The organism is Arthrobacter sp. MA-N2 (genome assembly GCF_000517125.1).
In the GTDB taxonomy this organism is placed as follows: Bacteria; Actinomycetota; Actinomycetes; order Actinomycetales; family Micrococcaceae; genus Arthrobacter; species Arthrobacter methylotrophus.
In genome coordinates this window covers 513,139-567,614 of record NZ_KI912156.1, presented here as the reverse complement: position 1 = coordinate 567,614, position 54,476 = coordinate 513,139, and the positions used below count along the sequence as shown (strand labels likewise).

Here is a 54,476-nt window from a genome sequence, read left to right as displayed (position 1 = left end):
TTGCCGATCTGGGCCGGACTCAGGGATGGACCGGGGGGAGCGAGCCGGGCAGCCGTGGAGGCGGCCAGCTCCCAGTTGATGAGGGACTGGGCTTGCTGCTGAGACTCCATACGATCCATCAGAACACAGCGGGCTGAATCTGCGCCCTTAAGTTCGCTCAGCGGCGAACGTCAGGCAGCTTGAACGTCAACCACCAGTGCAGCCGCACGAGGCGAGTGCCGTGGCAGACCTGTCCAGCGCCACCTTGTTCCCGGCGGCACCGGGCGTCAGCCCGTTTCCGATAAAGGAGAACACCAGAAGGCGACCATTCGCGTCCACGACGTAGCCGCTCAAGGCGATGACCGTATTCAGTGTTCCGGTCTTGGCCCGGACCAGCCCCGCCCCTTGGGAGGTGCTGGCGTCACCGTAGCGGTCACCGAGTGTTCCGGTCAGCCCGGCCACCGGGAACCCGGCGAGGGCCGCGCGGAGGCGGGTGTCGGGCCCGGAGGTGATGGCCCGGACCACATCCGCGAACTGCCGGGCTGATACCTGGTTACCTAGGGCCAGGCCGGACACGTCTGCCAGATGCATGGAGTCCGTGGCGATCCCGAGCTCCGCCAGCTGGGCGCTCACGGCCGCCGTCGCGCCGTCGTTGGATCCCGCCTGTCCCATGGAAAGCGCAGCCATCCGGCCGAATATCTCGGCGAGGTAGTTGTCCGAGGTTTCCAGCATCAGGTCCACCTGCTCCCGGACGGTGGCGGACTCCACGCTGGCGAGGACGTCCTGCTGTCCGGCCGGAGCTTTGGCACGTTCGACGCCGGGGGCCACCGTGAATCCGGCAGCGGCACCTGCGGCTTGGAGCTTCCCCGCGAAGGCCTCGGCGGCGGTGAGCGCGGCGTCCTGCGGTCGCGTACCGGTGGTTGCGCCGGGGCTGGTCCGCGCAGAGTTCAGTGCGAGCGGGAAGATCGGCGCGGTTTCGCCGGCAGCGACATCGTCGAGGCTCCATGCCGGATTCAGGGCCGGCCCGCTGAACAAACCATCGTCCAACTGGACGGTGACCGGGCCTTTCACTCCACGTTCCTGCAGCGCTTTGGCCGCATCGGCTGCGAGGGTTTCCACACCGGCATGGCCCAGCACTTCGCTTGGCTGGGACGGGCCTGCACCGAGCAGGACGTCGCCCCCGGCGCTCAGGATGATCGTCGACGCCGATGATCCGGTCAGGACCCGCGTGCTGAAGCGTGTTTCCGGGCCGATCGCCCGCAGTGCCGCGACGGCGGTGAGCAGCTTCATGTTGGACGCCGGCACCCGGTTCTTGGCGCCGTCGCGGTCGTAAAGTGAAAGTCCGGTCAACGCGTCCTCAACGACGCCGGTGAAGTCTCCCCCGCCGTCGGGGGTCAGGAGGGCGTCGAGCTGGCGTGTGACATCGGCCGGAAGCGGAACCGGTGCAGAAGGATCCAGGGGTGAGACCACCTGGGTACGGCTCAACTTATTGGGGATCTGTTGCCAAGCCGGCACGTGGGGCGTGGGCGAACTCACGGCCCCCAGGAACCCTGGACCGAAGAATCCGGGCGCCACCCCCAGGCCCATCGGCACCGCCAAGGCAGCGATGACAATGGTCAGGAGGACCAAGGGCAGAAAGCGCCAAGAGCGCTTCGACGCCCGTTTCCTAGGTCTGAAAGCAGGGGTCACCTGCTGGTTCGAAGCCGGCTTTCCGGCTCCCGCCTCGTCAACGACCTTCATGCGGCTTTAGTCCTCAAAGTCTTGAATGTCCCCACCGTTTCAAGAAACTTGGGCCTCTCGCTATATCCTCAATAGTAGTCGGCGGCGTCGGCTGTTCTCTTGCCGCGCCCATGCCAATACCGTCAAGGAGCATTCCATGAAGCACGACGTCACGATCGAGATCCCCAAGGGCTCGCGCGTCAAGTACGAAGTTGACCACGAGACCGGTCGCGTCCGCCTGGACCGCGTCCTGTTCACGTCCATGCAGTACCCCACTCACTACGGGTTCTTCGAGAACACCCTGGGCGAAGACGGCGACCCGCTGGACGCATTGGTGCTCCTGCAGGACTTCGACCTCTACCCCGGCGTCATCGTCGAGGCCCGTCCGATCGGCGTGTTCAACATGACCGACGACGGCGGCGGAGATGCCAAGGTCCTGTGCGTTCCGGTCGACCCGCGCTTCGACCACATCCAGGAAATCTCGGATGTCAGCGAGTTCCTGATCAAGGAAATCGAACACTTCTTCACCCGTTACAAGGACCTTGAGCCGGGCAAGTGGGTCAAGGCCGAGGGCTGGGCCGATCGCGCAGCCGCCGAAGCCGAGCTGGAAGCTTCCATCAAGCGTTACGTTCCGCTCGCCCACTAAGGTCCCGACCACCCGTCCCGCGGCGGGGATCTACATGCACGACGACGGCCGGTGAGGTTCCCTGCGAACCTCACCGGCCGTCGTCGTCACGAAGCAGTGGGCTCAGTTTAACCGGTTGAAACCTGGCTACCTGCCGGTAATGTTTGATCCACCATGTTCACGCTGACCATCAACCAACGCGACAACCGTCGCGACGGAGACCTCGTACCGCAGCTACTGAAGGACCTGCGCCACATCCCTGCGCGCCTGGACTTTGACCGCTCGGTGGAAGATGAAGTCCAAGGCATCGTGGACTGCCCGCACCAGGCTGTGGACACGGCACTCATCGCTTTGCGGAGCGGGCAGTGGTACGTGGGAATCGGTGTCGGGCCGGTCAACGAGCCTCTCCCGAGCCAAATCAAGGACGCCTCCGGACACGGGCTGGTCTACGCGCGCCGCGCAGTGGACCGCGTGCGGAACAGCAAGGAGCGGGTCCCTGTGGCCGTCGAGGGGCCGGTCGCTGCCCTCGCCGCCGAATCCGAAGCGGTGCTGCGGCTCCTGGGGCACATCGTGCAGCACCGAAGCGTTGCCGAGTGGCGCGTCCTTGACCTGCTGACGCCGGGCGTGCGTGGACAACAAAAGGCCGTCGCCCAGGAACTAGGGATCAGCACCCAGGCAGTCAGCAAGGCACTCTCCCGCGCGCAGTGGGCGGAGGAGCACGCTGCCCGGCCAGCTGCTGCCCGTTTGCTCAAGTTGATCCTGGAGGTTTACTAGCGCCGGGACGTTTCCGTGCATGGACGATCCTTCGACAACCTTCAGCCGAACTTGTCCTCGACACATCCGATGCCTTGCGCCTACCTTGGGTCATGATCCCCAAGCCAAAGCTTCGGCGGGTTCTTCCAGCCTTGAGGCAAGCCGTCACGGGCCACCGGCTCCTGTTTGCTGCAAAGACAGCCGCCGCGGCCGGGCTGGCTTGGTACCTCGCGCCGCTCATGCCCGGAACTGCAGCCTCCTACCCTTATTACGCACCTTTGGGTGTTTTGGTCAGCATGCACCCTACCGTCGCCGCTTCGGCGAAACACGGACTGCAAAGCCTGCTGGGGCTCGGCTTGGGCATTGCCATGGCCTTCGTCGTGACCACCGTGAGCACGCCGACCGCGCTGGCGGTGGCCGTCGTCGTCGGGCTGGGAGTGGTCATCGGCGGCCTGCCAAGACTCGGAAGCGCTTCCGAATGGGTTCCCATGGCGGCATTGTTCGTGCTGGTCCTGGGCTATTCAAATACGCAGGGATTCTCTTTCGCCTACGTCCTGCAAATGGCCATGGGGGTTGCTGTCGGCTTCGCGGTGAACTGGCTGGTCTTTCCTCCCCTGCATCTTGAAGGCATCGATCCAGCCATCGACGGACACCAACGGGCGCTGTCCAAGCAGCTCGAGGACATGGCAAGCGCCATGATGGAATCCTGGCCGCCGAACCATGAGGATTGGGCGAACCGCAGCGGCGAGCTCGCCCGCACCGCGACCGCAGTGCGGACAGCTGTCCAGGCTGCGAAGTTGAGCGCTAAAGCCAATCCGCGGTCGCGCCGTCGGGCCGGACGCTTGGGCGGCGACCTGGCCGGTTTGCGCACAGTGGAACGGCTGACCTTCCACGTCCAGGACATCACCGACGTCCTGGCAAGCGTGATCTGGGAAGAGAACGCGGGGACTGTCATTCCCGAGGGCGTCCCCCGGAATTTGTCCCGGGCACTGGAGGACGTTGCCACGTTGATAAGGCGATGGAGACATGGAGACGCAGAGGACTTCAAGGGGGCCTTGGATGACGCTCATGACAGCGTCGCGGCCCTCGGCGGCACCCTCACGGAGGTGGCTGCCGAGAATGCACCCGTGAATGCCCCGGCGTCAGTCGCCATGAGCCTTCGGCGTATCATCACAGCTGTCTCCGACGGCTGAGCCGAGAAGCGTCGGTCCGCCCCCGCTCGCCTGCTTACAGGAGGCCACGCAAGATCAGGGCCGCGCCATCGTCGTACACCGAAGCGGTGACTTCGTCCGCGACGGCAATGACTTCCTGGGGGGCCTGGCCCATGGCAACGCCGCGGCCGGCCCAGCTGAGCATCTCGATGTCATTGCGGCCGTCTCCCACCGCCACCGTGTGGCGCGGGTGCGTGCCCAGTCGCTGACGCAACTGCTCCAAGGCACTTGCCTTGGTGACTCCGGCAGCGGCAATGTCCAGCCAGGCGGTCCAGCCTACGGAGTACGTGACGCCGGACAGCCCGATCTCGCGGATTGCGGTGGAAAATTCCTCGGCGGTGTTCTCGCTGCTGAACACCACGACGCGCACTGCGGTGGCATCCAGCATGGTCTGGAAGTCCACGCCGATTGCCTCGACGCCGAAACTGGCGTCCTGGAACCGTTCGGTGGCGAGGAAGTTCCCGTCCTCGTCCTCAAGGGCGTACTTGGCGGATGGCAACTGCTCGCGGAGCGCCCTCAACGCCGGTGCAGGATCGAAGGTGGCTTTCTGGATGATCTCGTAGCCGGCATCCAGCTGCGGATCGAGCCTTACGGTGACACCGCCGTTGCAGCACACTGCGTAGCCGCGGTCCAGTCCGATCTGCTCGATGATGGGCAAGGTGGCGTTCAAGGATCGGCCGGTGGCGATCAGGACGTCGTGACCGCCGGCGACAACTGCCCTGGCAGCATCGCGGACGCCCGGCGACATGTGGCCATCGTGGTCCACGAGGGTTCCGTCAACATCCAAGGCGACCATGAGTTTGTGATTGAAATTCCGCTGGTCATCGATGCCAGCGACTGAGGTACCAGTCAAAGTAGTCATGCCTCCAGTGAACCAGACCCCACCAACACCGGCTAGGACGCAGGCCACTGCAAGGGATTAACAAGCGGTGAATACTCCCATGTTTTCCACAGTGTGAGTATTTACCTCCGGAAGTTATCCACATAGGCGAAGTGCGGGGTACTCCTCTGCGTGCCGACCAAGGAAGGTGGTCCCATGAGCAAACCACCTCCATTCATCGTTGCCCGCGATCAGCGCCCCGGCTCCGGTGATATCCGGATATTGAGCCGGAGGTACGCAAAGGGCGAGCTCGTCAGGGTCCGCAGGGGCGTCTACCTCGCCAAGCAATACTGGCTCTCCCTGACCCCCTGGGAACGCTATGCCCGGACCACGGAAGCCGTGGCCCTGGAACTCCCCACGGCCGCCTTTTGCTACGAAACCGCCGCGCATGTGTGGGGCTTGAAATTGCTTGGCGTACCTTCCCATGTCCACCTGGCCGTGAAGTCGCCTAGCCATGCAGGGGCCGGGAAGGCCACAACCACTGCCGCAATGCAGGCAAGGTCAGGAAACACCGGCCTTGAGGACGTCCGGGGCTATGGAATATTCCGCCACTGCTACGCAGGGTCGCCGGTGCACCACCGGGGCCTGAACGTCACCCCCCTGCTGCAGACCGCCGTCGATGTCATGGCCCGCTCTTCGTTTGCGAAGGCCGTCATCTTGGCGGACCACCTCGTGAATCCCCTGCACTTCAAGGGCATCTCCACCGTCAAGGCGGACCTGCACGGCGCCGCAAAAGGCCTCCATTCCTCCTCCCGGCAACAACAGGTTGCCCGCGTCATCGATTTTGCCGATGCGCAGTCCGGATCCCCCGGGGAATCCTTGAGCCGGGCTCAGATGCACCTTCTCGGGTTCCCGGGGCCGGAGCTTCAGCTCGGGTTCCAGGACAGTGACGGTTTCGTTGGCCGGGCAGACTTCTTCTGGCGGGAGCTGCGGATTATCGGAGAATTCGACGGCGGCGCGAAATATCTGCAGGACGAGAACCTTCACGGACTCTCGGCACGCGAGGTGGTCTTGGCCGAAAAGAAGCGTGAAGACCGCTTGCGGGCATTGGGATTCACGGTGGTCCGCTGGGACTGGCCCATCGCGAAAGATCCGGCGAAGCTCACGAGGAAACTCGTTGAGGCGGGTCTTCCCCTGGGGCAGGCAAAGAATAAGAAGCTTCGCCTGCTATAGAACCGGCAAGACCTCGAGGCCACCGATGTACTTCTGGAGAGCCTTGGGAACGTTGACCGAGCCATCCGGGTTCTGGTGGTGCTCCAGGATGGCCACGATCCAGCGGGTGGTAGCCAAGGTCCCGTTCAGGGTCGCGACGGCGCGCGTGCCCTTGGCAACGCCTTCCTCGTTGACCGTGCGCTCACGGATGTTGAGGCGGCGGGCCTGGAAGGTGGTGCAGTTTGAGGTGGAGGTGAGTTCGCGGTACGCATTCTGGGTGGGGACCCAGGCTTCGCAATCGAACTTACGGGCAGCCGACATTCCGAGGTCTCCGGCCGCCGTGTCAATCACACGGTACGGGAGCTCCACCTTGGCCAGCATTTCCTCTTCCCACGCCAAGAGCCGCTGGTGCTCGGCAGCGGATTCTTCAACCGTGGTGTATATGAACATCTCCACCTTGTTGAACTGGTGGACACGAATGATTCCGCGGGTGTCCTTGCCGTGCGAACCGGCCTCGCGACGGTAGCAGGAGCTCTGTCCTGCATAGCGGATGGGGCCGCCGGAAAGGTCCAGGATCTCATCCGCGTGGTAGCCGGCGAGGGCCACTTCCGAGGTTCCCACCAAGTAAAGGTCGTCGTCAGCGAGACGGTAGATCTCGGCGTCGTGCTTCACATCGAAACCGGTGCCCTGCATAGTCTCCGGACGCACCAAGGTGGGGGTGATCATCGGCACGAAGCCGGCCTCTATGGCTTGGTCCATGGCCATCTGGAGCAGGGCCATCTCCAGGCGGGCGCCTACACCGCGGAGGAAATAGAAACGCGCACCGGATACCTTGGCGCCACGTTCCATGTCGATCGCGCCAATGAGTTCGCCGATTTCCAGGTGGTCCTTCGGCTCGAAGTCGCGGAATTCGCGGGGTGTGCCAACGGTCTTGACCACCACAAAGTCATCCTCACCGCCCTCGGGCACGCCGTCCACGATCAAGTTGGGGATGACGCGGAGCAGCTCTTCCTGCTTGGCCTGGGCGGCATCGGCCTCGACGGAGGCTGCCTTGACCGAGTGGGCCAGTTCCTTGACCTCGGCCAGCAGTGCCTGCTTTTCCTCGCCCTTGGCCTGTGCAACCTTCTTGCCGAAGACGTTCTGCTCAGCGCGGAGGTTTTCGTAACGGATCAAGGCTGCGCGGCGGTCTGCATCGGCGGAAATGATCGCGTCCACCACGGACTCGTCGGCGCCGCGGGCGCGCTGGCTTGCACGGAACTTGTCCGGGTTTTCGCTGAGGTCTTTAACGTCGATCACCAGACAAGAGTATCGAATGAGGGCACAGCTGCGCGGCCAGCGTCCCACCGTGGCACGCTCCCCTGCCGCGGTGCGCGTCCGGACCCGGCGGCGGGATAGGGTTGGACCACCATGAGCGACTGGATCCTGTACGCGATTTTCGCTGGGGGCGTGGTCTTCGCCGCCTCCAGTTGGTGGGGTGTGCGCCGGCTCAGGGCCAGGCACACCCGCAGCGCCGTGCGTGAAGACGCGCACAAGCCCGGACCCGGCTTGCAGAGAGTCGCCGTGATCCTGAACCCCGTCAAAACCAAGGCTGAGGAAGCCCGGAGGATCATCCGGGAAGCCTGCCACCTTGCCGGCTGGGACGAACCCCGTTTCTTCGACACCACTGCGGAGGACCCCGGCCACTCTCAAGCCAAAGCGGCGCTGGCGTATGAGCCCGACGTCGTACTCGTGGGCGGAGGCGACGGCACGGTGCGGGTGGTGGCAGAGGCCCTTGCCCACACCAACGTCGCAATCGGTCTGATTCCCCTTGGAACCGGAAACCTGCTGGCGCGCAACGTGAACCTGGATGTCAACGATCTGCGCGGCAACGTCCACACAGCACTTTTCGGGAACCAGCGCTACATCGACACTGCTCGCATGGCCATCCACAACGCGCTGACCGGCGCCTCCTCGGAACATGCTTTCCTGGTGATCGCGGGCATGGGCTTGGATGCCGAGGTCGTGGGCGACACCAACGATGATCTCAAGAAAGCAGTCGGCTGGCTCGCCTACACAGAGGCGGGTGTTCGCCACCTGCCCGGCAGGCGCAAGAGGGTCACCATTGCCATGGACGACGAACCCGAGCAATCCCGGAAGATCCGAAGCGTCTTGTTCGCCAATTGCGGCCTGATTCCAGGGGGTATTGACTTCATCCCCGGGGCGATGATTGACGACGGCGTCCTGGACGTGGTGGTGATGAGCCCTCGCAGCGCCATCGGCTGGCTCGCTGTGTACGCCAAGATCTTGTTCAAGCACAAGCGGAACCTGCCGGTCATGAACTTCTACCGTTCAGGAAAAGTGGTCATCCGGAGCAACGAACCGATGGCGACGCAACTTGACGGCGATCCGTCGGGTGAAGCCACGGAGGTCACCGTCAAGGTGGAGCCGCGTTCTCTTCTGGTGCGAGTGCAGTAGCTGATGCACGTGGATTAGCGAGCCGCCCTATTTGGCGTTCTTCGCCGCTTCCGCTGGCTTGTGTTCTGCCAATTTATGCTCCGCCAAGGCTTTGGCGGCTGCGCGCGCTTCCGATTGCTCGCGGATCATGGCCTGTTCTTCCTCAAAGCGCAGCCGATCGGCACGGTCGGCGTCGTCGCCGTCCCAGTCCTGATTGTCCGCCTTGGGCTTCGGGTTGACGATCATTCCCTGGCCGCTGGTGTCATTGCTATTTCCCGACATCGCCCGCTCCCTCCGTTAGGGGCATGCGTCCATCAATTGTGGATCAAGCAAGCATACGCACAGAATTATCCACGCGATAGGGGTTGAAGGGTCAATTATCCCAGGCGTCGGGAAACGTTTTCCCCGCCCAGAATGTCCCGGACCCACGCATGCGCGGATGCGAAGGCAGCGTCCGAAGTATGCGGAGCAACCGAAGTCTGCTGCGCGTCGGCCCTGGCGTAGGAACCCAGGAAGCGGGTAGCAGGGCTGATCCGGTGCAGGCCCGCCAAGGCATCGGCTACACGAGCGTCGGAGGCGTGGCCGTCGGCGTCGATGCTGAAGAAATAATGGCCAAGGTATTGGCCGGTGGGCCTTGACTCAATGCGGCTGAGGTTGACCCCGCGGGTGGCGAACTGATCCAGGATCTCCATGAGGGCGCCGGGGCGGTCTTCCGGCAGCGGCACGACGACGGTGGTCTTGTCCGCACCCGTCCGTTCCGTCAGCGCGCCCGGGCGGCTGACCAGGACGAAGCGGGTGACCGCACCCGGGTTGTCTCCGATGTTCTCGGCAAGCACGTTCAGGCCCGGCCGTTCGGCTGCGACCAAGGGTGCGCAGATGGCCGCCTCATAGTGCGCATCGTCTTCGAGAAGCCCGACGGCGGCAGCCGCCGTGGAGGATCCGGGGACGTATTCTGCATTCGGGATATTTTCGTCGACCCAGAGCCTGCATTGGGCCCACGCATGGCCATGGGTCGAAATTCGGCGGATGTCCGAGATCTTCACCCCCGGGCGGGCAACGAGCACGAAGGTGATGGGTACGAGGGCTTCCCGGATGATCCGCAGCTCGGTTCCAGTGGCAATCGCGTCCAGGGTGGCCGTCACGCCGCCTTCCACCGAATTCTCGATGGGCACCATGGCCGCGTCGGCCTTGCCTTCACGGACGCGCTCCAAGGCAGTGTTCACATTGGTGCACGGCACCCGGTTGGCGTCAGCCGCGCCGGGGACCTGCAGGAGTGCAGCCTCAGTGAAGGTGCCCTCCGGGCCGAGGAAGGTGTAAGTAAGCGCGGATGCCGGCATCAAATATTCCTTAGGTGTTATGCGGCGCGGCTAGAGGACGACCGGCTTGAGGCCGTTCTCCGAAACCATCGGAAGGCCGGACTCGAACCACATATCCATGCCACCGCCGATGTTCGTTGCGGTGTAGCCCTGACCCACGAGCCATTGAACCGCTCGGTAGGAACGTCCCCCCGTGCGGCAGATGACAAAGAGGTCTTCGTCAGGATCCAGATCGTCAAGCCGTGCAGGGAGCTGGTCAAGGGGAATGTGCAATGCGCCCTCAGCGTGACCGGCTACCCATTCGTAGTCCTCCCGGACATCCAAGATTTTCGCGTCGGCCGGAACATCGCCGACAGGCACGGTCTCGAAATCGCTCATGTGACTTCCTTCCAGTTGATCCAAGTCTCCAGCCCAGCCTAGTCCCCGCCGGCTACCCTTACCTCGCTTCGCTTCGGCAAGGGAACCCTCGCGGCGTGGGCCCACCGCCGGAAGCCTCGGGTTACGGTACTTCCTCACTCGGCCGCCGCGGCACTAGTCTTGGCGCTAACGCCCGGCACAAAGCCCGGCGACCCGCACAAGTCAGGAGGAGTCACATGGCTACTGGCGAGCCCACTATCTTGGCGACCTCCGGCGGCTACAAATCCGGCCATCGCACCAGGATGGAGTTCGATCTCCTGGTGCACCACGCCGTCGAACTCTCGGGAGTGAGCGGGCGCGCGCCGCGCGTGGCGCATATCGGCACAGCGTCCGGGGACCAGCGTTGGTTCGCCGCGGAATTGGATCAGGCCGCCCGCGTTTCCGGTTTCGATTTCAGTCACTTGAACCTCTTCACGATGCCCAATCACCATGACCCCGAGGCCTACCTTTTGGAACAAGACGTGGTGTGGGTCAACGGGGGCTCTGTAGTCAATCTTCTGGCTGTGTGGCAAGCGCACGGACTGGATGGCATCCTCAGGCGTGTCTGGGAGCAGGGAGTGGTCCTGGCCGGCGTTTCCGCGGGCTCGATTTGCTGGTTCCAGGGCGGCACCACGGATTCCTATGGCCCTGAACTGCGCGCCGTCACCAATGGCTTGGGATTCCTCCCCTATGCCAACGGCGTCCACTATGACTCCGAGCCGGGCCGCCGCCCGCTGGTCCATCAACTGGTGGCGGAAGGCGTGCTGGGTGAAACGCATTGCACCGACGACGGCGTAGGGCTCGTCTACCGAGGCACGGACCTTGTTGATGTGGTCGCCGAAGTCAGGGGCAAAGCCGCCTACCGGGTCACCGCGGCACCCGGCGATTCCACCGGCGCCGTAGCCGTGGAAGAGCGCTTGGAGTCCCGCTTCCTTGGCTGACATCCACGAACTCGGCGCGGTCGAGTTACGCCACGCCTTGGCCACGGGGCGGCTCTCCGCAACGGAAGTGTCAGAACACTTCCTTGCCAGGATCGCAGAGCAGAACCATAGCTTGGGCGCTTTCATCACGGTGACGGCAGAGCAAGCCATGCTCGACGCCCATGAGGCGGACTCGGCCTACGTTCGCATGCGGAGGGAAGGCAGCGAACTTCCGTCGCTGCACGGTGTACCGCTGGCCTTCAAGGACCTCACCGATGTTGCAGGAGTCGTAACCACCCACGGCAGCGCCGCCTTGGACCGCAAGCCCGCCCCGGAAGACGGAGCCCTCGCAGCCATGCTCAAAGGCGCTGGCGCCATCTCGCTGGGCAAGACTCAGGTTCCGGAGTTCGGACTGACGGCATACAGCGAAAACCGCATCGCTCCGCCGTCGCGCAATCCGCACGCATTGAGTCGCAGCTCCGGCGGGTCGTCGGGAGGGAGCGCTGCCGCGGTCGCCGCTGGCTTGGTTCCCTTCGCACCCGGGAGCGACGGCGGCGGTTCCATACGTATTCCAGCTGCGGCATGTGGATTGCTGGGTTTGAAGCCGGGCCGCGGGTTGGTGCCTGCCGGCGAAGGTGTCGGGGACGCCGCACGCTTGGTGGTGGCCGGGCCCTTGGCGCGGACTGCGGCCGATGCTGCGCTCATGATGGACTCCTTGGTGCCGCGCGAACTCCAGCCGGAAGAGGGCTACCTTGCGGGCCTCGCGGAAGCGCCAGCCACCTTGCGCATCGGAGCGAGCCTCGACAGTCCATGGTCCACGGCATTTCCCTTCAGCACCGGGCAAGAGGCCTTGGATGCCTTCGCCCGCGGAATCGAAATGTTGACGCAAGCGGGCCACTCCGTGTTCGACGCCGAAGTCCGCTACGACAACCGCTATCCGCTTGCGTTCACCACTGCCTGGACTGCCGGCGTCGGGAGCGCACGCATACTGCCTCAGCGCGAAGCCCTGCTGACCCCGCTGACCCGGACCTTCCGGCGTAGGGCACAACAACGGAGCGCAGCAAAGGTCAACGAAGCGGTCGGCTTCCTCCGGCAATTCACGCACGACACCGTCGCCCAGTACGCGCAGTGGGACCTGGTGCTGACGCCGGCGTTGGCGCAAGTGCCAAGACCGGTGGGTTGGTTCACCGGAACAACGTCAGGAGGCGAGCAGTGGCCGGCCCCCGACTGGCCAGGCGACGCAGATGACGATTACCGCAAGCAATGCGAGTTTGCGCCATGGTCCTCCATGGTGAATGTGTGCGGACTGCCTGCGATTACCCTCCCTGTCCATTGGACCGGACCGGCCCCCGGAACGGGGCTTCCCATGGGCGTCCAACTCATCGGAAAAGCGGGATCCGAACTCCTGCTCCTGCAGCTTGCAGCGCAGCTTGAGCGGCAGCAAAAAACGACACCCAACACTTCAGGTTAGTTGCCTAAGGCATCTAAAAAATGTGACAATGCGCTCAGTCAATGTCACCATGGATTAGATGAGCACAACTCTTGACACGCGGACGCCCGCCAAAAATACGGGCGATACGTCATTTTTCGGCCACCCAAAGATGCTGGCCAGTCTCTTCTCCGTGGAAATGTGGGAACGCTTCTCCTTCTACGGCATGCAGGGCATCCTGCTTTACTACATGTACTTCACCGCAGACCACGGCGGACTATCGATCAACAAATCGCTCGCCGCCGGATTGGTTGGCGCGTATGGCGGAGGCGTCTACCTCTCCACGATCCTGGGCGCCTGGCTGGCGGACCGGATCTTCGGCTCAGAGCGAGTTCTGTTCGGTTCGGCCATCATGATCATGGCCGGCCACGTCGCCCTCGCACTTCTCCCCGGCATCCCGGGCCTGGTAGCGGGCCTGGTGCTCGTGGGAGTGGGCTCCGGTGGCCTCAAAGCGAATGCCACGGCGTTGGTCGGAAGCCTCTACAAGGAGAAGGACGAACGCCGTGACGCCGGCTTCTCCATCTTCTACATGGGCATCAACATCGGCGCCCTGATCGGCCCGATCGTCACCGGCTGGCTGCAGGAAAGCAACGGCTTCCACTGGGGCTTCGGCGCGGCCGCAGTTGGCATGGCAATCGGCCTCGTCATCTACGCGCTCGGCCGAAACAAGCTCCCGGAAGAAGCCCACCGCGTCCCCAACCCCCTTCCTTCAGCACAGCGGCGCCGCTACGGGCTCATCTTCCTGGGCATCGCCGTCGTGATCGCTGTGCTGCTTCTGAGCGGTGCGGTAAACCCGGGCAATCTCGCCCGCAGCATGGCTTACGCAGCAATCGCCGTCTCGGTGCTGTACTTCACGCTGATCTTCAGAAGCAAGAAGGTCACGCCGATCGAGCGAAAGCGGGTTACCGCGTTCATTCCGCTCTACATTGCCTCGGCGGCATTCTGGGCGCTCTTCCAGCAGCAATTCACCTTCATTGCCGTCTACTCGGAAGAAAAGCTGGACCGTAACCTCTTCGGTTGGGAGATGCCCGCCGCCTGGGTGCAGTCCATCAACCCGGTATTCATCATCGTCTTTGCCGGCGTCATGGCTGCCCTCTGGACCAAACTCGGCCCGAAGCAGCCGGGTTCCCCGGTCAAATTTGCCGCCGGACTCTTCGTCATGGGCCTGGCGTTCCTGGCGTTCATCCCGCTGACCGGTGCGGGCAAGACCCCGCTGCTGGTGCTCGTGGGAATCCTGTTCCTCTTCACCCTGGCGGAACTGTTCCTGTCCCCCATCGGCCTGTCCGTGAGCACCAAGCTGGCACCCCAGGCGTTCCATACCCAGATGGTGGCCCTGTTCTTCCTCTCGGTATCGCTCGGCACCACGCTGGCCGGAATTCTGGCCGGGCTGTACAACCCTGACAACGAAATGCCGTACTTCCTGGGCGTCGGTGGCACCGCAGGGGTGATCGCAGTGGCTTTGGCAGCAGGCTCACCAGCCATCAAGAAGCTGATGAGCGGGGTGCGTTAGGACACCCGCTTAAACCGCGACGGCGGCCGGAGCGCTGGGTGGGATTCCCGCCAAGCGCTCCGGCCGCCGTCGTCGTTACTAGTAGTTGTAGTTATAGTGCGAAGCGGTCGTGGCAAGAATCGCGAAACCGACCCAGACGATGATCGCGCCGACGATGCCGAGGTATCCCATCACGAGGCCGGCGATAGCCATACCCTTGCCGGCCGGCTCCTTTTTGAGGGCCATGTGCCCGAGGATCACGGCAGCGATCTGCGGCAGGAAGAAGAAGCCGAATCCAATGAAGACCGCGATACCGCAGCACATGCTGGCAATACTCAAGCCCTTGGGCTCGGCCGGCATGCCGTAGTAAGCGGGCTGTCCATAGGGGCTGGCGGGCTGGCCATATCCGGGCTGGCCTTGCGGGACCTGAGGATAAGGCGAAGCGGGCTGGCCGAATTGGCTCGGACCACCCTGCTGCCGCCCGAACGGTTCGTGCGGCTGCTGCGGCTGGCCGTACGGGCCCGATGCAGCCGGCGAGGCAAACGGCTGCTCGCCATACGGGTTCTCACCCGATTGATCCGCAGCTGGGGCCGCAGGCGGAACGTACGACGGCGGTTCATAGCCCTTCGGCGGTTCCTCGCCCTGGGGAGCGTTCTCGGGTCTGGCTGGCTGATCGGTCATGGAAATCCCCCTGTGAGTCTTTGTGCCAAGCCTACCGCCGAGCCAAGGCGCACAGAAGCTTATGGGCCCGGCTTCCCCAGCGCGTGCCGCATTCCGGTAAACGTGCAGTGAATCTTCAAAGTGAAGCGGAAATAAGGAGTCATAGGCACCCCAATAGTCGGTTTTCTCTTCAAGCGCACAGAACCGTCTGGCATGCTGGGTCAATGGCTAGCCGTGCGGGCACAGTTGCCCTTCCCCAGGACCTTGTAGACATCACCGCTCTTCTTGACGCGTACTACGACGTGACGCCGGATCTAAGCGATCCCGCCCAGCGCGTTGCCTTCGGAACCTCCGGACATCGGGGGTCGAGCCTGAAGGCCTCGTTCAACGAAGGGCATATCCTCGCTATCACCCAGGCGATCGTGGAATACCGTGCCGCGCAGGGCATCACCGGCCCACTCTTCCTCGCGAAGGACACTCACGGGCTGAGCGAACCTGCACAAAATTCTGCCCTTGAAGTGCTTGCGGCCAACGGGGTGAATGTACTCATCGACGCGCGCCACGGCTATACGCCCACCCCTGCGCTGAGCCACGCAATCCTCAAGTACAACAACGAGGCCGGCGCGGGGCAGCCTCAGGCGGACGGCATCGTAGTCACCCCGAGCCACAACCCTCCGGCCGACGGCGGCTTCAAGTACAACCCTCCGCACGGCGGCCCAGCCGACACGGACGCCACCGGCTGGATCGCCAACCGTGCCAACGAACTCCTGGAAAACGGGCTGCGCGGCGTCAAGCGTATTCCGCTGAACGACGCCCTCAAGGCAGATGCCACCGGGAAGTTCGATTTCTTGAGCAGCTACGTGGACGACCTCCCCTCCGTCTTGGACCTCGATGCGATCCGCACTGCCGGCGTCCGCATCGGCGCAGACCCCATGGGCGGCGCTTCCGTGGACTACTGGGGTGAAATCGGCGAGCGTCACCAGCTCAACCTGACCGTGGTCAACCCCACCGTCGACCCGCAGTGGGCATTCATGACCCTCGACTGGGACGAGAAGATCCGCATGGACTGCTCCTCGCCGTCAGCCATGGCCTCACTCATCAAACGTATGTCCGACAGTGCTTCGGGCGGCACGGGCGCCTTCGATATCGCCACCGGAAACGACGCCGACGCGGACCGCCACGGCATCGTGACACCCTTTGTTGATGGGCAAGGCGGGTTGATGAACCCGAACCATTACCTCGCCGTCGCGATCGACTATCTGTACCGCAACCGCACGGGCTGGAATCCGAACTCCGTTGTCGGCAAGACCCTCGTCTCTTCCTCCATCATTGACCGCGTAGCTGCGGGTCTGGGGCGCAAGCTCGTGGAGGTTCCCGTGGGCTTCAAGTGGTTTGTCCCGGGGCTGCTCTCCGGCGAGGGCGCCTTCGGCGGCGAGGAATCGGCCGGCGCGTCCTTCAACAAGCGCGACGGCAGCGTCTGGACCACCGACAAGGACGGCATCCTGTTGGCCCTGCTGGCCTCCGAGATCACAGCGGTCACTGGCAAGTCACCGTCGCAGCTCTACAAGGGCCTCACCGATCAGTTCGGCGCACCCGTGTACGCCCGGATCGACGCCGCGGCCACGCGTGAGCAGAAAGCCAAGCTCGGCAAACTCTCCGCTGCGGATGTCACCGCAACCATGCTGGCAGGAGAAGAAATCACGGCCAAGCTGACCGAGGCTCCCGGAAACGGCGCCCCAATTGGCGGCCTCAAGGTGGTGACGGAGAACGCCTGGTTCGCGGCCCGCCCGTCCGGGACCGAGGACGTCTACAAGATCTACGCCGAGTCCTTCAAAGGCGCCGACCACCTCAAACAGGTCCAAGAAGAGGCCAAGGCACTCGTGGACAGCGTGATCTCCTAGCCCTCGGGGGCGTTTGGCTCCGCCGGGAGGCGCCACAACTTCAGGATTCGACGGATGGTGTGGTTGCCTTCCGGCGCCATGTCCACCAGCGCAATCTGATTAAGCACGACGGCGTCACCCGGCTTGGGCCGCTTGCCGTCGTGGTGCGAAATGTGCGGACGGTAGTGTTCCATGACGTATTGCGGGGTTGCCGGGCGCCCTCCGATGCTTGCCACAGCCTCGAACAGTTCTTCGTGCAGGCCCTGCAAAATGGGATGGTGTTCCACGAGGCTGACCGCGATGGAACCTTGGTGACCGAATCCGGCGTCGGGCCCGACGGTAAGGTCCGCGCCCAAGGCGCCCATCGCGGGTGCTGTGACAAGCTCGCTGAGGCGAGCGGCGACGTCGTCATCGTCGGAGGGCTCGACGTCGAACCTCAACAGAGTGATGTGCAGCGGCCAGTCGCTGCGGGGGAAGATCAGCCCGTCAGCCACCGATTCGACGAACGCCACCAAAATCAGGTTCCGCATAAGGAAATTTTGCCACCGAAGCTCCTCGTCCCGGGGCCGACCCTCGCTCACATATCCGGCCTTAAACACCTACGCTCCATCACAAGTCGTGAAGGAGCGTAGGCAGAAAAGGCAACAAAAATGAGCGTGCGTCACATGGGGCGGTGCCGTTAGACGGTGCGGACGACGTCCTCGTACGCGAACTTCGGCTTGGCTTCGCCGAATGCGTCCGGGCCCGGCTGGCCGATATTAACCACGAGGAAGCTCTTCTGATCCCCGGCCGGGAAGAACTCGGCGTCGATCGCTGCGAAGTCGGCACCCGTCATGGGGCCAGCGGCAAGGCCGAGGGAACGGACGGCGAGGATGAAGTAGCCAGCCTGCAAGTGGGCGTTATTGTTGCCTGTGGCTGCGGCGAGCTCGGGGTTGACGTCGTACATAGCCTTGGGGGCCGCGTAGACCGGGAGGAACTTGTCCCACTGCTCGTGCCAGGCGGTGTCGTAAGAAAGGACTGCGACCAGCGGGGCGGAAGCGGTCTTTGCCTTGTTGCCCGGAGAAAGGGTCTCGACGAGCTTCGCGCGGGCCTCCTCCGAACGGACGTAGGTGACGCGCAGCGGCTGGGAGTTGAACGCCGTGGGGCCGAACTTGGTCAGCTCGTAGATGGCCTGGGCCTGCTCCTCGGAGACTTCACCGGCAAAGGAATTGGCAGTGCGGGCTTCGGCAAAAATGGCGTCGACTGCTGCGGCGTCAATCACTGCTTCTTCGTGGGCGATCGTCATTCGCATACCTTTCGCTGTGCCCGCAGCCGTGGACGGCCGGGCGCTTATGCTTTCCATGGTTTCAACTTCAGCCTCGGGCATCCTCTTCCCGCAAAGCCACGTGACGTTCCACACAGCGGCAGGGGCGAGCCATTCGGGCGGTAAGGTTGCACCCGGACAATCACAACTTTCAGGGAAGGCTCCCGTCGATGAGCATGCTCGGAACCAAATGGAAGCTGCACGGAAACGGCAAAACAATCCGGCCGGGACACGTGGTGGCACCCGAGGAGCGGCTCGCATGGCCGCTGACCATCGGCGTTGGCATGCAGCACGTCGTCGCGATGTTCGGCGCTACCTTCCTTGTGCCCATCATCACGGGCATGCCGCCGGCCACCACGCTGCTCTTCTCCGGCATCGGCACCCTCTTGTTCCTGGTCATCACGAAGGGCCGCGTACCCAGCTACCTTGGCTCGAGCTTTGCTTTCATCGCCCCCATCCTGGCGTCCCAACAGCAGTTCGGCGTTCCCGGTGCGCTCGGCGGAGTGGTGCTTGCCGGCGTCGTACTGGCGCTTGTCGGCGCAGTGGTGCAAAAGTTCGGCGCTGAGTGGATCAACCGGACCATGCCGCCTATCGTCACGGGAGCAATTGTCGCCCTGATCGGGCTGAACTTGGCGCCCGCCGCGAAAGCGAACTTCGACAAAGCCCCGGTCACCGCTCTCGTCACGCTCGTGACGATCATCTTGGTGAGCGTCCTGTTCCGCGGCATTCTGGGCCGCCTGAGCATCCTGGCGGGTGTAGTGGTGGGCTACTTCACCGCCATGGCGCGCGGCGAAGTGGACTACTCCAAGATGGACGCGGCCTCGTGGATCGGACTGCCGCATTTCCAGACGCCCGAATTCCACCTCGGCGTCGTGGGCTTGTTCGTGCCGGTTGTCTTGGTGCTTGTGGCTGAGAACGTAGGGCATGTGAAGTCCGTCGCCGCGATGACGGGACGCAACCTCGACGACGTCTCCGGGCGTGCTTTGATGGCCGACGGCGTTGCAACGGTCCTCGCCGGGTTCGGCGGCGGCTCCGGTACCACAACGTATGCCGAGAATATCGGCGTCATGGCAGCCACGAAGGTCTACTCGACTGCGGCTTACTGGGTTGCCGGGGTCTTCGCCATCCTGCTGAGCTTCTCGCCCAAGTTCGGCGAACTGATTGCCACGGTGCCCGCCGGGGTGCTGGGCGGTGCCGCGACCATGCTCTACGGGATGATCGGCGCCCTGGGCGTGAAGATCTGGGTACAGAACAAGGTCAACTTCTCCAACCCCATCAACCTGACCACGGCCGCCGTCTCTTTGATTATCGGGATCGCCGACTACACATGGACCATCGGCGAATTGAAATTCACGGGCATCGCGTTGGGCTCGGCCGCTGCCTTGGCGGTCTACCACGGCATGAAGGGCCTGGCCCGTTGGCGCGGGACCGTCGCCGAGCCGGAGACCGAGACCACGGGGCTGCCGCCGGCTGTGAAATCGACGATGAATTCCGCGGCTAAGAGGAGCGGGAAGAAGCCATAAGGGCCCGTCCCAGAGCAATTCATGTGTTCGGCGGGGAGGGTTGCCCTCCCCGCCGAACACTATTGGCTATGACAGGCGCTTGCGGACAATCTCACTGACCGCCTTGCCGTCGAAGCGGCCAGCGACCTTTTCGTTGACCGGTTTCATGACATATCCCATGTGCAGAAGGGTCAACTCCACGCCGTCGGCCTTCAGGGAGGCGATGACCTCGTCAACAATGGACTCGACTTCTTCGAGGGTTAGCGGTTCTGGCAGGTAGGCCTCGAGTACCTCGGCATCCGCGATCTCCGTGGCGGCACGCTCGGACTCTCCGGCCTCCTCGTAAAGGCGAGCGACCTCGTGGTACTGGGAAGCCTCCTGCTGCAACATCGCCGTGATCTGGGCGTCGTCCAGATGGATGGGCGTCTCCCCGGCCTTCTCACGGGTGTCAATCTCGCTGAGGACGTTGCGCGTAGCGTTCAACGCGATGCGGTTACCGTCCTTCATATGGCTGACGACGTCTGCGTGCAGCCGCTCTTTCAAGGTGGTCATGGTGTGCTCCTCGATTCGAATTGCCGTGCTGGCCGGCTGCCAGCTCGGCAGGCGGTGACGGCGTCCCGGCTGGGTCGTCGCATCGTAGGCGCATGGCAGAAGTTCGAGCCATACTTGTACCTTCATTATCTGCCCTGCGACGACGCGTAGCCCCGTTGAGCATGCCCCCTCTTGGCACTCAGGATTGGACATATTGGCACTATGTCCATTCCTCGTGGCAACCGGAGGGCATGTCCCTTGGTGGACGGAGGCTAGACCCCTTCAAGTACCTGGCTCGTGGCCCACGCCAGGTACTTGGCGGCGTTCGCTATGGCGTCGTCGGCGTCGGGCACTCCGTTCTTGCGCTGCGCAACATCGAGCAACTGTCCCGCGGCAACCACCCCGTGCCCGGCCAGTTCTTCGGGCGTCACAAGGATCCTGCCTGCCACCACAATCACAGGGATGCCATGCCGATGCGCTGAATCGGCCAAGGCGATGGGTGCCTTGCCGGTCAGCGACTGCGAGTCCATGGAACCTTCGCCGGTGATCACCAAATCCGCGCTGCCAAGCTGCTCGGGAAGTCCCGTGAGTCCCGCTACGAGTGCGAACCCGCCTTCCAGCGTGGCCTGGGTGAAGGCCAGGAACGACGCCGGGAATCCGCCAGCCGCGCCGGCACCGGGCACGTTGACGTCCTGACCGCCAGCTTCCCTGAGCAGGGAAGCCCAGTTGCGCAGGCCGGCGTCGAGCAACTCCACAGCCTCCTCATCCGCGCCCTTCTGCGGGCCGAAAACATGCGCGGCGCCGTCGCTGCCAAAGAGCGGATTCTGGACGTCGACGGCGATCCGGAACCTCACCGCGGTCAGGCGCGGATCCAGCGCGGAAAGGTCGAGGGACACGACGTCGGCGAGCGGGCCTCCACCGAGCGGAACCACGTTCCCGGCCGCGTCCAGGGGCTTGAGCCCGAGCGCGCGCAAGGCCCCGCTGCCGCCGTCGGACATGGCGGAACCGCCCACGCCGAGCACAATCTCGTTGGCTCCGGCGTCGAGAGCTGCGGCGATGAGCTGGCCGCAACCGTAGCTGTGGGCGCGCAAAGCGTTCTCCGGAGTCGGCTCCATGTGCGTCAGTCCGGACGCTTGCGCTGTTTCGATCACCGCGGTCGCTCCGCCGAAGGAATTTTTCCGGATAGCCCATGCGGCACCCACAGGTTTGAGAATGGGGCCCACGACGGCGGTGATCCGCTCCTCGTAGCCTGCCGCCACGGCCGCGTCCAATGTTCCTTCTCCGCCGTCGGCAATGGGGAATTGGGTCACCACGGCATCCGGATAGACACGCAATACGCCCTCGGCCATGGCCGATGCAGCCTCGGCAGCGGTGAGGGAACCTTTGAACTTGTCCGGGGCTATCAGGATGCGCATGCTTCCATCCTGCCAGCGGGCTAGGCTTTTCACAGATCAGTGGGTAGGGATGTCGAAAACAGCTCACGCGGTTCGTATAGAGGGTGAGACGCGGGCAGGGTGCCAGCGCCACACCCCAAGGAGGAACAGTCATGTCACGCTATCTGCTCAGCATTTACCAGCCCGACGGCCCCATTCCGGAACCCGAGATCCTGAACAAGATCATGGCCGATCTCGACGTCCTGAACCAGGAAATGCGCGACGCCGGCGCTTGGGTTTTCACGGGTGGGCTGCACCCCGCCAGCACCTCCACAGTGGTGCGGATGAAGGACGGTGAAGCGCTCATCACGGATGGCCCCTTCGCGGAAGCCAAGGAGCATGTGGGTGGACTGTGGATCATCGAAGCCCCGGACCTGGACGTGGCACTTGAGTGGGGACGCAAGGCCGCCCAAGCTACCACTTTGCCTATCGAGGTCCGGCCGTTCGCGGGATATCGGGAATAGTTTCCCCATGATCCATATTTCGGAGATCGGACAAATATTCCGCGAAGAGTATGGACGCTCCGTGGCTATTCTGGTCCGTGTTTTGGGCAGCATCGACGCGGCCGAAGACGCGGTCCAGGATGCCTTCACCGAGGCGGTGGCCCGTTGGCCAGCCGCCGGGCTCCCACCTAGTCCGGCCGGCTGGATCATCACCACGGCCCGCAACCGTGCGATCGACCGGTTACGCCGAGAGGCTACCGGGAGGGAAAAGATCGCCCAGGCCGCCCTGCTGGACGGCGAGCTGCAGGGCGGGCTGCACGGCTGGCTGCACGGCGACGAAGCCGAAGGAATCGAGGTCGATTCAGTGGACGACAACCAACTCCGGCTGATCTTCACATGTTGCCACCCCGCCCTCAACCGGGCCGCGCAGGTCGCCTTGACACTCAAACTCCTGGGCGGGCTCACCACCGGCGAAATTGCCCACGCATTCCTGGTGCCCGAGCCCACCATGGCCCAGCGCCTGGTACGAGCCAAAGGCAAGATCCGCGACGCCCACATCCCCTACCGTGTGCCAACGGAGGCTGAACTGCGTGAACGGCTGAAATCGGTGCTGGCCGTGATCTACCTGGTCTTCAACGAGGGCTATGCGGCGAGCTCGGGCGCCGGGTTGGTTCGCGAAGACCTCTGCCGCGAGGCCATACGTCTAGGCAGGCTCATCATGGAACTGATGCCCGATGAGCCCGAAGCCAAAGGGCTCCTGGCCCTCATGCTTCTGCTTGATGCCCGCCGCGCCGCCCGGACAAGTCCCGACGGCGGCCTGGTGCGGCTTGCGGACCAGGACCGCAGCCTCTGGGATACCGGTCTGATTGCTGAAGGGCATCGCTTGGTACGGGAATGCTTGAAGCTGAATCAGCCGGGGCCGTACCAACTCCAAGCTGCCATCAACGCGGTGCACAGCGATGCCGCACACCCGGCGAGCACCGATTGGCGACAAATCCTGGCGCTCTATGGGCAACTCATTGCCATGGAGCCGACCCCGGTGGTCGCCTTGAACCGAGCCGTGGTCCTCGCGGAGGTGGAGGGACCCGCTGCGGGTCTTGCCGCCGTCGATCTCCTTGAACTGGGCAATTACTACTTGTTCCACGCCGTGCGGGCTGAGCTGCTCCGGCGCCTCGGCCGCAACGACGAAGCTGTCGCCGCATACCGTGCCGCGCGGGAACGTACCGACAACGGCGCGGAGCGGGACTTCCTGGAAGCGCGCATCCGGGCGCTCACCACCACTGCCCCCGGCCCTGCAGCACCGACTTCAGGCGATCCGCACGGTCGGTGACCAAGCCGTCCACGCCCATATCCAACAACCTGGCCATTTCTGCGGCTTCGTTGACCGTCCAGACGTGGACCTGCAGTCCAAGCCGGTGCGCCCGCCGTATGAAACCGGGCGTCACTACCGTCAAGGGTCCGTAGCGGACCGGCACTTGGAGGGCGTCGACGTCGTGCAGGATCTTCCGCAACCAACGTGCCGGAAGAAGCGGTCCCAGCAAGGCGAAGGCAGCGTTGCAGACCATCCCCGCCGAAGAAGCCGTTCGACGGCGGAGCAGGCGTAGGACCGCTCGACGCCGGCGGTCGGAGAAACTCGCGATCAACACGCGATCATGGGCATCGAGCCGTTCAATGACCTCGGCAAGGGCTTTGACGGTGTGCCAATCCTTGACGTCGATGTTCAGCCGTGCCAAGGGGAAGTCGGCCAGGGTGTCTGCCAGGAGCGAAATCCCTTCGCGGCCGCCGATGTGCGCCTTGGCAACCTCGGCGGCGGCGAGCTTGGAGATCTGGCCTTGGCTGTCCGTGACGCGGTCCAGGGTCTCGTCATGGAAGAGGAGTACCACGCCGTCGGCCGTGGTGCGGGCATCGGTTTCAACGTGCGTGAAGCCAAGCCCAAGTGCGGCGCTGAACGCCGAGGCCGAGTTCTCGAGCCCTTCCGGCGAAAATCCGCGGTGGGCGAAGGCAAGCGGCACCGTTTGCCCGTCCGGGCGGCTGAAGAAGGGCAGGTTTGGGCTCACATCGGTAGCGTAGCCCGTGGCCTCAGGATTCCTGCGGGACGATCTCCACGCCGTCGCCGCAGTGCACCAGCGTGCGGCCGCGGCCGCCGTCGAGGTTCACCCAAACCACGCTGTGGTCACCCGACACGGCGTCCACCTGGCCAGGGTTCTCAAACCCCGGCGCGAGCTTGACCCTCACGCGGTCTCCGCGGCGCAACTGCTTCCAATGCTCAGCCGGCACTGCGCGGAGAACCGGCGTCTCGGGCCACCCCGTCGTCTTCCTCTTTGCCATCATGTCCCCTGTGATAAGTATCGAATGATGGCAAGAGCCTATGGGAAGTAGTTGAACGGCAGTTGGACTGAAGCTGTGTAAAGGGTAAGCGGACCCAACTAGCTGACAGTAGTTGTCGTTTAGACGCCCCAAAACGACAATAAGTGCGAGTTAGTTGGGCCCAGGACGCTAGACGCGCAGGGAAGCGAGCTTCGCCTCTAGGATCTGGGCCACACCGTCATCGTTGAAGTGCGGGGCTTGCTGTCCTGCCGCACTGATGGCTTCGGGGTGGCCGCTGGCCATCGCGTAACCGTCGCCTGCCCAGCGGAGCATCTCGACATCGTTGGGCATGTCCCCGAAAGCCACCACATCCGCGGCGACAATGCCCCGGGATGCCGCATATTCAGCCAACGTCACGGCCTTGTTGACACCGGGGGCGGACATTTCCAGGAGTGCCGTCCGTGGCGCTGAGTGGGTGGTCTCCACGAGATGCGCGACGGCGGGCTGCACCTCCGCCAGGAAGGCATCCGGCGTTCCGCTCCGGGTCACCGCAAGGAACTTGACGACGGCGTCTTCCGCGGTGAGCGTTTCGTCCAGCCGGGCCGGCGTGAACTCTGCCAGGAGCTCACTGGTCTCGTTCTCGATGAACCCTGGTTCGAGGTGGAATCCGGCAAGGGTTTCGGCCCCGAAAAGTGCGTCTGGACGGAGCCGCTTGATGATCCGGCGGGCCTCCAGCACTGACTCTATACTCAAGGCATTGGAGGACATCAGTTTGTCCGCTTCAAGATCCCACACCACGGCTCCATTGGAACAGATGACGATACCGGTGTGGCCGATCTGCTCGCGGAGAGGGTGGAGCCAGCGTGGCGGCCGCCCGGTCACGAACACCACCTCGATGCCGGCGTCGCGGCACGCATGGAATGCGCTGATGGTGCGGCTGCTGATCCGGCCGTCATGGCCAAGGATGGTGCCGTCAATGTCACTTGCTACGAGCCGCATTATGTCAGTCTACGTGGGGCGCCCCGCGTCGAACCCGCCAAGGGCTAGTGCCGCTCGAAGTGGCCCGTGATGACGGCCCTGCCCAAGGTGTGCGAAGCCAACTTATGGACGAGCGCTTCCGTGGAGGCCCCGGCGTCAGGACCCAACTCTGCGACATCAACAGCGTGGACGGCCACGATGTACCGGTGCGGGCCGTGCCCGGGCGGAGGCGCGGCACCCAGATAACCGGGGAACCCGGCGTCGTTCTTTAGCTGGAATGCACCTGCCGGCAAGCGCGAACCACCTACGGCTCCGGCGCCGGCCGGCAAGGAGCTCACACTGGCCGGCACGTTGACCACAGCCCAATGCCAGTAACCACCAGCTCTGGGCGCATCGGGATCAAAGACGGTGACAACGTAGCCCTTGGTGCCATCCGGGGCGCCGCTCCAGTTCAGCTGCGGGGATTCATCCTTTCCGCCGGCCACCCCGAAGCGTTTGCTGGTCTGGGCGCTGCGCAGTGCCTCACCGTCCCGGAACGACTCGCTGCTCACATCAAAGGACGGGACGTCTGGAAGATCGGCGTAACTCATGGCTGCCTTTCGATGCTTGACTCGGTCTCGGACGGCTGAAGGGCATTGAGTTCGGCGCGCGTGGGCGGGTTCGCGCCTGGTCGGGACACCGTGATAGCTGCGGCACGCGCTGCGTGGTTGAGGATCTCTTCAAGTACTTCGACGGGCAGGGCGTGGAGCTCTTCCCGGTTTTGTGCCCCTGCCAGTTCGTGGTCGACGATCCCGGAGAGCAGTGCGGCCATGAAGGAATCCCCCGCGCCCACCGTATCCGCCACGTCTACCTTGGGGGCGTCCACTTGAGCCTCACCCGCGGCGGTGACGCCCCACGGACCGGCTGCTCCCCGTGTGACGACGACGATGGCCGGACCAGCGCTCCCGCCCAAGCGCAGCCAGCGCCGGGCCGATTCCAAGGCGTCAACGCCCGGATAGAGCCATTCGAGGTCTTCGTCGGATGCCTTGACCACGTCGGCAAGCGCAACGAAGCGCTCCACCTGGGCGCGGGCATAGTCCCGATCCTTGATGATGCTGGGACGGCAGTTCGGGTCGAAGCTAATGGTCGCGTTCGGGTGGGCATGCTCGACGGCGGCAAGGACTTCAGCGGCGCCCGGCTCCAACATCGTGGCGATCGAGCCGGTGTGCAGGAGCGATGTCCCCTGGAGCATGAAGGGCAGTCGCGCGGCGAGCCCGGGAAGCTCCCATGTGAGGTCGAAGGTGTAGCTGGCCGCGCCGTCGTCGTCGATCAGGGCCGTGGCCACACTGGTGGGACTCTCGTCCGGCGGCAGGGGGACCATAACGGAACTGGACCGCAGGTGGGCCGCAATCGAGTCTCCGTAGGCGTCCTTGCCGAAGCGCCCCACGAACTGCACTGCGTGGTCCAGCCGGGCCAATCCGACGGCAACATTGAGGGGACTGCCGCCCACGTGGGCAGCAACTCCCGAGGAGCGCTGAACGACATCAACCAGCGCTTCACCTATGACTGTCAGCATGGGACAACTCTGCCACGCGGAGGCAGCGTGCGTCTCGCGATTGCAGCTGGTTTGTCCCAGCAAGCCTCACGCCAGCAGCCTTTGCACCAACTCCCGGCACTTCTTGTACGCAACCGCCCTGGGGTCGATCAGATCGAAATGGTCACCTGGTACCTTGAGGAACTGAGCCGCACCCCCGGAAGCCGTGGTTGCGGCAACATAGCCCTCGGATTGGCTGCACGGGACGTCGTCGTCCGCCGCAGCGTGAACGGCAAAAACCGGGATGGCAAGCGGGAGCGAACTCATGGGGTCCGCATAGATATGCCGTTTGGGGTATCTCACCGAGTCGCCACCCATCAGGTTGTCGACGGCGCCGTTGCTCAAGTTGAGTCGCTCGGCATCTGCCAGGTTCAGCAACCCCGATTGGCTGACCACACCGCTCAGGTTCACTGACGAGCCGTTGTCGTGCCGATGGAGTTGACGATCGGCGTCCGGCGCGCCGATCGTGGAAAGCTTTTCCCGTCCGGCCGCCCAGACCGCGAGATGGCCACCCGCGGAGTGGCCAAGCGCAACCACTTTGTCGAGGTTGAGCTCGTGCGCCCCGGCAATCTCGCTCAGGTGGTCGATTCCCGTGAGGACGTCTTCGAAGGTGTGCGGCCAGCCGCCACCGTTGCCAGCCCTCCGATATTCAAGGTTCCAGGCGGCTATTCCATGCGCAGCCAGGTCCTTGGCAATCGGCTCACCGAGTTCGGCGCCGTACTGCGACCGCCAATAGCCTCCGTGGATCACCACCACCACTCCGTCCGGCCGACTGCGGTGTGGCTGCAGCGAGTTGTCAGGGACGAAGAGCTCGCCCCATTGGCTGGGGTGCTCCCCGTAGTAATACTTGTGCCGCTTCATCGTGTCCTCCTTTGTGCCGAGCCTATCGCGGCGAAACGCCGCGTAGGGGGAGCCAAGGCCGTGGAGATCTTGCTCAGGGTCAATGGCCGCTTCACGGGAACCCGGCCCCGTGCTCGTACGGACCCGCTCCCGAAACTGTCGGCCCACAGCCGTAAGCTGGAGGCATGGCTAGCAATTGGGACAGCTTGGATCCTCAGCTGCGCGAATCAGTACAGGCGAATGTGGAGCTCTACGAACGCGTCCGGCCTGCACTGAAACTCGTCACCCGCGACGTCTTGCTGACTCTGCGGGACATGCTCAAGGACAGCGAATCCGTGCCCCTCTTCGTCACGGGACGCACCAAGACGGTCGAATCTTTCCGGGAGAAGATTTCCCGTACCGAGGCGCCCCTTGACGGCGGCCCGCGGGTGCTGAAGTTCCCGGACCCGTTCCGGACCTTGAACGACATGGTGGGCCTGCGCGTCATTACCAAGCTTCCGGCCGAAAACGCTGCGGTGGCCAACCTGATCAAACGTCAGCGCCAGCTTTTCGATTGCCGAGGCGACCTTGAAAAGGACATCGGATCCATCGAGTCCGGCACGTACGGATATTCAAGCCGCCACCTCATCCTGCGCACCATCCAGAACGAGTCGGTGAAGGCTTACCAACAAGTCTTCAATCCGGACATTCCGCCGAACGGCAGCTACTTCTTCGAGTGCCAGATCCGTACGGTATTTGCGCACGCCTGGAGCGAAATCGAACACGACATCCGCTTCAAGGCCGAGGATCCGCGGGCCTGGACGCCGCACTTCGACCGCCAGTTCACCGCCACCGCGGCCATGCTGGAAACCGTCGAGAGTGCCTTTGCCGACCTCCACGAACGCTACGAGGAAGTCCGCGGCTACTGGGATCTCGAGGGCGAAGGTTCCATGCCCCTCACGCCCAACCGTGTGCGGGACGTCTGGCGGACGCTGCTTCCGCATGTTGACCGTAAAGTGGACGACGACTGGGGCTGGGCCGCGGAGCTTCTTGCGGCCCACGGGCTGAACAAGACCGTGGAGCTAGCCGGACTCCTCAGCGCCAACCGCATCACCGAAGTCCGCAAAGCCCTGGACCACCGCTACTCCCCCGGACCGGACCGCCTCCTGGATGACCTCCTGCTGTGGCAGTACGGCACCGAACACATCGACCTCACAGCCGAGGCGCCCGACGTCGTCCCCCACCCCCGGCGGGACAGCCTCCAGCGGCGGCTCAAGCAGATTGAGCGATACCGCCTGAGCAACAACAGCAAGTAACTCGCAGTTAATGTCGTTCTGAGGGCTCAAAACGACATCTACTGCGAGTTAGTTGGGCCGGGAGATCGGAATTTCCACGGCGCAGCCACGGCGGTCCCGGCGCCGACGGTGCGCCCGGCGAGCCGGTCAAGGAGCAACCTGACAGCGCCTTCGAGGGCTTCCGGCTCAGGGGTGCCGCCCGCGGAACCCGGTGCCAGTACGTCGAAACCGGCCGGCTGCATGGTGTCCGAAATGATGACCTGGGCTATTCCCCGCCGTGCGAGCTCGCCCACCGTGAGGTCAAGAACGGTACCTGGAGGAAGGGCGCCAACGATCGCGCCGTCGGCCCCGCCGGAGAGCATGAAGCGCCGCCATCCTTCTCCAATGAGGATCACCGGCTGGTAGCCGTGCTGGGGCAAAATGCGTGCTGCCGTCGTGGCCAAAGCCCGGTCCCACGGCCATTCAAGGTCGCCAATGGCAATCGCTACAAGATCGGTCTTGCCGCGGCGCATTCCCCGGGCCGCCTGGTTCGGTACGTAACCCAGTTCCTTGGCAGCGGCCTGGACGCGCGCTTGCGTGGATTCGCTGATACGGGTGGTGCCGCCGAGGCGCCCGGACAAGACATACGACACCGTGGTGAGGGAAACGCCGGCGCTCTTGGCAACGTCCCGAATGGTCGGTTTCGCTCCAAGCCCCATCGCCTAGCGCCTTCCTTTCTTACGGGAGCCCTTGCCGCGGCCCTTGTCCGGGTTCGGGGCATAGCGCTGCGCCACGGCCGGTTTCTTGGCGCCAGTGCCGCGCCGGTCCGGTTTAGCTGCCTTCTTGGGCTTCTCCTGCTGTGCCGAAGGCTGCCGGGAACTCTGCGCCGTGCGACCACGGACAATACCGATGAATTCCTCGATGACCTCACTCGTGGAATCGCTCGGCCAAGCCAGAGCAATCTGGGTCCCTTCAGCCCCGGTCAGGCGACGCACCACCGTGTCCTTGACATTGAAGTGCCGGGCCACGGACATGGGCAAGACCACGAGCCCCGCACCGGAAGCCACTACCTGCATGGCCAGCTCCGGACCTCCCATCTCGGCAACATCCAGGAAGTTCTCTTCCGCGAGATCCTCCAGTGCCACCTCTTCGAACACGGAGATCTCGTGCCCTTTCGGAGCCACCACCACGGGCTGCTCTTCGTAAAGCGGAATGACATGGAGTCCTTCGCGGTCCACAGGCAAGCGCACAAAACTGAGGTCCGCGGAACCATCGCGCAACACCTCAAGCTGCGCGGCGTCGTCGGACATGAACGAGTGCAGCGGAACGTCGGGCATGCGATCTTCCCAGCGCCGGATCCACTTTCCGGGCGTCACGCCGGCGACGTAGGCGAAACGCAGCTCCCGGGGACCGCTCGTTTCGGCGTCGGAGGCACCAGGAGCACCGGAAGCGTCGGGAGCACCGGCTCTATCGGAGGCCTTTGGGGCTCCAACGGCGGGCGGGGATTCTTGATCGGCAGGCACCAGTTCACAGTACCGCTCACTCGGCTGCCAACGCAGCGCCAAGCCAAGCTACGCGGCGTACACCTGGACCGCCGTCGCCTTGACTACAAAATAGACGCGCGATCCCGGTTCCAACCCCAGTTCCGCGGACGCCGCCGGTGTGATGTCGGCCGCGAGATCCCCGGCCCGGACCCTAATATGGTCTCCGTGCGGTTCAAGATCCGTGATGCCAACCGGAAAAGAGTTGCGCGGGCTGCCGTGCGCAGCATCCAGGAACACGGAAACGGCCGACGGCGGGAAGGCGGCGACGCCGGGCTGGCCCGGTTCCGCTTCCTCGTCGAGGTGTCCCGCGGCGTGCAGGCTGGGAAGTTCCCCTGTGGCGACCGTCCTGAGACCGTCCTCCGTGACGGTGCCCGCCATGAGGTTCACTCCGGCGAGGCCGGCGGCGAATTGGCTGCGGGGCCGCCGAAGGACCTCACGGGTGGCGCCTTCCTCCACGATCCGGCCCTTTTCCATGACGATCACCCGGTCGGCGAGCATGAGGGCATCCAGGACATCGTGGGTGATGATCAGAGCGCGACGCCCCGAAAGGACCCTCTTGAGGAGCCGGCGCAAATGCGGAGCGGCATGGATATCCAGGGCAGACATCGGCTCGTCAAGGAGCAACAACTCGGGGCTGGCTGCCAGCGCCCGGGCCACGGCAACGCGCTGGGCTTGTCCTCCGGACAACTGCCCAGGCTTCCGTCCGGCCAACTGCGTGACATCGACTTCAGCAAGCCAGTGCCGCGCAGTTTCACGCGATTGTGCCCTGGAAGCGCCAGCGCTGCGTGGGCCGAATGCCACGTTGTCCAAGACGCTCAGGTGCGGGAAAAGCAACGGCTCCTGGGCCATCAGTGCGGTACCGCGAACATGCGGCGGGGTCCATAACCGGCTGCCGCCGTCGAGGTTGAACAAGACCCGCTCCCCCAGACGTGCGGAGCCGGCGTCGGGCCGCAAGAGCCCTGCCGCGACGGAAAGAAGCGTTGATTTCCCGGCCCCGTTAGGTCCGAGGATCGCCACGGTTTCCGCCGGTCCAAGGCTCAAGGACACGTCCAAGTTGCGGGCGCGCACAGTGGCTTCGATGTGGAAGCTCATGCCGCGGCCTCTGCCGGGATACCCGTCCGGTGCGGACGCCGGTAGGACAGCCCGACGACGATCACCGCCACGGCTACAAGCACCAGCGAAAGGGCGACGGCGGCATTGGCGTCGGTCTCGCGCTGAAGGTAGATTTCCAGCGGCAGAGTTCGCGTGACACCCTGCAAGCTCCCCGCAAACGTGAGGGTTGCCCCGAATTCTCCCAGGCTGCGGGCAAAGGACAACACCGCTCCGGAGGCGAGCCCGGGAAGGACCATAGGCACGGTCACGCGCCGCAGAATCGTACCGGGGCGGGCGCCAAGCGTCGCGGCAACGGCTTCGTAGCGGTTTCCGGCCGTCCGGAGGGCGCCCTCGAGGCTGACTACTAGAAAGGGCAGCGCGACGAACGCCTGTGCCAGGACCACCGCCGTCGTCGAAAAAGCGATCTGGATGCCCGCGAGCTCGAGGCTCTTGCCCAGAAGTCCCTGCCGCCCGAAGGTGTAGAGCAGCGCAATGCCGCCCACCACCGGCGGCAACACCAAGGGCAGGAGCACGAAGGCGCGGAGGAGCCTTTGACCGCGGAAGGGCCGCCGGGCAAGAACCAGGGCCAAGGGAATGCCGAAGAGGACGCAGAGGGCTGTGCTCGCTGCGGAGGTGCGGAGGCTGAGGCCCAGCGCAGTGAGCGAGGACTCGGAGGTCACCAACGGGATGAATTGGGCCCAATCGACTTTCACGACCATGGCGGCCAAGGGCAGCAAGACGAACAAGCCGCCCACTGCCGCCAGTCCGTAGACCCAACGCGGTATCCCGCTGTAGTTCATCAGCGCCTACGGTACGCCAAAGCCTGCGTCGCCGAGGACTTTCTTGCCTTCGCTGCCGGTAACCAAGCTGATGAAGGCCGCGGCAAGGTCCTTGTGCTTGCTGGTTCCCACCGTGGCGATCGGGTAGGTGTTGACCGCATTGCTGGACTCGGGGAACGGGACGCCCTTGACCTCGTCTCCAGCGCTCTTGACGTCGGTGACGTAGACCAGGCCGGCATCGGCCTCGCCCGAGGTCACCTTGCCCAGGACGTCGGTCACCGAGGACTCTTCGCTCACGGGCTTCAGGGTGGTGCCGGTGGCTTTCTCCACGCTCTGGGCAGCTGCCCCGCACGGCACCTGGCTGGCGCAGACAACCACCTTCACGCCGGGCTTGACGAGGTCCGCGAAGGAAGAGATCGACGCCGGATTGGCCGGCGGAACGGCGATGGTCAGGACATTGGTGGCGAAGTTCGTTGCCTTCCCGTCCAGGAGGGAAGCGTCGGACAGCTTGCCCATGTTCTTGGTGTCCGCGGAAGCGAAGACGTCGGCCGGGGCACCCTGGGTGATCTGCGTGACCAGGTCCGAGGATCCAGCAAAACTGAGGACCACTTTGGTGCCGGGGTTCTTCGCTTCGAATTCCGAGGCCAGCGCAGTGAACGTTGCTTTGAGCGAGGCTGCGGCGTAAACCGTGACGGTGCCGGAGAGCTGGGGCGAACTGCTGCTTGCGGTGCTGGCGGCGCTGTTTCCGTTAGTGCCGGGCGTCCCGGCACAGCCGGCGAGCCCTGCCAGCAAGCTCCCCCCTGCCAACAAGACTCCAAAGTTCCTGCGTGCGATCTTCACGTAATGCTCTTTCCCTGCGCGGTTTCAACAATGACGGTGGTGGCCTTGACGACGGCCGTAGCCACGGATCCCAGCTCCAGGCCAAGTTCGCGGACCGCCTCACTGCTCATGAGGGACACCACCCGGAAGGGCCCGCATTGGAGCTCTACCTGGGCCATGACCTTGTCCGTGGTGATTCCCGTGACCAAGCCAACGAAGCGGTTGCGGGCTGAGCGGCCAACGTTGGTGGGGTCCTCGGGCAGCGCTGCCTGCTCACGAGCCACATGGGCAAGCTCTAGTCCGTCCACTACCAGCCGACCAGACTCGTCTTTCATCCCCGTGAGGGACCCGTGGTCAATCCACCGGCGAACGGTATCGTCACTGACCCCGAGGAAGCGGGCGGCCTCCGAGACTCGTATATGCGGCATGAATCCATCCTAGAACCTCATATGCGTTTTAAACGAGAACTATTAACCGCAAAACCGTATATGACGGTCCGCGGGTGGGTCGCTTGGCCACCCAAGGGACGGAACCCCGGCCGCCGCCGAACGTCCGCCGCTGTGCCACTTCCCCGCGGTGGCGGATACCCTTAGAACCATGACCTCTGCAAACTCCCAGTCCATGAAGCCGGCCACCGTTGCCAAGAAACTTGGCATCTACCTGCCCGCAACACCCCAGGAGTTCCAGGATTCGGAAATCACCCGCGCCGATTTCGCCGAGCTCCAGGCCAACGCGCCGGAGTGGCTCGCCGAACTCCGCAGGACGGGTCCGCACCCGCGTCCCGTGGTGGCCCAGAAGCTGAACATCTCCATCAGCGGGCTCGCCCGCGGCGGCATCACCGAGCCCCTGACGACGGCGGAAATCACCGAGCTGCTAGCAGCTCCCCCGCAGTGGCTCGTCGTCGAGCGCGCCACCCATGCAGCCGTCCGCTCCGAGGCGAAGCGCATCAAGGAAGAAGCCACCAAGAAGGAAGCCACCAAGGAAGCGAAGACGAACGCCTCGGCAAAGCGGGACGCACCCAAGGCATCCAAGCGGGACCACGCCTAGTCCCACCACTCGCCTCCACGCTTTGCTCAGCGCATACTGAAGGTGAAGCGTGCGCATTCGCGTGGAGGTGGTCCGATTGCCCGCCACAACTGGAGTCCAGCTGACGGTCTGGGAGATCGCCCTATGGGCAATCCTCATCATGTGCGCTGTTGCATTGACGGTCCATGCCGTCAGCAAAGGCGTCGTCCAAAGAAGTGCCGAAAGTGGACATGTCCCCCTGCGCGATCCGCTCGGCCACCGCAACCGTGACCTCGTCAAAGAGCCCGACGCCATCTTCTGGAACGTCTTCGCCGGACTCGTGGTGATTGTCCCGGCAATCGTCATTCCCGCATTGGCCTCGCCCGCCGTCGGACTTTTGATGCTCTTCCTGGGCATCGGTGCCGCCCTTGCGGCCTTCTCAGTCGGCCGGAAGTTGGAGCGGAAGCGTCAAAGCAAGCCCGAAAACCGAGCGGGGTTCGCGGACGCCGCAGCGCGTCATGACGCCATCTTGGCCCGCTGGCAAAAGTACGAGCTGGACCCTGCCAGGGGTATCGACTTCCCCGGCATGAGCGACGTCAACATTCCGCAAACCGCTGCCTTGGTCCGGGCTCTCCAGGAAGCGCAACGCTGCCGGATCACCGCTGGGACAGACTATCCGCGCGCCGTCGAGCTGCTGGACGCCGCGATGGCCGAAGCTGAAGCGGCAGCAGGCGTTTCGGCACCGTAGGCCGCGGCTTCCAGAAGTGAGGTCCCGCCCCTTTCATCCGGTGAAAGAGGCGAGACCTCACGTGTGGATTGGTACCTGTTCCTAGGAGACCGGCACGGTGGCTACGCGGTTGTTGGCGGTGACGATCCTGGCGGCCGTTCCCAGGCCCATGCGGACTGCTCCATCCACATGCTGGTAGCCTTCCGCAGCGAGGTCGGAGGACGACCAGTAAATGGGCCCCACGTTGGCGTGCTGGTCCTTGCCGTAGCGGTGCAAGCCGCCCAGGTCGTAGCTGGCCGCGTAGGCGCCGCGGGTCCATTCCTCGGAGCCCCAATCGGATTCGTAGTAGACCTCGGCATCCAGGGCCCTCTCGCCCAGGAAGTTCGCGATGGACTCAAGGATGGCTTTCTTGCGCTCCTCGGCGCTGAGTTCGAAGACGGCATCGGCCTTTTCGTCGGACACGAAACCCACCAAGGTGCCGCGGGTATCTCCATGGTTGGTGTTGTCGTAAACCTCCTGGACCAAGGCGTCCGCACCGAAGCCCGTACCGGACAGGCCGTCTTCGCGCCAGAACGGCGTGCTGTACACAGCGTGGACCTTGATGACCAGGCCCAGGGACTGGTGCTGGTGCATCTGGTGTTGGCGGCGCGGCAGCGGCGGGTTGAAGGACACCCGGGAATACAGGTTCGGCGGGACCGCCATGATGACGAATCGCGCATTGACGATGGCGCACTCGGACTCGACCGTGACGCGGTGGCCTTCGCCCTCTCCCCGAGCTGGCTCCCAGTTGATGGTTCGGACGGGACTGTTAAGTACGACGTCGTCGCCCAATTCAGCGGCGATCAGCAGGGAGACCTGCTGCATGCCGCCGATAACCCGCTTGTCCAGGATGAAGTCTTCGTCGGTGAGGTTGGAGAAGGAACCTGCCGAAGCCGCCATCAGTACGGCCTGCAGCGCCGAGAAGGCGTGGGCGGGCTTGGTGAGCATGCCTCCGGCGATGAAGAGGCCGATGTTGTTGCATGCTTCCTCGTCCGTGGAGTTCTGTCGCAACCAGTGGTGGAAGGAGATGGTGTCCAGTTCGCGGGCCTTGGGGTGGGCCCAGGGCTCCTCCGGGCCGATCTCGGCAGCGAGCCCGTCCAGGATGGCCGTAAGCTTGTCCATCTCGGCTGCGGTGGTCTCGCTGACCGGGAAGGAAGCCCCGGTGTAGCGGGTGCGGTGGCCATCCGGCGCCAAGTAGACAGACTCTCCATCGCGGTAGCGGGAGTACATCTTCAAGCCCAATTCGTCCAAGAGTCCCATCAGGGCGGACTGATCCGGGGACACCCATTGTCCACCGATTTCCAGCATGGCTCCGTCAATGGTGTCGGTCCAGGTGCGGCCTCCGACGCGGTCGCGCGCTTCGAGCACGGCCACGCTGAGTCCGGCCTTCTTCAATTCGCGTGCGGCCGTCAGCCCCGACGGACCAGCACCGACAATGACGACGTCGCGATCAAGATTCAACATGATGTCCTTTCTGTGGCCGCCCCCGTTGGCTGACCAATAAATGAATGACGTTCATTTATCTCAACTGTAACCGGCGTGGCCCCGGCTGTGAAGACCCCGGTGGAATAATGCTGAGGACACAGCCTCCAGAAAGGTCCGCGATGCCCGCACCCACCCCTGTTCCCGGGGAGACCAAAGCGCGCCGCAGGGCGGGCCGGCCAATGGCGGCGATCCTGGACCAGTACGGCATCACTGCAGCCGCCTTGGAACTGATCAGCAAGAAGGGCTACGACGGCCTCACCATGGCCGCACTCGCCCGCTCCCTGGGCGTGGCGCCGTCGGCCCTTTACAACCATGTGTCCTCCAAAGATGAGGTCCTCAAGCTGGTTGAAGAGGACCTGATGTCCAAAGTGGACTACGGCGGCTTCGGCACGTTGCCTTGGGAGGACGCCGTCCGGCAGTGGGCGTATTCCTACCGTGGCATCTTCGCCAGGCACACTCCTTTAATCTCCGTGATCGCAGTCCTTCCGGTCACGGACGCGCCACAGACCCTCGGAATGTACGAAGCCGTGACTAAGGGCTTCCTCCGCGCCGGTTTCCCGGAGCAGCAAATCATCCCGAGCATCGTCGCCCTCGAGGCCTACATTTTCGGGGCTGCTTTCGACGCGAACGCACCGGCGGACATTTTCGACTCCGGCAAGCTGGCAGACTCGACGCCGCACTTCACCTCCGCGGTCCGCAGCCTTGGATCCGAGGGGAATAACTCCACCGCCGATCTGGCATTCAGCCTGGGCTTGGATGCCTTGATCACCGGGCTCGGGGCGCTAAGGGTGTAGCCCAACTAACTCGCACTTAACGTCGTTATGAACCGCCAAAACGACAACAAGTGCGAGTTAGTTGGGGGTTAAACAGAGGAACCCCGGTCAAAAGACCGGGGTTCCTCTCAAATGCGTGCGCGAGGGGGGATTTGAACCCCCACACCCTTTCGGATACTGGCACCTGAAGCCAGCGCGTCTGCCGTTCCGCCACTCGCGCGCAACTTCTTTCGCCAGGCTGTACCAGGATTCCCCGGACTCACCCCTGCGAAAGCAGCGAGATCAAGCATAACGGACAAGGACTTGAAAACACCAATCGACTAAGAACAGGAGCGTGAAACCCCGGGAATTGCTGGATCGCCACCTCGCTGCGCACTGCAGAAATCGCTCACGAGAGGCGGTGAAGTCAGACGAGCCGGCGAACTTTTCCGGCGTTCCGGGCGTTGTGGAATAAGACCATTCACAGTCTTGCCCAGTAGTATCGGGGTTGAGGACAGGCTCTTTGCGTGCGCTGCGGCCACTGCAAGGATGCGTCGCGGCTATTCGTACTGCAGGGTCACCGAAACGGAAGGAGAAGGACCATGGGCTTGCTTGACAGGGTTGAACGTGGCCTCGAAAAGGCCGTCCGCGGCGTCTTCTCCACGGGGTCGCGTGCGCGGGTGGAACCCGTGGAGATAGCCAGCAGGCTTCGCCGCGAACTGGACCACGAGTCCATCACCATCGCTGCCGGCCGCACGTTGGTTCCCAACGTCTTCGATGTCCATTTGAGCGATGGAGACTTCGCCCGGGCCCAAGAGTGGGGAACGCCCTTGGCCGAAGAGTTGTGCGACGTCGTCATCCAGCACGTGCGCAGCCAAGGTTACATTCTGCAGGGTCCGGTACGGATCTCCTTCCAGCACGACGACGCCCAGCGCGAAGGCCACTTCGAAATCGCGTCCAGCACCGAGAAATCCAACGGGACCGCCGCGCCTGCCGCCCCGAAGCCCGTTGTCCCCGCAGCGCCAAGGCGTGAACCCACACGGCTCCAGCCTGTACTCGACATTGGCGGACAGCGCTATTCCCTTAACGCACCTTCGATCGTGCTAGGCCGGTCCTCCGAGGCGGACATCCCGGTGGATGACACCGGCGTCTCACGCAAGCACCTTGAAATCCAGACGGTGGACGGCGTGACCCGCGCCGTGGACCTCGGTTCCACCAACGGAAGCTACGTCAACGGCCACAAAGTGGACGGTAGCGTGGAACTTACTGACGGATCCACCATCACCATGGGACGGACCAAGATCATTTTCAGACTTCTTCCCCTGCCCTCTGGTGGGCGCCCGTGAGCGACATCAGCGAACTCACCATCACAGCGCTCCGTTTCGGCTTCCTCCTGCTGCTTTGGGTACTGATCTTCAGCATCGTCTCGACCATGCGCCGTGATCTCGTGATCGGCCGCAAAGCAGCCATGGGAACGCCGACGGCGCGCGAAGTACGCAAGCATCCGGAACTCGCCCCTGCACCGCCCCAACCAGTGAAGCAGCAGGCCCGCCAACTCGTCGTCGTCGAGGGTCCGCTGAAGGGGACCACGCTTCCTTTGGCGGCCAGCCCCATCCTCTTGGGCCGCGCCCAAGAAGCCACGCTTGTCCTGGAAGATGATTACGCTTCGGGCCGGCATGCGCGCTTGTTTCCCCAAGGCAGCCGGTGGTTCATCGAAGATCTAGGCTCCACCAACGGCACCTATCTCGCCGACCAGCAACTGACCCGCGCCCTGCCGGTGGAGCTTGGCGTCCCCGTGAGGATCGGCAAGACGGTCATCGAATTGAGGCCGTAGCCCATGGCTTCCCCCCAGCCCTCCGAGGGCAAGGCGCTGCCTCCGGAGCCGCCCCTGATCATGCATTACGCGGCGCGGTCCGACGTCGGGCGTGTCCGCTCGAAGAACGACGATTCCGCCTATGTCGGCCGCCACCTTGCCGTCGTTGCGGACGGAATGGGCGGGCACGCGGGCGGAGACGTCGCCTCGGCATCCACCGTGCTGGACATGATCCACCTTGATCACGATGCATACCCGGACGGGGCGGAAACTGTCCTGGCCGACGAAATCCAGACTGCCAATTCCCTCCTCTCAGAGCTTGTCCACGTGGACCCGAAGCTCGCAGGAATGGGCACAACGGTCACGGCCCTGCTGCTCGAAGGCAGGCGACTGCACTTCGCGCACATCGGCGATTCCCGTGCATACCGCCTGCGCGATGGCAAGTTCGAGCAAATCAGCGTGGACCACACTTTCGTGCAGAGGTTGATCGATGAAGGCCGGCTGCGCCCTGAGGAAGCCGAAACCCACCCGCACAAGAACGTCCTCATGCGCGTTCTGGGCGACGTGGACGCCAGCCCTGAACTTGACTTGGACGAGCTCGACGTCGAACCCGGCGAACGCTGGCTCGTCTGCTCCGACGGCCTGAATTATGTCCAAGGCCCGGTGGTGGAGCAGGTGGTCCGCGAAACCAAGGACCTCGCAGAATGCGCCGACCTCCTCATTGAGCTCACACTCGCCAACGGGGCTCCGGACAACGTCACCGTGGTGCTCCTGGAAATCGTGGAAGCAACCGCTGGGGACGAGCTCAGCACGGCCGCCGTCGACGTCGTCAATCCGGTGCCGACCGTCCCGTCGAAAACACCGTCAGCCGAAAAGACCGCGTCTGAGGATAAAGAGTCCGGCCCCGCAGGCAAAACAGGCAATCCGGCGATAACGCCAAACAAAACAGCGCCCGACGCCGGCCCCTCCGACGCGGCCAAGGTCCCAGAGGCGGCGGGTCCGGCAACACCAGGCGGCACCTCTGAACCGCCGACCGCAACAGACCCGCACTTGGGCGAACATCTGTCTGCGGAAATCCTTCGCGAAGAACTCTCGAGCCGTCCGCACGAATTGGTCGGCGCCGCGGCTACTGCGGCGGAAACAGGGTCCATCCCCACAGTGGCCGGACGCAGCGTCGCACGGCGCGCTGCCACCGTGCTGACCCATAAGGCTGAACAGGACCGCCAGGATCCGGTGCAGCTTGTCACCCGCAACCGGCGCTGGTTGACGCCCGCGATCGCTGCGGTCTTGGCCATTTTTGTGGTTGCCGGGCTATGGCTCGGTTACGCATGGACCCAGACTCGCTACTACGTGGGTGAATACGAGCAGCATGTGGCGATCTTCAATGGTATTTCGCAGAGCCTCGGCCCGTTCCAGCTCTCGAAGGTGGAGGCCGTGACCAGCATTCGCATGGACTCCTTGCCTGAATTCACTCAACAGAGTGTTCGCCAGACCGTCCCGGCCCGCGATCTCGCCGATGCCCAGCAGATTGTGAAAAGCCTGCAGGACCGGGGCACTACCGGCCTACCAAGCAATTGCCCCACAGCCACACCCAGGCCAACGGCAAGCCCGAGCGGCACGGCAAGTCCCGCGCCGGCGAGCCCAAGTCCTTCGAATGCGCCCACGGCGTCACCCACGTCCACACCGGTTCCAAGCTGTGTGGTGTCCCCATGATTCAGGCAATAACAGCACCTAGCCCGCGCCGCAACGTCGAGCTCGCGCTCCTTGTCGTTGCCCTTGCTGTGGGAATCGGCGCCAGCGCCATGGTCGGGCTCAACAGCCCCGCGGCTTTCGACAGCGATTTCTGGTTCCAGTCGAGCCTTCTGGTCGTGGCCGCACTGGCTTTCCACATGGTCCTGAGGTTCCGCGCAAAATATGCGGATCCGATCATGCTTCCGATCGTCGTTGCGCTCAACGGCCTGGGACTGGCCCTCATCCATCGTATGGACCAGCCGGGAGAGGACACGGGCAACAACCAGCTGCGCTGGACCATTCTGGCCATGGGTGTGGCAATCGTGGCGATCTGGTTGCTGAAGGACCACCGGCTTCTTCGCCGTTTCACCTTTGTCTCGCTCGCGGCCAGTGCGATTCTTCTGGTACTGCCCCTGGTGCCCGGGATATCTGCCGGCGAAGTGCTCGGGGCCAGCGTCTGGATCCGACTAGGGTCCATGACTTTTCAACCGGGAGAAATCGCCAAGATCACCCTGGCTATATTCTTCGCAGGTTATCTTTCCTCCAATCGGGACCTTATCCTGCTTGCCGGCCGCAAGATCGGCCCCATGCAATTTCCGCGATTCAAGGACCTTGGCCCCATGATCACGGCATGGCTCGTGAGTATCGGCATCCTGGTCTTCCAGCGGGACCTCGGCACCTCGCTCCTTTTCTTCGGCCTCTTCATCGTCATGATCTACGTGGCAACGAGCCGCATCAGCTGGGTGGTCATCGGTCTTGTACTGATCCTGGGCGGCGGATTCCTGGCGGCGAAGTTTTTCTCGCACGTGGCGTTCCGCTTGGACAGCTGGTTGAACGCTTTCACTCCGGAGGTTTTCGGCCGGTCCCCTGGCGGCAGCGGGCAAATCGTCCAAGGCCTCTTCGGCATGGCCGACGGCGGCCTCGTCGGTACGGGCCTCGGGCAAGGCAGGCCGGACCTCGTGCCGTTTGCCAATAGTGACATGATTGTCGCTCTTATCGGCGAAGAACTGGGACTGATCGGTCTGTTCGCAGTGGTGATGCTCTACATGCTGCTCTTCACCCGCGGGTTCCGCGCCGCTCTCGGCGCACGGGACGCGTTCGGCAAGCTCCTCGCTTGCGGCCTGTCCTTTGCCATCGCGATTCAATGCTTCGCGGTGATCGGCGGCGTCACACGGCTGATCCCTCTGACGGGTCTCACCACTCCCTTCCTTGCGGCAGGCGGTTCCTCCTTGCTTGCCAACTGGATCATCGTGGGTTTGTTGCTCATGATTTCCCACACCGCGCGCGGCCCGGTGGACACTACGCCCATTACCCACGCCCCCAGAGAGGCGGTGACTACCGCATGAACCATTCCATACGCAACTCGTGGATGGCAGCCGTTGCCATGTTCGCCCTCCTCTTCGGTGCGATCAGCTACGTTCAGGTCATCGGCGCCAGCGACCTGAACGACAATCCCTGGAACCAGCGCGCCGTCCTGGCGAACTACTGCAATGACCGCGGTGCCATCATCGTAGGCGGCAAGCCCATCGCCGAATCCGTGGCCGGGGATGAAACCTGCAAGTACCAACGCAGCTACGCCCAGCCCGAGCTCTACGCAGGGATTACGGGTTACTTCTCCAGAACTTATGGATCCACCGGACTTGAGCAGCAGCTCCGGGATGAGCTGGCAGGCAGCTCCGACCAACTCTTCCTGGACCGGGTGAGCCAGATTTTCCTCGGCAGCCAGCCGAAGGGAGCGTCGGTGGAACTGACCCTCGATCCAGTGATCCAGAAGCTCGCCTACGATCTCATTCCTGACGGCCAGCGTGGTTCGATCGTCGTTACCAACCCGAAAACGGGCGCCATCATCGCCATGGTCTCCAAACCGTCCTACGATCCCAATCTGATCGCCACGCACGATCCCGCCAAGGAACAGGCAAGCTACAACCAGCTCAACCAGGTTCCGGGCATCAACCTGAACCAATCCGTGAGCGGACCGACCGGTGAGCTGCTGGCGCCCGGTTCCGTGTTCAAGCTCGTCGATACCGCTGCTGCGTTGAGCTCCGGAAAGTACAATAAGGACAGTGTCCTACCGAACCCGGACAGCCTCCCCTTGCCCGGTTCCAATGCTTCGTTGCCCAACTATGCCGGCGGAAACTGCTCAACCCGTAGCACGGCAGATTTCCCGTTCGCGCTGGAGCAGTCGTGCAACACGCCGTTCGCCAGCATCGCCCTGGACCTGGGGCAAAAAGCCATCGCGGACCAAGCCGCCAAGTTTGGCTTCGGGCAGGATTTCGGCGACCAGCTCAAGCTTCAGTCCGCGATCAGCGTCTTCCCGACGGACCTGGACCAGGCAGAGCTTGCCCAGTCCGCCGTCGGGCAGCGAGACGTCAAGGCCACTCCGCTGCAAATCGCGATGATGACCGCGGCAATTGCCAATCACGGCGTCCAGATGAAACCGAACCTCATCAAGACCGTGCGGGCACCAGACCTTCGGGTCATCAGCGAACCCAAAGCCGAGACGTTGCGCACCTCCACGACTCCCGAGATCGCCAGCCAAATCACCGAGTGGATGACCGACGTCGTATCCAAAGGCATCGCAAGCGGCGCCGCGGTACCGGGAATCCAAGTGGCCGGAAAGACCGGCACGGCGCAACTTGGCGATACAGGCCTGAATAACTCATGGTTTACCGGGTTCGCCCCGGCGAACGACCCGCAGGTGGCCGTCACCATTGTCATGGAGAACGTTGACGTGCTAACCGGAGCAAAGCTAACCAGTCCGAACGCGAAGAAGATTTTTGAGGCGGTGTTGAATAAGTGAGACCTTCGTCAGGAATCACCCTCGGCGGCAGGTTCCAGCTGACCAGTCGCATTGCGATTGGCGGCATGGGAGAGGTCTGGAGGGCCAAGGACCAGATCCTTGGCCGGATCGTTGCCATCAAGGTGCTCAAGGAGGAATACACCGGCGACCCCGGGTTCCTCCAGCGCTTCCGAGCCGAGGCCCGCCACACCGCGTTGCTTAACCACGTCGGGATTGCCAACGTCTTCGACTATGGAGAAGAAGACGGCTCCGCCTACCTGGTCATGGAGCTGGTGCCGGGTCAGCCGTTGAGCAGCATCCTGGAGCGTGAGCAGGTCCTTTCGCCGGACCGCACACTGTCCATCATTTCCCAGACTGCCCGGGCGCTTGCGCCCGCGCACGCCCAGGGCCTGGTGCACCGCGATATCAAACCGGGCAACCTGCTGATCACGCCGGACTTCCGTGTCAAGATCACTGATTTCGGCATTGCGCGCCTCGCGGACCAAGTCCCGCTCACACAGACCGGACAGGTCATGGGTACCGCCCAGTATCTGGCGCCGGAACAGGCTACGGGACAGACGGCCACGGGTTCCTCCGACATATATTCACTCGGCGTTATTGGGTACGAGTGCCTCACCGGGCACCGTCCGTTCTCCGGTGAATCGCAGATCGCCATTGCGCTGGCCCAGGTCAACGACGCCCCGCCGCCGCTGCCTGAAAGCCTGCCCACTCCCGTTCGCGCGCTGCTGATGTCCATGCTCGCCAAGGACCCGAAGAACCGTCCTGCAGACGCCATCAAACTGGCCGAGGCGGCGGAAGCTATCCGTCGGGGCGACATCGCCGCGGCCCATGCAGCCGTACCAGGGATGTTGTTGTTCGAATCCGCCACGGGTCCCATCACTGCACCTACCAGCATCGCTACGGCGCCTACAGGCATCGTCACCTCGCCGTACGGCCAGGAAACGCGTTCGACGTCGACGTCGGCACTTCCCGTGATCGGCGCCGCGGCGGCAGGAGCCGCAGCCGCAGGGGCTGCGGGCGAAGGTGGAAATGCGCTCTCCCGCGCCAATGCCCTGGCCGCCGAGCGTAGCTTGGATGAGGCCGACGAGCACGACCAGTACCTCCATGAGGAAGAGGAGTACCAGACCGAGCCGCAACGGAAGAGGCGCAGCCCGTGGACCTGGCCGCTCATCGCCCTGATTGTGCTCGTGCTCCTTGCCTTGCTCGGAGCGTTCCTGACCCAGTCCGGATTCTTCAACCCAAGTAGCCCGGCACCGGCCAGCACGAACCCTCCGTCTGTGACCTCCAGCGCGCCCCCTACCTCCGCGAGTCCGACCCCCACGCAGACTTCGGCCAGCCCGACACCCACCGCGACCACCCCGGAGGCCATCAACCTGATCCCGGAGGCGTACAAGGGCCAGCCGTATGACAGGGTGCGCTCGGACCTCAACGCGCTCGGCCTCGTCGTCAACGGTATCCAGGTCTTCGATCCATCAACGCCTGGCACTGTCATTGACATCAACCCTTCCGGCCCCGTGCCCAAGGGAGCGACGATTGACGTGAGCTACTCCAAGGGGCCGCAATTGGTTTCGGTGCCGACCATCGGCAAGGGAGCGACCGAATCACAAGTGCAGGCTGCCATCGAAGGCGCAGGCCTGCGCTGGGTGACGGGAGCCCCCGTTGATGGAACAACCGGCCAGGCGCCGGGAACATTCGTCAGCTCCGATCCTGCCGCCGGACAAAAAGTGGCTGCTGGATCCGTAGTGACCTACCACTTGTCCACGGCGACGCCTACTCCCTCTGCCACGAGCAGCAAATAGGACACTATGCCGACCGGACGCTCCACACCTGCCCACAGAGAGGACAGCACTCCAATGACAACCCAGCGCGTCCTCAACGGGCGGTACGAACTCGGTGAACTACTCGGCCGTGGCGGCATGGCGGATGTCTACAAGGGCACCGACACGCTGCTCGGCCGAACCGTGGCGGTAAAGCTGCTCCGTGCCGATCTTGCCCGCGATCCACAGTTCCATGCTCGCTTTAAGCGCGAAGCGCAGGCAGTGGCGGCCCTGAACCACTCCTCGATCGTGGCCATCTATGACACTGGGGAGTACACAGTGTCCGGTGGTCCGGGCGAGGACGTCCGGGTCCCTTACATCGTCATGGAATACGTGTCCGGCCGGACTCTCCGCGACCTGATCCGGGCCAAGGAACTGGACATCGATCAAGCCATCGAGTTCATCCTCGGCGTGCTTTCTGCGCTGGAATACAGCCATAAGGCCGGGATCGTCCACCGTGACATCAAACCGGCCAACGTCATGGTGTCTGGTGATTCAAACGCTGTGAAGGTCATGGATTTCGGCATTGCCCGAGCCATGGCGGACTCTGCGGCAACCATGACCCAGACCCAGGCTGTCGTTGGTACCGCCCAGTATCTCTCACCGGAGCAGGCTCGTGGCGAGACCGTGGATGCCCGTAGCGATCTGTACTCTGCAGCGTGCCTGCTGTTCGAAATGCTCACCGGCCGGCCTCCGTTCACGGGCGACAGCCCTGTCTCGGTGGCTTACCAGCACGTCCGCGAGATCCCGGAACCGGCCAGCTCGTTCAATCCGGCTGTTTCAGAGGCACTGGACAGCGTTCTTGCCAAGGGCCTGCAGAAGGACCGGGCCGACCGTTTCCAGGATGCGGCAGCCTTCCGCCGTGCCTTACGCGCGGCAAAGAACGGCGTGGCAGTTCCCGCCGGAACACCCACGGACCCCCAGGAGCTTGTACCGTCGACGCAATTGCTTCCCGAAGGTTCTTTGGCGCGCGGCCTGACGGGAGCAGAATTCCTGGACGCCGCCCAGACGGGAGGGCCGGACGGTGGCCGGGACGCCGGCGACCAGGACACCATGCTCGCCTTCGCGGCCAGCGAATCGGACTCAGACCACGACGGCGCCATGCCGCTTGGGTTCGCCCTTGAACACGAGCGGACCGCCCGCCAGAAGTCCCGCCGTCGTGCTTGGACGGCCGTAGTGATCATCTTTACGTTGCTGGTCCTGGCTGGTGGCGGATTGTGGCTGTACAACACAGTGAACCAAAAGCCGGCCCCACCGGCGTTGGTGTCGGTGCCGCAGGTGGCTGGCATGAGCGAAGCCATGGCACTTCAGGCGCTGTACGGCGCCAATCTCAGCCCTGAGTCACGCCGGGTTCCGCACGATACCGTCGCCAAGGGCACCGTGATCAGCACTGACCCTGCAGTGGGGTCCGAAGTGGCACCGAACTCGCGCATCATCCTGAACGTTTCAGACGGACCGGTCTCCGTGAAAGTACCTGCAGGCCTCAGTGGCCTTACGGAAGCCGCCGCGCGCGACCTCCTCCGTCAAGCCGGCCTCGTGGGCGGATCGAGCACCTTGGCCAATAGTCCTACGGTTCCCGCAGGCTCCGTGATCAGCACCAAACCCGATTCCGGGGCTGTTGTGGGCGCAGGCAGCACCGTCGACTTGGTAGTGTCCACAGGCAAGGTTTCCATGCCTCAACTGGTCGGCTTGAGCGCTGCGGATGCCGAGGCCCTGCTCAAGGAGAACGGCCTGGTCATGGCGGTGACCGAGCAGGAAAATTCGCAAGTGACCCCGGGCACGGTGACGAGCCAAGGCGATGCGTTCAAGTCCCTCGTGGAGCAGGGCAAGACCGTCAGCGTAATCGTGGCGAAGGCTCCTGCTCCGTCGCCGAGCCCTAGCCCCAGCCCGACTACCAGCCCGAGCCCAAGCGATACCCGGGGCGGCCACGGGGGAAACTCAAGCGGTTAGCACTGGTGGCAGCTAGCGCTGGATCAGGGGACTCAGGGTGGCTGCACGGGCGGCCGCTCCGGACATCCCCAGTGATTCAAGCCAGTTGCCGAGCATGAGGTATCCACCTTCGGTCAGCACTGATTCAGGGTGGAACTGCACTCCGCACAGCGGCGCCGTGCGATGCTGCAGGCCCATGACTACCCCGCTGGCGGTTTCAGCGGTGATTTCCAGGACGTCGGGGATACTCTCGCGGACAGCTGCCAAAGAATGGTAGCGCGTAGCCGTCACCGGCGACGGCAGACCGGCGAAAACGCTCTTGCCGTCATGTTGCACGGGTGAGGTCTTGCCGTGCATCAGCTCGGGCGCATGAGTGACCGTGCCACCATAGGCCTCCGCCAACGCCTGATGGCCAAGGCAGACGCCGAACATCGGCTTGTTGTGGTCTCCGCACCACTTGATCAACTCGATGCACACGCCCGCTTCGGCAGGGGTGCCGGGACCGGGGGAAATCAATACCCCGTCTCGGGCGTCCGCCAGCTCGATCGCCTCGGCGAGGGTGACGTCGTCGTTCCGGACCACTGTGGTTTCCGCACCGAGTTCCTGCAAGTAGCCGACGAGGGTGTAAACGAAGCTGTCGTAGTTGTCCACGACGAGGATTTTTTTGGTGCTCATGGCTGCTGTGCTGAACCAATCGTTGAGTCGCTGAGGGTGGTGAACTGTGAAAACCAGGGGAAAAGGAACTCGACCATCAGGACAAGCGCGCATGCCACGAGGGCTGCTGATGTCAGGATACGCACCCACAGGGGTCCCGGGAGGTGACGGAAGATCCATCCGTACATGGGTTATCCCTTTCCGCGCGTATCGGCGACTTGTTTGGCGATCTCCTGCGGCGGACCGGCGGATGCCGGCTGCCAGCTTTCCAGCAAGGAGTAGGCGATGATACGTTCTTGCGCACCGAATCGCGGATTGCAGCTGGTCATGGTCAAGTAGCTTTCGGTGGGTGTCGCTCCGGGCTGGGTGGGGACCGGAAGAAGGACGTCCGTCCGTGAAGGCAGCACGATCTGGTTGTTGCGGAAAACGTATGTGTAGTAGCCGTCGTTGGTCTGCACGTAGATTTTGTCGCCTGGAACCAAGAGGTGGATGTTATCCAACACCGCGCCATGGGTCTGGCGGTGTCCCGCGACGGCGAAGTTGCCCGGGGCCCCAGGCATACTCGTGGAGCCGTAGTGGCCGAGACCCAGCGTGTCCAGGACGTCGGAGCTGGTTCCCTCGATGATGGGCCGCGAGTAATCCGGTCCGAACCGGGGAATGTACATGATGCCGATCATGCTGCCATGCCCAGGAGCCTGGGCAACCACTGGCTTCCCGTAGTCCGGTGCTCCGGCAGTGGGGACGGCGGGCGTGAGGGGTCCCGCGAAATCCTTGGCAAAGCCGTGGACGGCTTGGCTTTGTTTCGCATCGGCTTCGATATTGGTCCACCACAGCTCCCACGCTACAAAGAGCAAGAGGACGACGCCTGCAGTAAGGAGGAGCTCGCCGATGACTTGGACGACCTTGCGCACCCTGTCACCCGTGCTTGGGCGTCCCTTGCGTCGAGCGGAGCGGGACTCGTGTCTCCCGGTGCGGGGAGCCTCCACACCGATTTCCGCGCCGTCGTCGGACATGGCAGCGGCTTGTTCCGTCTGCTCCTGCGGCAATGGGTCTCCTCTTGACAGGCGCGGAGGCTCGGCGACGAACAGTGTCCGAAATCCGGCTAGACTTGATTGCTAGTACGAACCCGGAATTGCCGCGTGCGCGTTGACCGCTGGAATCTTCCTTCCTGCAGGATATCAAGCCGGCGTGGCCTTTCATTCAGCCGGCCAAGGAGGATCCGTGCCCGAGTCCAAGTCCCGCAAGAGGTCCACCCGCCCCACCGAGGCGGCCACCGCACAGCAATACAAGCCGAACCCCGTCTGGTACAAGCCCGTCATGTTCGGACTGATGATCATCGGCTTGCTCTGGATCATCACTTTCTACATCACCAGCGGCCAGCTTCCCGTGCAAGCATGGGCGTCCTGGAACATCGTTGCAGGCTTCGGCATTGCGATCGTGGGCTTCCTCATGACCACGCGTTGGCGCTCCTGAGCGGTCACCTCACATTTCCGCCGCCTGCACCGTCTACTAGGCATGACCACCAGGCACACCACCATTGATTCTCCGCTGGGCCAATTGACGCTGACTGCCCAGGACGGGGTCCTCACGGGCATCTTTTTCGAGGGACATTGGCATATGCCGCCTTCGGAATTCTTCGGTGCTCCCGCACCTGCGAAGGACCCCTTGTTCCATCGAGCCGCCACTGAAATCGGCGAATACCTGGCTGGCGAGCGAACAGTGTTCGAGTTCCCTTTCAAGGCCTCCGGGAATCCGTTCCAGCAGCGGGTCTGGGCAAGGCTCGAACAAATTCCCTACGGGGAAACCGTCAGCTACGGGGAATTGGCCACCGAACTGGGTGATCGCAAGCTGTCCCAGGCCGTCGGTTCAGCGGTTGGCCGCAATCCGCTCAGCATGGTCATCCCGTGTCACCGGGTCGTGGGGCACGACGGGAGGCTCACCGGATACGCCGGCGGCCTTGATAACAAGCGGTTACTGCTGGAACTCGAAGAACCGGCGGCGGCGAAGGAAAGCAAGCTCTTCTAATGGTGCCCAAGAAGCCGTTCGAGCTGATCGTCCGGGAGCACGGACCCACGGTCTTGCGTGTGTGCCGCGTAGTTCTGGGCGTCGACGACGCGGAAGACGGCTGGTCCGAAACTTTTCTCTCCGCTCTGAAGGCCTACCCGGAACTTCCGGCGGACGCCAACGTCCAGGCCTGGCTCGTGACCATCGCGCACCGCAGATCCATCGACATTCTCCGGGCCAGGAACCGCCGGCCGGTTCCGGTGGATGAACTGCCTGTGCGGCCGTCCGCGCTCGGCATCCCGGGCGACGGTCACGGAGAGGTGCTCGACGCCGTCGGGCAGCTTCCGCCGAAGCAGCGCCAGGCGGTGGCCTACCACTACCTCGCCGGGCTCCCTTACACGGATGTCGCCGAGCTTCTTGGCGGCACTCCCGACGCCGCCCGTCGGGCGGGTGCCGACGGGGTCAAGGCGCTACGCAGTATTCTCGCCGCCGGCTTCGTGAGCTCCCCAGGCTATGTGAAAGAAGAGACCCCATGACCATCCACCACGAGGAACCGGACGTCTCCGGGTTCTTCGCACGCGTCGATTCCGTGGACCCAGCCGTCCTTCGGCGGCTCCATGACCGCCTCGCAGCCGAAGCCGCGGAACGGCACACCCTCGATATTGCCTACCGCACCTTGGATTCCCCGATTGGCCACCTCCTGCTGGCTGCCACCGAACGCGGTCTGGTGCGGGTGGCCTTTGACGTGGAAGATCACGACGCCGTATTGCAGCTGCTCGCCGAAAAGCTCAGTCCACGGATCCTCTTCTCGCCGGCTCGCCTGGATTCCGCGGCCCGCGAGCTGGATGAATACTTCGCCGGGTCTAGGCGCAGTTTTGACCTGCCCTTGGATTTCAGTCTTTCGCGCGGATTCCGCCTCAGCGTCCTGGAGCATTTGCCGCGGATCGCCTACGGCCACACGGAAAGTTACGCCCAGGTGGCCTTGGCGGCCGGAAGCCCCCGGGCCGTTCGCGCGGTCGGCAGTGCTTGCGCCACCAACCCGCTTCCGGTAATCGTTCCATGCCACCGCGTGGTGAAATCCGATGGATCTTTTGGCAATTATCTTGGCGGCACGGCGGCCAAGCGCACCTTACTGGCTCTGGAGGCGGCATGAGTTCAGGGGGGACGGAGCCGCTGTTTCCGCTCGAGTTGCCGGACGCGTCCGACGCCGGCCCTCGGGAGATCGCGCCCGGTGCCATTCACGTTCCGGGCTGGCTGAGCCTCGAGCAACAACGGTGGATCGCGGCCCGTTTCGGCGAGTGGACCCGTGGCCCCGTCCCCTTGCGTGCCGCGGTTCTTCCCGGCGGTCACCCGATGTCCGTCCGGACGGTTTGCCTGGGCTGGCACTGGCAGCCCTACAGGTATACACGCGAGGCCTTCGACGTCAACGGGGAGCGAGTCCTCGACTTTCCCGAGTGGATGCTTCGTTTGGGTCGCAAAGCCCTGTTCGAGGCATACGGTGACCCTGTCGAAGCTGCGGACTTCGCGCCGGACACCGCGCTGGTGAATTTCTACGACGGCGCCGCCAAGATGGGGATGCATCAGGACAAGGACGAAAAGTCCCGGGCTCCTGTGGTCTCACTCAGTATTGGGGACAGTTGCATCTTCCGCTTCGGGAACACGCACACGCGCACCAAGCCGTATACCGACGTCGAGCTGTCCTCCGGTGACCTCTTCGTGTTCGGCGGCGCCTCCCGTTTTGCGTACCACGGCATCACCAAAGTGCTCCCCGGAACGTCCCCCAAAGGATGCGGACTGCCCGGCGGGCGGATCAATATCACGATGCGTGTCACTGGAATGTCGTAGGCCCGGGGCACAATGTCAAAAGCAGCTTTTGCCCGACGTCCTGTGGAGGATTGACCATGACGCCGCCTGAGAACGGCACCATCATCGGCGATGATGGCCTTGCGCGGCCACCTTGGGCCTCCGTTGACCCGCTCTTGCGCGAGTACTACGACCACGAGTGGGGCATGCCTGTCCGGGACGAGCAGGGCTTGTATGAACGCATCAGCCTCGAAGGATTCCAGGCGGGCCTGTCCTGGGCCACCATCCTGCGTAAGCGCGAGGCCTTCCGCTCCGCCTTCCTGGACTTCCGGCCTGATAGTGTCGCGACCTTCACCGAGGCCGACGTCGAGCGGCTGATGCAGGATCCGGGGATCGTCCGCAACCGCCTTAAGATCCGGGCCGCCGTGACGAATGCCAAGGCCACCATCGCCCTGCGCAGCGAAGGTGGATTGGTGGACTTCGTTTGGTCGTTCCAGCCGGAGTCGACGCCGGAACCGCGGACCTTTGCCGACGTCGCCACTCAATCGGTAGAGTCCGTTGCTTTGTCCAAGGCCCTCCGCAAGAAGGGCTTCGCTTTCGTGGGGCCCACCACCATGTATGCGCTGATGGAGGCCATCGGCATGATCGATACCCATCTCGTAGACAGCCACCGTCGGGGGAGCTCCGGGGTGTGGCTTTGAGACCCTTTCTCTTTCCATAGAAGTGCACAACTTTATCCACAGCTGTGGACAATTCATGTGGACATCCACGCACCTGTGGAGAAAATCCCTGACATTCAGCTCGCTATGGGGACATCTGCCTTAGAGCTGTTGTTTTACCCAGTGTGAACAAGGTTGTGGATAGTCGTTCCAGGGCCAAGAGTTCACCGGGAAAGCATTGAGAACCAGCTTCCCGGTCGAAAAGTGTGGAATAATCTGCGTATGAATGCAGATAGTAAGGCTTGCTCCTTGGGAGTTGACAGCCATTACGTTGAGTTGGCCGTCGAAGTGTTCGCGATGCTGGCCGACGCTACGCGGGTGCGGATCATCTTGGCGCTTCGCGAGGGCGAAATGGCGGTTGGCGCGCTGGCGGACCTGGTGGGGAAGTCCCCGGCGGCCGTATCCCAGCACCTTGCCAAAATGCGCTTGGCAAGGATGGTTTCCACGCGCCAAGACGGAACCAAGGTCATGTACCGATTGGAGAATCAGCACGCCCGCCAGTTGGTCGCGGATGCCATTTTCCAAGCAGAACACGCCCTGGGCGGCACCCCTACACACCACCACGCAGAAGAAGCAAGGGCATGAGCAGTCATCAACACCTTGATCATCATGGGGAGCACGTGCACGATCACGAGCATGACCACGACCATGACCATGACCATGACCATGACCATGACCATGACGGACACTCCCACGAACACCACAAGGGTCTCAAGGGGTGGCTGTATGAGCTGTTTGTCCCACACACCCACGACGCCGCCGATTCCATAGACGATGCCCTTGAGTCCTCTACCCAAGGCATTCGGGCACTGAAGATCAGCCTGTTTATCCTCCTCGGCACCACCGTGCTGCAGTTTCTTGTGGTCCTGATCAGCGGCTCCGTCGCGTTGCTTGCCGACACCATCCATAATTTCTCCGACGCTCTCACGGCCGTGCCCTTGTGGATCGCTTTCATCCTGGGACGTCGTGCAGCAACCCACCGGTACAACTATGGGTATGGGCGTGCGGAGGATCTTGCCGGCCTGTTCATCGTCGGCGTGGTTGCGCTTTCCGCCGTAGTCGCGGCATGGCAATCCATCGATCGCTTGTTCCACCCGCAGCCCCTGCACAACCTGTGGTGGGTTCTCGCGGCCGGTCTCATAGGCTTCGCGGGCAATGAAATTGTGGCTGTCTACCGCATCAGGGTCGGGCGGCAGATCGGATCTGCCGCCTTGGTCGCCGACGGCGTGCATGCCCGCATTGACGGATTCACGTCCCTCGCCGTGGTGCTTGGCGCCGGCGGCGTGCTGCTCGGCTTTCCCTTGGCGGACCCGATCGTCGGCCTGTTGATTTCGGGGGCCATCATTGTCCTGCTCTGGGGTACGGTACGCAGCATTGGACGACGCCTGATGGACGGGATAGAACCCGAACTGCTCGACACCGCCCAGGCGGCCCTGGAAGGGACCCCCGGCGTACTCTCCGTGCCGAAATTGCAACTTCGCTGGGTTGGCCACCGTCTTCAGGGCGCCACCACCATCGTCCTCACCGACGCAGCCTTGTCAGCGGTGGAAGAAATTGTCGACAACGCCAGACACCAGCTTGAGCATGCACTCCCCAAGCTCGACGACATGGTGATACAGCCCATGACAAGACCGGACAACTGATGGACGCGATCCTGCCCCCAAGCAGCGCCCAGCTGCTGGGACTATGATTGCCCACTGAGCAGGGACACACCGAATCCACGAAAGAAGATGCCCATGAGCCAGCAAGCGATTCCGGCGAAACCTCGTCGGAACGTGGAGATGGTGCTGTTGGTGCTGGCGCTTGGCGTCGGAATCGGTGCCCTTGCAATGACCAGCGTGGACAAGAAACAAGCCCTTGACGCTGGATTCTGGCTTCAAGCGGGAACCTTGACGGCAC

At 63.6% G+C, this 54,476-nt stretch carries 59 protein-coding genes and 1 tRNA gene (2 of these 60 only partly in view); 32 read left to right on the top strand and 28 right to left on the bottom strand.

The features are described 5' to 3' along the window. Together A3M3_RS0120965 and dacB are read right to left on the bottom strand one after the other, a co-directional pair. Positions 1–119, bottom strand: the 5' end (the start) of a protein-coding gene (locus A3M3_RS0120965; RefSeq protein WP_028267979.1) for a zinc-dependent metalloprotease. The gene continues 994 nt to the left of window position 1, outside the view; only the first 119 of its 1,113 coding nucleotides appear in the window; the start codon lies at positions 117–119; the stop codon falls past the left edge of the window. Positions 120–186: 67 nt separating this feature from the next. Further along, positions 187–1,719 (bottom strand): D-alanyl-D-alanine carboxypeptidase/D-alanyl-D-alanine endopeptidase, encoded by a 1,533-nt coding sequence (dacB, locus tag A3M3_RS0120960; protein ID WP_028267978.1) that lies wholly within the window; start codon positions 1,717–1,719, stop codon positions 187–189. A gap of 136 nt (positions 1,720–1,855) precedes the next feature. On the opposite strand from dacB, the gene A3M3_RS0120955 reads away from it, so the two are divergent. The 3 genes from A3M3_RS0120955 (at position 1,856) to A3M3_RS0120945 (ending at position 4,269) form a co-directional block, all read left to right on the top strand. Beyond that, entirely contained in the window at positions 1,856–2,344 is a 489-nt protein-coding gene (locus A3M3_RS0120955) for an inorganic diphosphatase (protein ID WP_028267977.1), read from the top strand. A gap of 153 nt (positions 2,345–2,497) precedes the next feature. Continuing rightward, positions 2,498–3,097 (top strand): hypothetical protein, encoded by a 600-nt coding sequence (locus tag A3M3_RS0120950; RefSeq protein ID WP_028267976.1) that lies wholly within the window; start codon positions 2,498–2,500, stop codon positions 3,095–3,097. Between the two features lie 92 nt (positions 3,098–3,189). Then, positions 3,190–4,269, top strand: a complete 1,080-nt coding sequence (locus tag A3M3_RS0120945) for an aromatic acid exporter family protein (protein WP_035743436.1) — start codon at positions 3,190–3,192, stop codon at positions 4,267–4,269. 34 nt (positions 4,270–4,303) lie between these two features. Here A3M3_RS0120945 and A3M3_RS0120940 read toward each other — a convergent pair whose 3' ends face one another. Beyond that, positions 4,304–5,149 (bottom strand): HAD family hydrolase, encoded by an 846-nt coding sequence (locus A3M3_RS0120940; protein WP_028267974.1) that lies wholly within the window; start codon positions 5,147–5,149, stop codon positions 4,304–4,306. Positions 5,150–5,323: 174 nt separating this feature from the next. Here A3M3_RS0120940 and A3M3_RS0120935 point away from each other — a divergent pair, with 174 nt between their 5' ends. Continuing rightward, positions 5,324–6,340: a hypothetical protein gene (locus A3M3_RS0120935; RefSeq protein WP_051423443.1), complete on the top strand. Its 1,017-nt coding sequence runs from the start codon at positions 5,324–5,326 to the stop codon at positions 6,338–6,340. Here A3M3_RS0120935 and serS read toward each other — a convergent pair. After that, positions 6,335–7,615, bottom strand: coding sequence for a serine--tRNA ligase (serS, locus tag A3M3_RS0120930; protein WP_028267972.1), 1,281 nt, complete (start codon positions 7,613–7,615; stop codon positions 6,335–6,337). The two genes, A3M3_RS0120935 and serS, sit on opposite strands and share 6 nt — an antisense overlap. Positions 7,616–7,726: 111 nt before the next feature. Here serS and A3M3_RS0120925 point away from each other — a divergent pair, with 111 nt between their 5' ends. Next, positions 7,727–8,773 (top strand): diacylglycerol/lipid kinase family protein, encoded by a 1,047-nt coding sequence (locus A3M3_RS0120925; RefSeq protein ID WP_028267971.1) that lies wholly within the window; start codon positions 7,727–7,729, stop codon positions 8,771–8,773. A gap of 27 nt (positions 8,774–8,800) precedes the next feature. Here A3M3_RS0120925 and A3M3_RS0120920 read toward each other — a convergent pair whose 3' ends face one another. The 3 genes from A3M3_RS0120920 to A3M3_RS0120910 form a co-directional block, all read right to left on the bottom strand. Continuing rightward, a complete protein-coding gene (locus A3M3_RS0120920; RefSeq protein WP_028267970.1) occupies positions 8,801–9,034 on the bottom strand; it encodes a hypothetical protein in 234 nt (77 codons plus the stop codon). 95 nt (positions 9,035–9,129) lie between these two features. Further along, positions 9,130–10,089, bottom strand: a complete 960-nt coding sequence (gene pheA / locus A3M3_RS0120915; RefSeq protein ID WP_028267969.1) for a prephenate dehydratase — start codon at positions 10,087–10,089, stop codon at positions 9,130–9,132. Positions 10,090–10,119: 30 nt separating this feature from the next. Then, the gene (locus A3M3_RS0120910; RefSeq protein ID WP_028267968.1) at positions 10,120–10,446 is read right to left on the bottom strand and encodes a rhodanese-like domain-containing protein; all 327 of its coding nucleotides are present in this window, start codon (positions 10,444–10,446) and stop codon (positions 10,120–10,122) included. A gap of 215 nt (positions 10,447–10,661) precedes the next feature. Between A3M3_RS0120910 and A3M3_RS0120905 the strand changes: the two genes are divergently transcribed. Genes A3M3_RS0120905 through A3M3_RS0120895 form a run of 3 tightly spaced genes read left to right on the top strand, consistent with a single transcriptional unit; the run spans position 10,662 to position 14,383 of the window. Next, complete coding sequence (locus A3M3_RS0120905) at positions 10,662–11,405, top strand: peptidase E (RefSeq protein WP_028267967.1); 744 nt, start codon at positions 10,662–10,664, stop codon at positions 11,403–11,405. Beyond that, entirely contained in the window at positions 11,398–12,855 is a 1,458-nt protein-coding gene (locus tag A3M3_RS0120900) for an amidase (protein WP_028267966.1), read from the top strand. Before A3M3_RS0120905 ends, A3M3_RS0120900 begins: the two co-directional genes overlap by 8 nt. Positions 12,856–12,913: 58 nt before the next feature. Further along, on the top strand, positions 12,914–14,383 hold the full coding sequence (locus tag A3M3_RS0120895) for a peptide MFS transporter (protein ID WP_028267965.1): 1,470 nt from the start codon (positions 12,914–12,916) through the stop codon (positions 14,381–14,383). A gap of 78 nt (positions 14,384–14,461) precedes the next feature. Here A3M3_RS0120895 and A3M3_RS0120890 read toward each other — a convergent pair whose 3' ends face one another. Beyond that, entirely contained in the window at positions 14,462–15,043 is a 582-nt protein-coding gene (locus A3M3_RS0120890) for a DUF4190 domain-containing protein (RefSeq protein WP_028267964.1), read from the bottom strand. 203 nt (positions 15,044–15,246) lie between these two features. Here A3M3_RS0120890 and pgm point away from each other — a divergent pair, with 203 nt between their 5' ends. Continuing rightward, complete coding sequence (gene pgm / locus A3M3_RS0120885; RefSeq protein WP_028267963.1) at positions 15,247–16,923, top strand: phosphoglucomutase (alpha-D-glucose-1,6-bisphosphate-dependent); 1,677 nt, start codon at positions 15,247–15,249, stop codon at positions 16,921–16,923. Here the strand turns inward: pgm and A3M3_RS0120880 are convergent. Beyond that, positions 16,920–17,432: a 2'-5' RNA ligase family protein gene (locus A3M3_RS0120880; RefSeq protein WP_028267962.1), complete on the bottom strand. Its 513-nt coding sequence runs from the start codon at positions 17,430–17,432 to the stop codon at positions 16,920–16,922. The two genes, pgm and A3M3_RS0120880, sit on opposite strands and share 4 nt — an antisense overlap. Before the next feature lie 149 nt (positions 17,433–17,581). Then, positions 17,582–18,187, bottom strand: a complete 606-nt coding sequence (locus A3M3_RS0120875; protein ID WP_028267961.1) for a malonic semialdehyde reductase — start codon at positions 18,185–18,187, stop codon at positions 17,582–17,584. Between the two features lie 188 nt (positions 18,188–18,375). Here A3M3_RS0120875 and A3M3_RS0120870 point away from each other — a divergent pair, with 188 nt between their 5' ends. Then, the gene (locus A3M3_RS0120870; protein ID WP_028267960.1) at positions 18,376–19,728 is read left to right on the top strand and encodes a uracil-xanthine permease family protein; all 1,353 of its coding nucleotides are present in this window, start codon (positions 18,376–18,378) and stop codon (positions 19,726–19,728) included. Between the two features lie 66 nt (positions 19,729–19,794). Here the strand turns inward: A3M3_RS0120870 and A3M3_RS0120865 are convergent, their stop codons facing one another. Beyond that, a complete protein-coding gene (locus A3M3_RS0120865; protein WP_028267959.1) occupies positions 19,795–20,259 on the bottom strand; it encodes a GatB/YqeY domain-containing protein in 465 nt (154 codons plus the stop codon). A 251-nt stretch (positions 20,260–20,510) separates the two neighbouring features. Next, entirely contained in the window at positions 20,511–21,653 is a 1,143-nt protein-coding gene (locus A3M3_RS0120860) for a glycerate kinase (RefSeq protein ID WP_028267958.1), read from the bottom strand. Between the two features lie 131 nt (positions 21,654–21,784). On the opposite strand from A3M3_RS0120860, the gene A3M3_RS0120855 reads away from it, so the two are divergent. Continuing rightward, on the top strand, positions 21,785–22,135 hold the full coding sequence (locus tag A3M3_RS0120855) for a YciI family protein (protein WP_028267957.1): 351 nt from the start codon (positions 21,785–21,787) through the stop codon (positions 22,133–22,135). A 7-nt stretch (positions 22,136–22,142) separates the two neighbouring features. Next, a complete protein-coding gene (locus A3M3_RS26240; protein ID WP_051423442.1) occupies positions 22,143–23,444 on the top strand; it encodes an RNA polymerase sigma factor in 1,302 nt (433 codons plus the stop codon). Here A3M3_RS26240 and A3M3_RS0120845 read toward each other — a convergent pair. From A3M3_RS0120845 to A3M3_RS0120820, 6 genes are all read right to left on the bottom strand, one after another. After that, on the bottom strand, positions 23,386–24,171 hold the full coding sequence (locus tag A3M3_RS0120845; RefSeq protein WP_028267956.1) for a glycerophosphodiester phosphodiesterase family protein: 786 nt from the start codon (positions 24,169–24,171) through the stop codon (positions 23,386–23,388). The genes A3M3_RS26240 and A3M3_RS0120845 overlap by 59 nt on opposite strands. Before the next feature lie 22 nt (positions 24,172–24,193). Beyond that, positions 24,194–24,442, bottom strand: coding sequence for a hypothetical protein (locus A3M3_RS0120840; RefSeq protein ID WP_028267955.1), 249 nt, complete (start codon positions 24,440–24,442; stop codon positions 24,194–24,196). 168 nt (positions 24,443–24,610) lie between these two features. Further along, a complete protein-coding gene (locus A3M3_RS0120835; RefSeq protein ID WP_028267954.1) occupies positions 24,611–25,420 on the bottom strand; it encodes a Cof-type HAD-IIB family hydrolase in 810 nt (269 codons plus the stop codon). A 44-nt stretch (positions 25,421–25,464) separates the two neighbouring features. Beyond that, positions 25,465–25,989: a YbhB/YbcL family Raf kinase inhibitor-like protein gene (locus A3M3_RS0120830; protein ID WP_028267953.1), complete on the bottom strand. Its 525-nt coding sequence runs from the start codon at positions 25,987–25,989 to the stop codon at positions 25,465–25,467. Next, positions 25,986–26,954, bottom strand: a complete 969-nt coding sequence (locus tag A3M3_RS0120825) for a carbohydrate kinase family protein (protein WP_028267952.1) — start codon at positions 26,952–26,954, stop codon at positions 25,986–25,988. The genes A3M3_RS0120830 and A3M3_RS0120825 overlap by 4 nt, the downstream gene beginning before the upstream one ends. 66 nt (positions 26,955–27,020) lie before the next feature. Next, the gene (locus A3M3_RS0120820; protein WP_028267951.1) at positions 27,021–27,833 is read right to left on the bottom strand and encodes an alpha/beta hydrolase; all 813 of its coding nucleotides are present in this window, start codon (positions 27,831–27,833) and stop codon (positions 27,021–27,023) included. Between the two features lie 164 nt (positions 27,834–27,997). Between A3M3_RS0120820 and A3M3_RS0120815 the strand changes: the two genes are divergently transcribed. Continuing rightward, entirely contained in the window at positions 27,998–29,107 is a 1,110-nt protein-coding gene (locus A3M3_RS0120815) for a GTP pyrophosphokinase (RefSeq protein ID WP_028267950.1), read from the top strand. Positions 29,108–29,145: 38 nt separating this feature from the next. Here the strand turns inward: A3M3_RS0120815 and A3M3_RS26235 are convergent, their stop codons facing one another. The 6 genes from A3M3_RS26235 to A3M3_RS0120785 all read right to left on the bottom strand — a co-directional run bounded on the left by A3M3_RS26235 (position 29,146) and on the right by A3M3_RS0120785 (position 33,727). After that, on the bottom strand, positions 29,146–29,784 hold the full coding sequence (locus A3M3_RS26235) for a LacI family DNA-binding transcriptional regulator (RefSeq protein ID WP_081736979.1): 639 nt from the start codon (positions 29,782–29,784) through the stop codon (positions 29,146–29,148). A 3-nt stretch (positions 29,785–29,787) separates the two neighbouring features. After that, positions 29,788–30,465, bottom strand: a complete 678-nt coding sequence (locus A3M3_RS0120805; RefSeq protein ID WP_051423472.1) for a LysR family transcriptional regulator substrate-binding protein — start codon at positions 30,463–30,465, stop codon at positions 29,788–29,790. A 171-nt stretch (positions 30,466–30,636) separates the two neighbouring features. Continuing rightward, entirely contained in the window at positions 30,637–31,701 is a 1,065-nt protein-coding gene (locus A3M3_RS0120800; RefSeq protein WP_028267948.1) for a sulfate/molybdate ABC transporter ATP-binding protein, read from the bottom strand. Beyond that, a complete protein-coding gene (locus A3M3_RS0120795) occupies positions 31,698–32,501 on the bottom strand; it encodes an ABC transporter permease (protein WP_028267947.1) in 804 nt (267 codons plus the stop codon). Before A3M3_RS0120795 ends, A3M3_RS0120800 begins: the two co-directional genes overlap by 4 nt. A gap of 6 nt (positions 32,502–32,507) precedes the next feature. After that, complete coding sequence (gene modA / locus A3M3_RS0120790) at positions 32,508–33,320, bottom strand: molybdate ABC transporter substrate-binding protein (protein ID WP_028267946.1); 813 nt, start codon at positions 33,318–33,320, stop codon at positions 32,508–32,510. Next, entirely contained in the window at positions 33,317–33,727 is a 411-nt protein-coding gene (locus A3M3_RS0120785; protein ID WP_028267945.1) for a TOBE domain-containing protein, read from the bottom strand. Before A3M3_RS0120785 ends, modA begins: the two co-directional genes overlap by 4 nt. A 169-nt stretch (positions 33,728–33,896) precedes the next feature. Here A3M3_RS0120785 and A3M3_RS0120780 point away from each other — a divergent pair, with 169 nt between their 5' ends. Both A3M3_RS0120780 and A3M3_RS26230 read left to right on the top strand, forming a co-directional pair. Further along, positions 33,897–34,346: a DUF5997 family protein gene (locus A3M3_RS0120780; protein WP_028267944.1), complete on the top strand. Its 450-nt coding sequence runs from the start codon at positions 33,897–33,899 to the stop codon at positions 34,344–34,346. A 76-nt stretch (positions 34,347–34,422) separates the two neighbouring features. Beyond that, entirely contained in the window at positions 34,423–35,052 is a 630-nt protein-coding gene (locus A3M3_RS26230; protein WP_155854484.1) for a hypothetical protein, read from the top strand. An 81-nt stretch (positions 35,053–35,133) separates the two neighbouring features. Here A3M3_RS26230 and A3M3_RS0120770 read toward each other — a convergent pair whose 3' ends face one another. Beyond that, positions 35,134–36,534, bottom strand: coding sequence for a flavin monoamine oxidase family protein (locus A3M3_RS0120770; RefSeq protein ID WP_028267943.1), 1,401 nt, complete (start codon positions 36,532–36,534; stop codon positions 35,134–35,136). A 140-nt stretch (positions 36,535–36,674) separates the two neighbouring features. Here A3M3_RS0120770 and A3M3_RS0120765 point away from each other — a divergent pair, with 140 nt between their 5' ends. Beyond that, a complete protein-coding gene (locus tag A3M3_RS0120765) occupies positions 36,675–37,349 on the top strand; it encodes a TetR/AcrR family transcriptional regulator (protein ID WP_231497382.1) in 675 nt (224 codons plus the stop codon). 116 nt (positions 37,350–37,465) lie between these two features. On the opposite strand, the gene A3M3_RS0120760 is transcribed toward A3M3_RS0120765, so the two are convergent. Continuing rightward, positions 37,466–37,548: transfer RNA gene (locus tag A3M3_RS0120760), tRNA-Leu, on the bottom strand. Positions 37,549–37,909: 361 nt separating this feature from the next. Between A3M3_RS0120760 and A3M3_RS0120755 the strand changes: the two genes are divergently transcribed. The 7 genes from A3M3_RS0120755 to pknB are packed head-to-tail and all read left to right on the top strand — an operon-like array spanning position 37,910 to position 47,418. Next, positions 37,910–38,653, top strand: a complete 744-nt coding sequence (locus A3M3_RS0120755) for an FhaA domain-containing protein (protein WP_028267941.1) — start codon at positions 37,910–37,912, stop codon at positions 38,651–38,653. A gap of 5 nt (positions 38,654–38,658) precedes the next feature. Then, a complete protein-coding gene (locus tag A3M3_RS0120750; protein ID WP_028267940.1) occupies positions 38,659–39,141 on the top strand; it encodes an FHA domain-containing protein FhaB/FipA in 483 nt (160 codons plus the stop codon). 3 nt (positions 39,142–39,144) lie between these two features. After that, positions 39,145–40,833: a PP2C family protein-serine/threonine phosphatase gene (locus A3M3_RS0120745; protein ID WP_028267939.1), complete on the top strand. Its 1,689-nt coding sequence runs from the start codon at positions 39,145–39,147 to the stop codon at positions 40,831–40,833. Next, positions 40,830–42,197: an FtsW/RodA/SpoVE family cell cycle protein gene (locus A3M3_RS26225; RefSeq protein ID WP_051423471.1), complete on the top strand. Its 1,368-nt coding sequence runs from the start codon at positions 40,830–40,832 to the stop codon at positions 42,195–42,197. Before A3M3_RS0120745 ends, A3M3_RS26225 begins: the two co-directional genes overlap by 4 nt. After that, a complete protein-coding gene (locus tag A3M3_RS0120735) occupies positions 42,194–43,651 on the top strand; it encodes a penicillin-binding transpeptidase domain-containing protein (protein ID WP_028267938.1) in 1,458 nt (485 codons plus the stop codon). The genes A3M3_RS26225 and A3M3_RS0120735 overlap by 4 nt, the downstream gene beginning before the upstream one ends. Further along, positions 43,648–45,450 (top strand): protein kinase domain-containing protein, encoded by a 1,803-nt coding sequence (locus tag A3M3_RS0120730; protein WP_035743431.1) that lies wholly within the window; start codon positions 43,648–43,650, stop codon positions 45,448–45,450. Before A3M3_RS0120735 ends, A3M3_RS0120730 begins: the two co-directional genes overlap by 4 nt. Positions 45,451–45,504: 54 nt before the next feature. Beyond that, positions 45,505–47,418, top strand: coding sequence for a Stk1 family PASTA domain-containing Ser/Thr kinase (pknB, locus tag A3M3_RS0120725; protein WP_155854483.1), 1,914 nt, complete (start codon positions 45,505–45,507; stop codon positions 47,416–47,418). Positions 47,419–47,430: 12 nt separating this feature from the next. On the opposite strand, the gene A3M3_RS0120720 is transcribed toward pknB, so the two are convergent. Together A3M3_RS0120720 and A3M3_RS0120710 are read right to left on the bottom strand one after the other, a co-directional pair. After that, positions 47,431–48,072: an aminodeoxychorismate/anthranilate synthase component II gene (locus A3M3_RS0120720; protein ID WP_028267935.1), complete on the bottom strand. Its 642-nt coding sequence runs from the start codon at positions 48,070–48,072 to the stop codon at positions 47,431–47,433. A gap of 170 nt (positions 48,073–48,242) precedes the next feature. After that, the gene (locus A3M3_RS0120710; protein ID WP_231497381.1) at positions 48,243–49,097 is read right to left on the bottom strand and encodes a class E sortase; all 855 of its coding nucleotides are present in this window, start codon (positions 49,095–49,097) and stop codon (positions 48,243–48,245) included. Between the two features lie 175 nt (positions 49,098–49,272). On the opposite strand from A3M3_RS0120710, the gene A3M3_RS0120705 reads away from it, so the two are divergent. The 9 genes from A3M3_RS0120705 to A3M3_RS26220 all read left to right on the top strand — a co-directional run. Next, a complete protein-coding gene (locus A3M3_RS0120705; protein WP_028267932.1) occupies positions 49,273–49,524 on the top strand; it encodes a cell division protein CrgA in 252 nt (83 codons plus the stop codon). Positions 49,525–49,566: 42 nt separating this feature from the next. Continuing rightward, complete coding sequence (locus A3M3_RS0120700; protein WP_028267931.1) at positions 49,567–50,076, top strand: methylated-DNA--[protein]-cysteine S-methyltransferase; 510 nt, start codon at positions 49,567–49,569, stop codon at positions 50,074–50,076. After that, the gene (locus tag A3M3_RS0120695; protein WP_028267930.1) at positions 50,076–50,591 is read left to right on the top strand and encodes an RNA polymerase sigma factor; all 516 of its coding nucleotides are present in this window, start codon (positions 50,076–50,078) and stop codon (positions 50,589–50,591) included. Before A3M3_RS0120700 ends, A3M3_RS0120695 begins: the two co-directional genes overlap by 1 nt. After that, on the top strand, positions 50,588–51,208 hold the full coding sequence (locus A3M3_RS0120690; protein ID WP_028267929.1) for a methylated-DNA--[protein]-cysteine S-methyltransferase: 621 nt from the start codon (positions 50,588–50,590) through the stop codon (positions 51,206–51,208). The genes A3M3_RS0120695 and A3M3_RS0120690 overlap by 4 nt, the downstream gene beginning before the upstream one ends. Further along, positions 51,205–51,900 carry an alpha-ketoglutarate-dependent dioxygenase AlkB family protein gene (locus tag A3M3_RS0120685; protein WP_035743429.1) on the top strand — a complete coding sequence of 232 codons (696 nt, stop codon included), beginning with the start codon at positions 51,205–51,207 and terminating at the stop codon, positions 51,898–51,900. Before A3M3_RS0120690 ends, A3M3_RS0120685 begins: the two co-directional genes overlap by 4 nt. Before the next feature lie 56 nt (positions 51,901–51,956). Further along, positions 51,957–52,559 carry a DNA-3-methyladenine glycosylase I gene (locus A3M3_RS0120680; protein WP_028267927.1) on the top strand — a complete coding sequence of 201 codons (603 nt, stop codon included), beginning with the start codon at positions 51,957–51,959 and terminating at the stop codon, positions 52,557–52,559. A gap of 240 nt (positions 52,560–52,799) precedes the next feature. Next, positions 52,800–53,162: an ArsR/SmtB family transcription factor gene (locus A3M3_RS0120675; RefSeq protein WP_028267926.1), complete on the top strand. Its 363-nt coding sequence runs from the start codon at positions 52,800–52,802 to the stop codon at positions 53,160–53,162. Continuing rightward, complete coding sequence (locus A3M3_RS0120670; protein WP_051423440.1) at positions 53,159–54,220, top strand: cation diffusion facilitator family transporter; 1,062 nt, start codon at positions 53,159–53,161, stop codon at positions 54,218–54,220. The genes A3M3_RS0120675 and A3M3_RS0120670 overlap by 4 nt, the downstream gene beginning before the upstream one ends. A gap of 93 nt (positions 54,221–54,313) precedes the next feature. Next, on the top strand, positions 54,314–54,476 hold the beginning of the coding sequence (locus tag A3M3_RS26220) for an FtsW/RodA/SpoVE family cell cycle protein (protein ID WP_051423439.1). It continues 1,193 nt past the right edge of the window; only the first 163 of its 1,356 coding nucleotides appear in the window; the start codon lies at positions 54,314–54,316; its stop codon lies beyond the right edge, outside the window.

What these genes read in the sequence shown, in the direction of transcription:
- dacB (WP_028267978.1), bottom strand. Translation starts at nt 1,719, where the DNA reads ATGAAGGTCGTTGACGAGGCGGGAGCCGGAAAGCCGGCTTCGAACCAG.
- A3M3_RS0120795 (WP_028267947.1), bottom strand. Translation starts at nt 32,501, where the DNA reads ATGAACTACAGCGGGATACCGCGTTGGGTCTACGGACTGGCGGCAGTG.
- A3M3_RS0120720 (WP_028267935.1), bottom strand. Translation starts at nt 48,072, where the DNA reads ATGAGCACCAAAAAAATCCTCGTCGTGGACAACTACGACAGCTTCGTT.
- A3M3_RS0120680 (WP_028267927.1), top strand. Translation starts at nt 51,957, where the DNA reads ATGACGCCGCCTGAGAACGGCACCATCATCGGCGATGATGGCCTTGCG.
- A3M3_RS0120670 (WP_051423440.1), top strand. Translation starts at nt 53,159, where the DNA reads ATGAGCAGTCATCAACACCTTGATCATCATGGGGAGCACGTGCACGAT.
- A3M3_RS0120785 (WP_028267945.1), bottom strand. Translation starts at nt 33,727, where the DNA reads ATGCCGCATATACGAGTCTCGGAGGCCGCCCGCTTCCTCGGGGTCAGT.
- A3M3_RS0120865 (WP_028267959.1), bottom strand. Translation starts at nt 20,259, where the DNA reads ATGACCACCTTGAAAGAGCGGCTGCACGCAGACGTCGTCAGCCATATG.
- A3M3_RS26225 (WP_051423471.1), top strand. Translation starts at nt 40,830, where the DNA reads ATGATTCAGGCAATAACAGCACCTAGCCCGCGCCGCAACGTCGAGCTC.
- A3M3_RS0120675 (WP_028267926.1), top strand. Translation starts at nt 52,800, where the DNA reads ATGAATGCAGATAGTAAGGCTTGCTCCTTGGGAGTTGACAGCCATTAC.
- A3M3_RS0120950 (WP_028267976.1), top strand. Translation starts at nt 2,498, where the DNA reads ATGTTCACGCTGACCATCAACCAACGCGACAACCGTCGCGACGGAGAC.
- A3M3_RS0120695 (WP_028267930.1), top strand. Translation starts at nt 50,076, where the DNA reads ATGGTGCCCAAGAAGCCGTTCGAGCTGATCGTCCGGGAGCACGGACCC.
- A3M3_RS0120690 (WP_028267929.1), top strand. Translation starts at nt 50,588, where the DNA reads ATGACCATCCACCACGAGGAACCGGACGTCTCCGGGTTCTTCGCACGC.
- A3M3_RS0120880 (WP_028267962.1), bottom strand. Translation starts at nt 17,432, where the DNA reads ATGCGGAACCTGATTTTGGTGGCGTTCGTCGAATCGGTGGCTGACGGG.
- A3M3_RS0120830 (WP_028267953.1), bottom strand. Translation starts at nt 25,989, where the DNA reads ATGAGTTACGCCGATCTTCCAGACGTCCCGTCCTTTGATGTGAGCAGC.
- A3M3_RS0120955 (WP_028267977.1), top strand. Translation starts at nt 1,856, where the DNA reads ATGAAGCACGACGTCACGATCGAGATCCCCAAGGGCTCGCGCGTCAAG.
- pheA (WP_028267969.1), bottom strand. Translation starts at nt 10,089, where the DNA reads ATGCCGGCATCCGCGCTTACTTACACCTTCCTCGGCCCGGAGGGCACC.
- A3M3_RS0120855 (WP_028267957.1), top strand. Translation starts at nt 21,785, where the DNA reads ATGTCACGCTATCTGCTCAGCATTTACCAGCCCGACGGCCCCATTCCG.
- A3M3_RS26240 (WP_051423442.1), top strand. Translation starts at nt 22,143, where the DNA reads ATGATCCATATTTCGGAGATCGGACAAATATTCCGCGAAGAGTATGGA.
- pknB (WP_155854483.1), top strand. Translation starts at nt 45,505, where the DNA reads ATGACAACCCAGCGCGTCCTCAACGGGCGGTACGAACTCGGTGAACTA.
- A3M3_RS0120825 (WP_028267952.1), bottom strand. Translation starts at nt 26,954, where the DNA reads ATGCTGACAGTCATAGGTGAAGCGCTGGTTGATGTCGTTCAGCGCTCC.
- A3M3_RS0120765 (WP_231497382.1), top strand. Translation starts at nt 36,675, where the DNA reads ATGCCCGCACCCACCCCTGTTCCCGGGGAGACCAAAGCGCGCCGCAGG.
- A3M3_RS0120920 (WP_028267970.1), bottom strand. Translation starts at nt 9,034, where the DNA reads ATGTCGGGAAATAGCAATGACACCAGCGGCCAGGGAATGATCGTCAAC.
- A3M3_RS26235 (WP_081736979.1), bottom strand. Translation starts at nt 29,784, where the DNA reads ATGGGGCTTGGAGCGAAACCGACCATTCGGGACGTTGCCAAGAGCGCC.
- A3M3_RS0120835 (WP_028267954.1), bottom strand. Translation starts at nt 25,420, where the DNA reads ATGCGGCTCGTAGCAAGTGACATTGACGGCACCATCCTTGGCCATGAC.
- A3M3_RS0120875 (WP_028267961.1), bottom strand. Translation starts at nt 18,187, where the DNA reads ATGACGATCGCCCACGAAGAAGCAGTGATTGACGCCGCAGCAGTCGAC.
- A3M3_RS0120800 (WP_028267948.1), bottom strand. Translation starts at nt 31,701, where the DNA reads ATGAGCTTCCACATCGAAGCCACTGTGCGCGCCCGCAACTTGGACGTG.
- A3M3_RS0120890 (WP_028267964.1), bottom strand. Translation starts at nt 15,043, where the DNA reads ATGACCGATCAGCCAGCCAGACCCGAGAACGCTCCCCAGGGCGAGGAA.
- A3M3_RS0120755 (WP_028267941.1), top strand. Translation starts at nt 37,910, where the DNA reads ATGGGCTTGCTTGACAGGGTTGAACGTGGCCTCGAAAAGGCCGTCCGC.
- A3M3_RS0120925 (WP_028267971.1), top strand. Translation starts at nt 7,727, where the DNA reads ATGAGCGACTGGATCCTGTACGCGATTTTCGCTGGGGGCGTGGTCTTC.
- A3M3_RS0120870 (WP_028267960.1), top strand. Translation starts at nt 18,376, where the DNA reads ATGAGCATGCTCGGAACCAAATGGAAGCTGCACGGAAACGGCAAAACA.
- A3M3_RS0120940 (WP_028267974.1), bottom strand. Translation starts at nt 5,149, where the DNA reads ATGACTACTTTGACTGGTACCTCAGTCGCTGGCATCGATGACCAGCGG.
- A3M3_RS0120685 (WP_035743429.1), top strand. Translation starts at nt 51,205, where the DNA reads ATGAGTTCAGGGGGGACGGAGCCGCTGTTTCCGCTCGAGTTGCCGGAC.
- A3M3_RS0120905 (WP_028267967.1), top strand. Translation starts at nt 10,662, where the DNA reads ATGGCTACTGGCGAGCCCACTATCTTGGCGACCTCCGGCGGCTACAAA.
- A3M3_RS0120935 (WP_051423443.1), top strand. Translation starts at nt 5,324, where the DNA reads ATGAGCAAACCACCTCCATTCATCGTTGCCCGCGATCAGCGCCCCGGC.
- A3M3_RS0120815 (WP_028267950.1), top strand. Translation starts at nt 27,998, where the DNA reads ATGGCTAGCAATTGGGACAGCTTGGATCCTCAGCTGCGCGAATCAGTA.
- A3M3_RS0120910 (WP_028267968.1), bottom strand. Translation starts at nt 10,446, where the DNA reads ATGAGCGATTTCGAGACCGTGCCTGTCGGCGATGTTCCGGCCGACGCG.
- A3M3_RS0120770 (WP_028267943.1), bottom strand. Translation starts at nt 36,534, where the DNA reads ATGTTGAATCTTGATCGCGACGTCGTCATTGTCGGTGCTGGTCCGTCG.
- A3M3_RS0120860 (WP_028267958.1), bottom strand. Translation starts at nt 21,653, where the DNA reads ATGCGCATCCTGATAGCCCCGGACAAGTTCAAAGGTTCCCTCACCGCT.
- pgm (WP_028267963.1), top strand. Translation starts at nt 15,247, where the DNA reads ATGGCTAGCCGTGCGGGCACAGTTGCCCTTCCCCAGGACCTTGTAGAC.
- A3M3_RS0120945 (WP_035743436.1), top strand. Translation starts at nt 3,190, where the DNA reads ATGATCCCCAAGCCAAAGCTTCGGCGGGTTCTTCCAGCCTTGAGGCAA.
- A3M3_RS0120745 (WP_028267939.1), top strand. Translation starts at nt 39,145, where the DNA reads ATGGCTTCCCCCCAGCCCTCCGAGGGCAAGGCGCTGCCTCCGGAGCCG.
- A3M3_RS0120780 (WP_028267944.1), top strand. Translation starts at nt 33,897, where the DNA reads ATGACCTCTGCAAACTCCCAGTCCATGAAGCCGGCCACCGTTGCCAAG.
- A3M3_RS0120820 (WP_028267951.1), bottom strand. Translation starts at nt 27,833, where the DNA reads ATGAAGCGGCACAAGTATTACTACGGGGAGCACCCCAGCCAATGGGGC.
- A3M3_RS0120895 (WP_028267965.1), top strand. Translation starts at nt 12,914, where the DNA reads ATGAGCACAACTCTTGACACGCGGACGCCCGCCAAAAATACGGGCGAT.
- A3M3_RS0120735 (WP_028267938.1), top strand. Translation starts at nt 42,194, where the DNA reads ATGAACCATTCCATACGCAACTCGTGGATGGCAGCCGTTGCCATGTTC.
- A3M3_RS0120700 (WP_028267931.1), top strand. Translation starts at nt 49,567, where the DNA reads ATGACCACCAGGCACACCACCATTGATTCTCCGCTGGGCCAATTGACG.
- A3M3_RS0120840 (WP_028267955.1), bottom strand. Translation starts at nt 24,442, where the DNA reads ATGGCAAAGAGGAAGACGACGGGGTGGCCCGAGACGCCGGTTCTCCGC.